This window comes from Pseudoalteromonas sp. SG43-1, from assembly GCF_014164415.1.
Lineage (GTDB): Bacteria > Pseudomonadota > Gammaproteobacteria > Enterobacterales > Alteromonadaceae > Pseudoalteromonas > Pseudoalteromonas distincta.
Genome location: NZ_JACJFD010000035.1, coordinates 1 through 44,505, shown reverse-complemented (window position 1 = coordinate 44,505; position 44,505 = coordinate 1). Strand labels below are relative to the sequence as shown.

Sequence of the window (44,505 nt, the reverse complement as noted above, 5' to 3'; positions counted from 1 at the left end):
AGTGTGAACTTTTCACGCTCATCTGGCATTGACCAACCCATACGACCTAAGTAGTTAAGCACGGCTTCTGGCAGGTAACCCATTTCTTTATAGTAGTTAATAGACGTTGGGTTTTTACGCTTAGATAGCTTTGATTTATCTGGGTTACGTAGTAATGGTAAATGACCAAGTACTGGCGCTTCCCAACCAAAATCTTCGTAAAGTTTTAATAACTTAGGTGCTGAGTTAATCCACTCTTCGCCACGGAAAATATGACTAATTTGCATATGGTGGTCATCAACTACGTTCGCTAAAAAGTACGTTGGGAAACCATCCGCTTTTAAAAGCACTTGCATGTCTACGTTTTCCCACGGGATCTCAATTTCATCTCGTAGGTAGTCGTTAAACTTAAATGTGCCTTCGCTTGGGATTTTCATACGTATAACGTAAGGTTTGCCTGCCGCTAAGTTTGCTTTAATTTCTTCATCTGTATGGTTTAAACCACGACCGTCGTATTTAGGGCGCAAGCCTTCTGCCATTTGCTCTTCACGCATTTTATCAAGCTCTTCGCTTGTTGCAAAGCAGTAAAACGCTTTACCATCGTCAACTAACTGATGCGCGTATTTTTTATATAAATCGCTACGCTCAGATTGACGGTAAGGACCAAATTCGCCACCCACATCAGGACCATGATCCCACTCAAGCCCTAACCAGCGTAAGCTATCCATAATCGCAAGTTCAGACTCTGGCGTGCTACGTACTTGGTCTGTATCTTCTATACGAAGTACAAATTCACCGCCTTGTTGTTTAGCAAAACAGTAGTTAAATAAGGCGATATAAGCGGTGCCAAGATGCGGGTCACCAGTTGGCGACGGGGCAACACGGGTGCGAATTGTCATGGTAAATTCTCTTTAAATAAGTGAGATAATAAAAGTGGTTTATGCAGCTACTTTGTTTAAGTAAGCAATAATATCGTTTGATTCATACAGCCATTGTACTTGGCCATTTTTCTCTATACGCAGACAAGGCACTTTAACTTTGCCGCCTTGCTCAAGAAGCTCTTGACGATATTGCTCATTATTTTTTGCATCACGCGTTTCTATGTTTAAGCCTTCGCGCTTAATAGCGCGGCGTACTTTTACACAAAACGGGCATGCTTTAAATTGGTACAGTTTAAATTGTGAGGTTTGCTGATCAAGCTGTGCTTGCTCGTCGCTTGCACGCTTTTTACTGCGAGGAGTAAATACAAAATTAAAGAATAAGATTATACAACCTAAAAACCAACGAACTAATTTCATGTTCTGTGCTCTGCTTACAACAATTTAAGGAGCCAGATTTTAGCACAAATTTACAATCAAAAAAGCTCAATACTGTTATCTATCTTTGGTTCGTTATTAACTTCTAATTCACTGTAGGAGGTAACTCTATTACGACCAGTATTTTTAGAGTAGTAAAGCGCTAAATCAGCCTGGTTTACAATACTCGATACAGTATCAATACTCACTAACTCTAAAAAACCAATGCTAATGGTTAATTGGCCAATTTGTGGAAAAGGGTATTGGGCAACATTAAGGCGTAACCGGTTAAGTGCAACATGTGCATCACCCTCTGTTTTTGCTTGAAATAACATAGCAAATTCTTCACCACCATACCTAAATACATAGTCTTCAATTCTAAAATTATTTTTTAGTAGCCGTGCAACAAGTAAAATAACCTCATCGCCAATTACATGCCCGTAGTTATCATTAATATTTTTAAAGTTGTCGATATCGGCAATAGCTAAATACCAACGTCGCTTTTTATTGTTATCATTTCTTGGTAACAAAAAACCGTTACCCGATACAATCTCAATTACTTTTTTATCAAATGTTTGCCTATTTAAAAGCTCTGTAAGTGGATCTAACCGCGACTTATATAATAGCCCAAGCTGATTAGCATAAATATTTAAAATATGTACAGCTAACATAGTTGTTCGTTCTGGTAATTCTTGCTCGGTTTCTATTAATAAAGTGCCGACTACTTTTCCAAAATGATAAATAGGCACGTAACTTGTTGTGCTACTAAAGGCATAGCTCACCCTAATTTTATTTTGAGTGACCTTTTGTAATAACAATGATGCTTCATCTGGGCTTAATTGCTCTAAATTACTATTTGAATTTATAAGAGTAGGGGGTATGGGGGCTGAAAAATTTTTACTGACGTAAATGGCAAAATTATCAACTTCGAGCAAGTCGCCAATTATTTGTATTAATGCGCTATCTAAATCACTTTCTTCCTCTTGCTGGGTAAGCTTAATAATCCATTCGTGCCCACACTTATTTGCCTTCATTACACTGCCTAAACTAATTAAACTTTTATTAGTCTAGACAATACTCATGAATTTACTAAGTTATGAGGTAATACTTATTAACTAATCCTTTAGAATAGGTATTAAAGTAATACTAAGTCGTCGCGATGCAATACTTCTGCACCACTATCGTATTCAAGTAACTCACCTATTTGATTTGAATGTGCGCCTTTGATTTTATTTACCTCGGTACTGCTAAAACGCGTTAAGCCACGTGCAATTACTTGATTTTTAGTATCTATTAAATCAATTAAATCGCCTCTTTCAAAACGTCCAAATGCATTAGTAACGCCTTTAGCAAGTAAGCTTGCACCTTTATTTTGAAGGGCACTAATAGCACCTGTATCTATAACAATTTGGCCGGTACTTTTAGGCCCAGCTAGTAGCCATTTTTTACGGCCATCTTTTGGGGCGGTGAGTTTTAAAAAGCGTGTACCAGGTAACTCGTCACTCATACATTTTAAAATAACGTTTTTACCTGCGCCTTTAGCAATAATAACTTCAACACCTGCGCGCCTTGCGATGTCGGCTGCTTGTAATTTGGTTGCCATGCCGCCAGTACCTAAGTTTGTACCACTGCCACCAGCAAGTTGGCGCAGCTCATCGTTTATATGTGTTACTTCGCCAATGAGGGTAGCATCGGCATTGGTACGAGGATCGCTGGTAAATAACCCTTCTTGATCGGTAAGTAGCAATAATTTATTAGCATTAGCCAAAATAGCGACAAGTGCCGATAAATTATCGTTGTCGCCTACTTTTATTTCACTGGTAGCGACTGCGTCATTTTCGTTAATGATGGGCACAACGTCGTAATTTAATAACGCATTGAGTGTATCGCGGGCATTAAGGTAGCGCTCTCTGTCGTCTACATCAGCGCGGGTAAGCAGCATTTGCCCTACATTTACCCCATATAAAGCAAACAAGCTCTGCCAAATATGAATAAGTTGACCTTGTCCAATTGCAGCAAGCATTTGTTTATCAATTAAGCTTCTGCCACAGGGTTTTAATAGTTGTTCGCGCCCAGCAGCTACCGCGCCGCTCGACACTAAAATAACCTGATGCCCCTGCTTTTTAAGCTCGCAGCATTGGCGTACTAATTCAACCATATGTGCTTTGTCTAGCTTATCGGTGCCGCCAGTTAGTACGCTTGTACCAAGCTTTACAACTATTACCTGTTCCCTTTGCATGTGCTTTTTACTATTGATTAATTAAAGATGAATTAATTTATACCAGCTCGGTATTTTTGAACAAGTTAAAAATTTTCATGCTAGGATCTGATTTTATTAAATTAAGTAAATTACTCTCTATGCCTGCCAGTTTATGTTTAATTATTGCCACCTTTTTATGGGGCAGCTCTTTTATTGCGCTCAAATACGCCATTGCTATTTACGACCCTGCATTGGTGATATTTTTACGCATGCTCACCACTTTAGTTTTGTCGCTTTGTTTATGGCGCTACGTTATTCGGTTTGAGTACTTAAAAGGTGACTGGAAGTATTTAGTGGGTATGTCGCTTGCTGAGCCTTGCTTATACTTTTTATTTGAAGGCCATGCAATGGAATACACATCAGCCTCGCAGGCTGGTGTTATTGTCTCTTGCTTGCCTATTATTATTGCGTTGCTTGCCTTTGTATTACTTAAAGAGCATATAAGCAAAGCCATTGTTGTCGGTTTTACGCTGTGTATAGGCGGCAGTATTTTACTTACGCTTCTTTCACCAAGTACCGACCAAGCACCTAATCCGTTACTAGGTAACTTTTTAGAGCTTATGGCGATGGTGTGCGCTGCATTTTATACCGTAAGTATTAAACATTTAGCTAATCGCTACTCGCCCCTGACTTTAATTGCTTTGCAAGGTATTAGCGGCAGCTTGTTTTTTGCGCCATTTTTATTTTTTATCGACCTACCAAGCGAAAACCAGCACGACTTAACTGCGCTCATGAGCATTTTGTATTTAGGTTCGTGTGTAACCCTTGGCGGCTACGGCATGTACAACTATGCAATTAGCAAAGTATCAGTATTAACCGCTGCTGCGTACTCTAATTTAATTCCTATTTTTACACTTATTTTGTCAGCTATTATTTTGGGCGAAGTGCTCAACGTTTGGCAATGGCTGAGCATATTTGTGGTATTTATTGGCGTAATGGTAAGCCAGCGCCATCAAGAACTCGTGGTTGATATACCGCTTAGCGAATCAGGCGAAGACATTTGCGCAGATACAAGCAACCTTAAATCAGTACCCGAGGCAAGTGAATCAAAAGGGTAACAGGTAAGCAAATACAGCCCAGGTGTTTGTAAAAATGAGTTTTGGGATTGATGAATAACCTCAATCCTCGTTACCTTATAATTTTGAATCACCCCACTTTGCAGTTGCAAAGTAAACGCCTCTCCCACTTTGGCGTGTTGTAAAAATGCAAAGTGGGTGTCGTTATGCCCTGCTATTAGCGCGCCTTTTTCGTTTCCAAACTCTTTTCCGCCCAGCTCCCCTGCGGGTAAAAATTGGCTAGGCGCAAACGCTAAGTTACGCCCGCTTGCTCCTGCCAATACACTTAATGTTTTATTATGACTTGGCCAATCAATTTTTGCAGTCACGTAGCTGTCGGCGTAATACCACGGTTTTACTTTAGTGCCTGGTGATTTAAGCGCCTCTTGCCATGCTTGCTCAATTAATACTTGAGCAAGCCATGCTTTTGCCTGCATATAAGCGCCGTGACCAAATAATCCAAGCCCAGCTATTAGTAAGCCCACGCTTAGCCACTTTTTCATTTACGTGCCCTGCTTAATTTAAATGATCGGTTTATTTTAAGGGCGCCAAATCCCAATAATAAAATACAGCCTAGTAATATATGTAACCTGCTTTGCCCATCGGTTTGCGGTAAACGCATTGCCATACCTTGTGGTAATGCATTAGTAGCTTGCGCCGTTTGCTCTGCCACTTCTTTTATTTGAGTTTGTTCAATCGCTATAAAAGCAGTAAACGGGCTAAGTAATTGATGAGTAAGCGCAAGCTCCTGTACTTCATCTTTAACCGTACTTTGCTCGTTGTATAAAAGTAATGACTTGATTTTTTGGCGCGCCCATAGTTTTGCAATACCTTGAGCGTTTGAGCTATTTTGTGTGCTTAATTTAATACTTAAAGGACCTTGTGCTGTTTGCCCAGCAAGTACCACATTTTTAGCATTATTAAGTTTTATAGCGACCATAATAGGCTCGCCAAAATATAAATCAGGTAGTGGTGATGGCCAAAAATCTAAGCTTTTACCGCTTTCATCGCTTAGCGCCAAATTAGTAATAGCCGGATGTGCAAGCTTATCAAACAACTGCTGCATTTTAGGTTGCACCTCGCTTGTGCTGCCTATAAACGTAAATGAGCCTTTGCCTATATCTGCCGCTCGGCGCATAAAAAAGCTATTCGGTGCGCTGCCAATACCCACTGTAAATAAGCGGCTATCACCTAACTTACTTTGAATATTTTTAAACAATGCGTCCTCGTTGCTTACGCTGCCATCAGTTAAAAATACAACTTGGCGTACAAAACCATCAAACTCGCTACCATCAAGTACGGCATCAAGCGCACCTTGTATTTCAGTGCCGCCGTCGGCTTCTAGGCTATAAATAAATCGCTCTGCACGGCGTAAATTAAAGTCGCTGGCTATAAGTGGCTTATCGCTCATTGGAGTTACTATGTTGTCAAAACCAATAATGTTAAAGCTGTCGTCGCTATCGAGTAATGACAGCGCATAAAACAAGGCTTTTTTAGCTTGCTCCATAGATTGCCCGTGCATAGAGCCTGACGTATCAACTACAAATACCATTTCACGAGGTAAGCGTTGAGTTTGTGTAAAGTGATCCCCTGGTGGCATTAGCATAGCAAGCCCGTATCGGTCACCATTTTCAAACTGCTGAGTAAAAAATGCAGCTTGAGCTTGCTCTTTTTGCAGCGGTTTAAACTCAAGTACAAAGTCGCGATTAACTGCATTTGTCTCATTTAACGCTATTTTATATTGTCCAAACGCGGTGTTTTGCACATCAACATTGTGAAATTTAGAACTGATATCCACCAGCTCTAAGCCTACGTCTATATCTATGTTTAAGCTAAATTGGCTGCTTGGTACGTTATCATTTTGATTACTGCTTTTAATACTGTAAACAGGGCTTAACCATCCCGTTGGGAGTGAGTTAACGTGCGTTTGGTTCTGAGTATTAACCTCAACTTCACCACTAATCGCGTGATAACGCGGTGTAATGGTAGTAGGAAATCTAATAGCAAATGTACCGCTGCTGTAATCAATTATTTCTTGATACTCAAGCTCAATAATTACTTGCTCACCAGGGCCAATATTTGCCACATTCGTAATAAACATATTGGCGCGTTGCTGGCGTACAAGGGCCGCTTGCTTACCTGCTTTTTTAGCCTCCTCGTATTTTTTTTCGGCTTCTACCTTTTTATCAATTTGGCCTTTAATGACTCGCTCACCTATACGCATAGTCATGGCATGTACGGCGCTTTCATCAGGCAATGGAAAAACGTAGCGCGCATTAACCGCAAACGGGTTTTCGTTTTGATAGGTTTGCGTGACTACAACATGATTAATCAGGCCAGTTAAGGTCATATTGGCGTCGCTTTTTAATATTATTGCTGGGCCTGCTGGCGCACCATTGCTATCAAAAAGCTCTAACTTGGGTGATTGCGCATGGCTTTTGAAGCTCGCTAACAGCACAATCGCTATGAATATAAAAATGCTTACTTTAGTAAGCATTTTGGTCGGTTTACTCAACATAAAATCACTCCATCGAACGCTTTGTTTTACTTAGATTCAGTTAGATTTAGTTACTCGCCGTTTGGCCATTTACTGGATTCATTGAGCGAGTGGTAAGCGTTACGCGTCTATCAAAAAAGTTATCTTCCACCGTGTTGCTGTTAGCCAATGTTTGCTGCTCGCCAAATGCCTGCGTGCTTAAACGTTTGTGGCTCACACCGTGCTTTATTAAATAGCTTTGCACGGCATTTACACGCGCTTTAGAAAGTAAAAGGTTGGCTTGCTCATCGCCGCGCTGATCGGCAAAGCCACTTAAATCAAGTGCGAGTTGTGGTTGGTTGTTTAACAAGGTAACGAGTTGGTCTAACTGCAGTGCAAAATGCGGGGCAATAACACTTGAACCTGTTTTAAATTGCACCGTCATCGCCAATAAGTTATTAATTTGAACTTGAGTTAACTGCTCATTTTGATTGGCAAGCACTTCTAGCTGTTGCTCTAACATATTATTGTGGTTAAGCACGTGTTGGTAATCGCTGGTTTTTTCTTTCATAACCGTAATTGCACGCTCTTGCTCTGCAATTTTGTTATCAGCTACTTTTGAATCACCTATTAAACCACCGGCAAATGCCCCAATAAACGCGCCTATTGGCCCGCCTACTACGCCGCCAATAATAGCGCCTGCACCTAAACCAATAGCCGTTTCTTTATGGGCTTCTTTTGATGGCGTGTTAGATGTTGAGGCAATTGCTGGAGTACAAAAAATAGCAACGAGTGTTAACGCAATTAATGTCTTCTTCATGATGTGCTCCTTAAACTTACTTTTTAATTTGTGATGTTTTGTTTTGATGGACCTATTAAAACAAGTTCAAGTGGCAACAAAGGGGATCAAAAATGGCAAACTGCTGAGCAATTGTGGCAAAAAAATGGCAATTGCCTTTTTAAGCGTACTTAGCTTAAAAACTTCGATATAGTGCACAACAGAGCCGATAGGATAATGATTAAGATGAAAAAAATAGCCATCGTTGAAGATGAACCCGCAATCCGCGAAAACTACATAGAAATGTTGAGTGCACAGGGCTACCAAGTAAGTGGCTTTGCCGATCGCGCTAGCGCTGAAGCTGAATTTAAAAATGCCCTGCCCGATTTAGCCATTGTTGATATTGGCCTAGGCCATGAAATAGATGGTGGTTTTTTACTGTGCCAAACATTGCGTTCGCTTTCTAAAACACTGCCTATTATTTTTTTAACCGCCCGCGATAGCGAAATAGATACCGTATGCGGCCTACGCATGGGCGCCGACGACTACCTAACAAAAGACATAAGCTTGGCTCACTTGGCTGCACGTATTGGTGCGCTATTTCGCCGAATGGAAGCACTTGAACAACCCGCTGATGCAAATGCACTCATAACACGCGGGCAGTTAACGCTCGACACGCAACGTATGCAGGTATTTTGGCAGCAACAATTAGTTGATTTAACCGTAACCGAATTTTGGATGCTGCATTCACTCGCCCAGCGACCAGGCCATGTTAAAAGCCGTAACGATTTAATGAGCGATGCAAAAATTTATGTAGACGACAGCACTATTACTTCCCACGTAAAACGTATTCGTAAAAAGTTTATAGCACTCGACAGCACCTTTGATTGCATAGATACCGTGTATGGCATGGGCTATCGGTGGGAACAACACTAATGCTACGATTTGGTCTGCGCAGTAAATTTATATTACTTTCATGTTTTTTGTTTTTGCTGCCGTGGCTTGGCTACGAGTACGTATGGGAAATGGAAAAGTTTTTACGCCAAGGCCAAGAAAAAACCCTCGTAGGCACCACTCGTGCACTTGCTACTGCATTACATGAGCGCCCTGCATTATTTGACGAGCAAACCAACTTTTTAGACCAAGTTGTAAAAGGTCGCGATTTATACGCTTATAATCTTAAAAACCCTATTCAGCTCGACGGTAAACTTAACGATTGGGAAAGTTACCAGCCGTTATTTTGGCACTACGACAAACGCTATTTACAAAAAACAGATAACAAACATCAAGCCAGTGACTTATCGTTTGATCATATGGTTGGCAAGTTTGATAACTACTTATACGCCGCATTTAAAGTCACCGACAATACCCTTATTTATCGCGCTAAAAATAGTTTAAGCATTACCAATAACGATTATTTACAAATTGGCTTAAAAACACCTGACGGCCAATTTAATACCTATATAATTGCGCCACGCCAAGATGGCTGGGTTAATGCGTTTGATGCAAATACCAAAGCCCCTTTTACAAAAATTCAGGGCTATTTTGAAAGTACCGAATCAGGTTATAACGTAGAGCTGCGCTTTCCAATTAGCATGCTGGGCAACAAACTTGGCTTTGCTATTGTTGACATTGATAGTAAAGAGGCATTGCTAGAGCCTAAAATAATGTCGACCTCAAACTTAAATAACCCAAACGATTTAGGCTCAGTATTAGTCCCTTCTCCAGAAATTAGCCGTATTTTAAAAGGTATGGGCCACAGTGGTAGCCGCATTTGGGTGGTTGATAACCATCATCGTGTACTTGCGCAATCGGGTACTATTCAAAATGCAGATGGCGTATGGGCTGATGGACTTGCTAACAAAGCACCTGAAACTTGGTGGCAGCGCTTTGAGCAAAATTACTTACACCCAATTTACTATAAAATATTAACGCGCCCCGAAAATGAGTTTTTAGATACCCTGCACGATGTAGCTTCTATGCAGGGCACACATTTAGCGAAAGCATTAAAAGGACAACCTGCATCGTCTTGGCGCTTAACTCCCGACAGCAAAGCCGTTATTTTATCGGCCGCTTACCCTATTTGGATTCAAGACCAAGTAATTGGCGCGGTAATAGCAGAGGAAACCACAAACGGTGTAAGAACGCTGCGTAACAAATCACTCGAAAAACTGTTTAACGTTATTTTAGCCGTGATGCTAATTGGTACTGTCACCTTGTTCTTTTTTGCCTCACGTATATCGAACCGAATTAGGCGGCTGCGCGATACCGCTGAGCAAGCAATTGATGCACAAGGGCGTGTTACCGGCAGTATTAATTACAGCGATGCTAACGATGAAATTGGGGATCTGTCTCGTAGTTTTTCAAACATTGTGAGCCGACTTGGTGGCTATACCGATTACTTAGAAAATATGTCGTCGCGGTTATCTCATGAGCTGCGCACGCCGGTTGCCGTAGTGCGCTCGTCACTTGAAAACTTACAAAGCTTGCCACAGAACGAGCAGAGCCAAAAATACCTCGACCGCGCCAGTGAAGGCGTTAAACGCTTAGGTAAAATAATAACCACCATGAGCGAAGCCACTCGCCTTGAGCAAAGTATTCAAAGTAACGAGTCTGAGCCTTTTGATTTACAAAAAGTAATAAATGGTTGCATGCAAGGCTATCAGCTTACTTACCCAAACCAGTTATTTACGCTTGATGTATGCCAAAGCAAATTACCTATGCAAGGTGCACCGGAGTTTATAGCTCAGCTGCTTGATAAACTTATTAGTAACGCGCTGGAGTTCAGCAAAGCCAATACGGCTATTAATGTAAGCCTTAAGCAGAGCGAAAATAAAGCAACATTAACAGTGAGTAATACTGGTCCTGCTTTACCTGAAGGACTCACTGAGCATATTTTTGATTCAATGGTGTCGGTACGTAGCCAGCAAATGCAGCAACAGCCACATTTGGGGTTAGGGCTTTATATTGTAAGGCTGGTGTGCGATTACCATAAAGGCAGTGTAACCGCGCAAAACAACGAGCAAGGTAATGGTGTAGTGTTTACCGTAACACTGCCGTTAGCTAATGGTTAGGGCTGTATTTATACCGTTATATTTGTACCGTTATATTTATAGCCACTGCATTATATGCAAATAGTAAGTACGTAATAAATTAAATTCAGCTGTATATTTTTAGTTAAAAAGAGTTACTTTAATTTATCTTAACCCCATATAAATTAACAAATAAACCCCTCTCATCCCTTAAAACCCGCCGGTTACAATTTAGTACAACTTCAAATGTAACTATTCACTTTTTATTCAGTCGAATGACCATACCCTACATCATATTAAAGTATTGAATTGAAGGAATACTCATGAAACCATCACTAGAGCGTGAAGAACTAGACTTTATTTTTGACTTATACAGGCCCTCTAAAAAGCCCAAGTCTGAAGAGGTAAAACCAAAAAACACCAATTACAAAGAGCTAAGAAAGCACGACGCGACTAAAAACCAAGGTGTATCGCACTACTTAGTCTAATTTTATTACGCTTGGGACTTCTCATGTTCTAAAAATGCTTTAATGCAGTTTATTTCTGCAAGTTTTACTTCTTCGCCTATTTCAGGGCCTTTTTTGCCATTTTTAAGTGCATCTTGCACTACTTGTTTCTTATCCATTTTTTGCAGTTCAGTATGAATTGCTCGCAGCTTAGCTGCTTGCGGGTATGGCTTATCGACCAGTGTTTCACCACGCCCTTGTGCATCACATTGGCATGCTTGGGTAAACGCTATAAAACGTTCTGGGTGTACCAACGCATTTAAGTTAGTCACTATTAGCTTGTGAATGGTTTGCGGCCTTAACTGATCAATTGTATGGCAAAGGGTGTGATTATCACTGGTGAGTACGCCAACATCACGAAAACGGTTAGGCACTTTTAAGCGCTCACAAAACGCCTCAATAACTGCAACACCTTCGCGTTCGTGCCCACGTAGGTTTCCATGCTTTTTAAAACTAAGCGCTTTTCCAAAATCATGGGTAAGTGCAGCAAAACGTGCTTCTAAGTTAAAATTTAAATCAGCTGCACGCCTAAGTACCAACATAGTATGAACAAATACATCCCCTTCAGGATGATGGTTTGCCGGTTGCGGTACATTAACCATGCGCTCAAGTTCTGGAAAAATACCTAAACCTTGCAGTGCTTCAAAATAAAGCTCAGGGTGCTTTTCACCCAGTGCTTTTTCAGTTTCAAGCCACACGCGCTCAGATACTAAATGATTTAGCTCACCTTTATTTTTAAGCTCGCGCATTAATGCATAGGTACTTGGGTGAATACGCCAATCACTGCCATAGCGCGCTAAAAAACGGGCAATACGCAGCACTCGAACAGGGTCTTCTACAAATGCCTCAGTGGTGTGGCGCAGTGTTTTATTTTGTAAGTCAGTTTGGCCATTAAACGGGTCAATAATATTACCGTGTTCATCAAGCGCCATTGAATTTATGGTCAAATCACGCCTTGCTAAATCTTCTTCTAGCGTAACGGTTGGGCTGGCATCAACCACAAAGCCTGTATAGCCTTTGCCACTTTTACGCTCTGTGCGCCCTAGTGCATATTCTTCTTTTGTTTTTGGGTGTAAGTAAACCGGAAAGTCACTACCTATTGGCACAAAACCAAGCGATTCCATCGTTTTTGGTGTTTCCCCAATCACTACATAGTCGTTATCTTTTGATTTTATATTTAGCAGTTTGTCGCGCACTGCACCACCAACGAGGTAAACTTGTTTTAAGTTACTTTTCACTTTATTCCCAATAACACTTGCCCAATTGTTTGACGCTAATCATATCATTAATTAAAAAATTCTGCGGTATTTGCCAAGCTTAAGTAAGCTCATTACAATGGCGCATTATTTTTAGCTATAGCCTCATAATTAATGAAAAGCCATTCATCAAAAAAAGAACTCATGTTACTACCCATTTTATTAGTGGTTATTTTAATGTGTGTGGCGGGTCACTTTTTACTACAAGCAAATTTTCAAGACAGTAATGTAGTTGAATACATGTTGGCAGCACTGCCGTTTGCTATGTTTGGGTTGGTTATTGTGGCGTTTAAAATGGCGGCTAAAAGCGAAAAAGATGAGCAAAACGAGCAGGACTCTTAATCCAACTCTGTTTTAGCTACTTATTATAATTTAAAGTATGTGATAGCCAAACCAGTCTGGCTTTATCGGCTGCGATATACCGCTGGGCGTGAGCTTAATGTTTAGCTGGCTGTCGAGTAAATCAATGGCAAAGCAATCGTCCACATCATGTAAATCATCTTTATGAATATGACTAAGCCCTGCGAGCAAATCGTTTTTAGCGCGCTCTTTAGCTTCATGGCTACTGCTTGCAACATACAGTGCAAAGTCATGTTGCTCAGCCATTGAATCACTTCTGTAAGCGCCTAAATTTACAAAATAGAGTTGTTTATTTTGCTCCACATAGCTATCAACAACTTCTACTTTAAAGCCATCAATATGATTAATTGCCATGTAGCTATCCATGTGAACACTACTTCTGTCTCCTACCCACTGGCTTTTTAACTTTGAGTAGGTTTGCTCTATATTCTCCCCTACTACAAAACGAATATCATGCATTTCAATGTGGCAACCTTGAATCCGGCCACCTAAATACACCATAAATAACTGCATGCTTTTCCTTAACCTAAATTATCAACATCAATATTATGCTTTTTAATCAACTTATAAAAATCTGAGCGATTGCGCTTGGCAAGCTTAGCGCCTTCAGCTACGTTACCACCTGCCATTTTTAAAGTGTTAATTACATAGTCGCGCTCAAACTCTTTTTTAGCGTCGTTTAGTGATAATGGTTCTACGTTTGTTTCGTTACTATTTAGCGCAGCTAACACTAAATGCTCTGAAATAACATCGCTTGGCGTTAATGCTACAACCTGCTCTACTACGTTTTGTAATTGGCGGATATTACCTGGCCAGTCGTAACGTACAAGCGCATGCATAGCATCGCTTGCAAAGTGTTTTTCAGTTTGGTTCATGCGCTTAGCAATGCTTGCACTAAAGTGCTGTGCTAATAAGCTTATATCTTCGCGGCGCTCACACAGTGGCGGTAATTTTAAATTAACTACGTTTAAGCGATAGTATAAATCTTCTCTAAATTGCTGGTTTAAAATAGCTTCAGGAAGATTTTTATGTGTTGCCGACACTATGCGTACATCAATTGCTACCTCTTCTTGAAAACCTACTGGGCGAATTGTTTTTTCTTGTAATACGCGCAGTAACTTAACCTGTAAGTTAAGCGGCATATCGCCAATTTCGTCTAAAAATAACGTGCCACCCTGTGCTTGTTGAAACAAACCTTGGTGATCTTTAATTGCACCCGTAAACGAGCCTTTTTTATGACCAAATAATTCGGACTCTAAAAGCTCCCCTGGTACAGCACCGCAGTTAATTGCAACAAAAGGGCCACCGCTTACATGGCTATGCTGATGAATCGCCTGTGCGAGTAATTCTTTACCAGTACCACTAGCCCCCGAAATAAGTACATTAACTTGCGTTGGCCCAAGTAGTTTTACTTGCTCTAACAAGTGCAGCATTGCACCACTGCGCGTAACTATATTACTTTTAGGTGCAGCTTCATCGGCGTTAACACCATGAATTTCTATCGCTTTAGCAAGGCTGTCAAATAGCTCATCTTTATCCACTGGTTTAGTTATAAATGCAAAAATGCCCTGCTTAGTTGCCTCTACTGCATCAGGAATTGAGCCGTGCGCTGTCATCATAATGACAGGTAATGCAGGGTAACGGCTTTGCAGCTGACGATGCAGTGCCATACCATCCATTTCATCCATACGTAAGTCGGTTATTACGGCGTCAAACACTTGGCTTTTAAGTATTTGCAGTGCGGTTAAGCCGCTTTCGCAGGTTGTTACTTCGTATCCTTTTGATTCAATACGAATAGCGAGCAGTTTTAATAAGCTAGCGTCGTCGTCAACGAGTAATACTTTTGCACCTTGTACTTTAGTTGCGGCCATAGTTACTGCTCCTTCGTTTCTTCTCGTAGTAAAAGTTGCTGCTCAATCGTTGCTAACGATGAGAGGGTTTCTTGCATTTTATTATTAAGTGCTTGCTGCTCTTTTTTAGCATTTATTTGCATAGTTACTTGCTGCTTTTGAAGCCATAAATATTGCTTTATGTCATCAGGCCAAAAGTAAGCAAGATCGAGTTTTAGCAACTTAGTCATTACTGTATTTGGATCATCATTTATGTTTAAGCACATAAATTTAAAAAAGCGTTTAAGGTCGTTTTCGCCTGTAAAAATATCTTTTTTTGGCACCAATTTAAATCCGCCACACTGATTAGCGTGCCATGCAATAACTTGCTCTGCTGGAGGGTAGCTAGGTTCTATTTTTGGTCTGGGTTTTGGGCTTGGTTTGCTGTTTTTGTCGTTTTTTATTTTAGTATCGACCACAGGTGCTGGTGTAATTGACACACGCTCTTCTTGCCCATTATTAATTTCACAACCAGATATAACCATGCTGCTACTGAGCACACATAAAATAGCGATTAAACGCAAGCGCATGTTAATTAACTCCTAGATTTTTTGTTATGGGAATTTTAATTGAAAACCGGCAACCATGTGGTTCATTATGTTCAACAGTAAGTGTACCTCTTAGCTGTTCAACAGACTCTTTTACAATAGTTAAGCCCAGCCCACTGCCTTGCAGCGTAACATTTTTACTGTGTTTACCTTGATAAAATGCGCTGAAAATTTGAGTTTTTTCTTGCTCTTTAATACCGCACCCTCTATCGAGCACAGCGATACAAAGTTGATTTTGCTCAAGCGCTAAATTAATAGTAACGCTTTGCTTATCTTCTGAAAATTTTAAGCCATTTGAGATAAGCTGAATTAAAATCATCTCAATAAGCTCACTAGGTAAAGCAAGCGGTTTATTTGGTAAGTCATTTTTCCATTGCAGAGCCTGCTCACGCGCACTTAAGCGATGCTCAAAATGGCTATTTATTTTATTAATAAGGAGACTAAATTCAACTTCGCTTAAGCTGTCTTTACTGGTGCGAATCGCATTATAACTCAGCAAACTGTCAATCATTGTGCGAAGGCGCACCATAGATTGACTAATGAGCTCAAGCACTGCTTTTTGCTCAGCAGTAATTGGGCCTACTATTTCATCAGTTAATAAGTCAGTGCCTTCAACCATTGAAGCAAGCGGCGTTTTTAGCTCATGGGTGACATGGCGTAAAAAAGTATCTTTTTGCTGCTCAAGCATATGTAGTTGCTCTTGCACCCACTGAAGCTTCTCTCCTAGCTCAACTAGCTCAGCGGAACCTTTAACTGATATTTTTTGCTGCCAATGTCCCTGTCCTAACTTATCAATAACCGTGGTTAACCCTTTTAGTCGCCCACTTATGCGCCATAAAAAACCACCACCTACAATTAAAGTAAGTGGAATAAGTGCCACCAGCCAGTTTATAAATGAGGCTTGCAAGCTTGTCAGCTCATTTTGGTTATTGGTAATTTGCGCTTCGTTTTTATCACGTAACCATAAAGTAAGTTCAGCGACTAAATCGCTCACTGGCACAAACAACTCAGCTTGCTGTTGTTTTTGCTCAACCAATTCAACATGCGCAGTTTGTAAGGTGGTATATAAGCGTTGCCATTGGTGGGTATAATCTTTATTCATGTTTACAAATTTAAGCTCATCAATGCTTTGCAGGGATGATTGCCATTTATCAACAATGAGCTTATCAAGCGATTCACTTTTTAATACCCAGTTTTGCCTAGTGGCCCGCTCAAGACTGTTGAGTTCTTGTTTTAGAGTATTAAACGATTTAGTAACTTGGTAATTGTTACTCACAATACTTTGAGTAATAGCTAATTGCTTGTTAAGCGCATTTAAAAATACAATCACCACTATAGAAAGCGGGAGTAGTGAAAGCAGCATACTCATTGCAAATTGCCCGATTAAATTAGGCCGCCAGTTAAGCATTGCTTGGTATTTTTTAGCTATGGTTGCTGGCATTTCGTTTAGTCCTTTTAAATTAAGCGTTCTATTATTAAGTGCTTACCTTATACACTAGCTGAACCAGCAATTATATTTAATACGATTAACAGCCAGTGCTACAAAAACAATGTGTCGCCAAATAGAGACAGCGTAAGCCATTGATTTTAAGAACATCTCTTTAACCTCGCTACATAGTGTTGCAAAAGACATACAAAAATTACAATAAACCCCGTAAAAAATTCTCACTCCCCTCAAGTTAAAACGCTAAGCATTTGAAAATTAATAATAATTATTATTGGCATCATTTTTGTAATGCTGTTACTAACTTTAATCAATAAGGAAATAATTATGAACAAACGCATTTTAGTAGTTTCATCATTACTGGCTTTAGGCTTTTTAGGCGCTAATGCACACGCAATGGACGTTCACGCGACTTTTAACGAACTTGATAAAGACAGTAACGGCACATTAAGTGAAGCCGAAGCAGGTGAAGATGCTGTGTTACACGAGAATTTTTCTCAAATTGATACTAATCAAGATGGGCAATTGTCGCTAGATGAATTCAAAAAATTTATTCAATAAACTCATTTAATAAGGAACGTGATTATGAAACAACTTATAGCCGCTTTTTCATTAATGTTTTTAGCAATTAGTGCCACCGTAATTGCATCGCCAACAAATGTGCGTTTTGCCCACTTAGATAAAGACATGGACGGACAAATATCAATTGCAGAAGCAAAGGAAGACAAGGAAGTAATGAGACAATTTGCCGACTTAGATGAAGACGGTGATGAAAAGGTCTCAAAAAAAGAATTTGAAAGCTTTAAACCTTAATGAGTAATTACTGATTAAGCTTTACTTAAGCTTGTTATAGGTAAACTGGAATTAAAAGCATTTGCCATAATCCCTGAGGGAGTGTGTAAAAGGATTTAATGTTGGGAGTTAAATTACGGCAAGTGCTTTTTCCTTTTCACTTTATTTTAGCCACAAACTTTAAATACATCTTTTGGAAGGAACACCATGAAGATACTTCCCCTTACTATAAGCATCTTAATGCTATTAAGCTTTGATGCCGCTGCACTTGATGTAAAGCAACGCTTTGATCACCTCGATAGCGACAAAAGTGGCTATTTAACGCATGACGAACTTGATCCCCAACCACAACTATTAAACACATTTGTAAAATGGGACAAAAACCAAGATAACCAAATTTCGTTAATCGAATTTAAAAATTACCTTACCAATAACCTCTACTGAGTATTTTTCATGAAAAAAACAAGCTATATAGCGCTTTTTGCGTTTAGTATTTTTAGCACATTAGGCTTTGCTGCAAGCAACAATGTTGCAGAGCAATTTGAAAAACTTGATAGAAACCAGGATGGTTTTTTAACACGTTCAGAAACCGCTGTAGACCCCGCTTTGTGGTCTCGATTTTCAAGCTATGATCAAGACAAAGACGGCAAGCTAACGCTAAGTGAATACAGTTTATATGCAAGTAAGTAGTCTTATAGCTAGGTACACAAACACCTAGCTTATTATATTTATACTATTAATTACGTTCAGACTTTATTTTTAGAACAATGCGCTAAGTACTCTGCATCAGTAGGTTTTGGGCTCACCATAAAATCCATTTTGAGATAAGTTAGAATCGGTTGCTTACTCGTATTTTCAACTGTCGGTTTCCAGCGCCATAAACCCACAGCAGCTGCCGCATCAATATCAAACACGCCCTCAGGGTAAGACGAGACAACCTTATACCCTTGGACTTCACCTTGTGAATTAATTAACATAGCAAACTCAACACAGCCTTAAATACTTTTCTTTGCAGCTTCTATCTGACATCGCGGCTCAACTCTTTTAGCAACATCCCAGTATTCACCTACCTTACTTCGCAGTTCAGGACTTGATAAATCAATAAAACTCGGCATTTCATCGTTTACTTGTTTATCAGACATTGAGCTACAGGCTGTCAGCATCATGCTCAAGGGAGTAATAAATAGAGAGCTTTCATAGCATTCCCTTATTAATTCGTTATAAATAATTTTTTAAGTAGTTGCATCAATTACCTGTTATGCAAACGCACCACCAAAGTGAGATATATAAATACTCCACTTAAAATCTTATGACTTTCTTCTTTCTCCCGTTATTTAAAATGCTTCGCCAGCCGGACAATTCTTTAAATATTTTTCACCTACTGGTTTTGAGTCAATAGTGAAATCAATTCTAATATGAGTAAGAACAGGCTGTTTAGCTACATTTACGTTAGTAGGCAACCAGGCTCATGTACTTAAAGATTGAGCTGCGGCTTCATCAAATAACCCTTTAGGATATGAGGAGGTTACTTTATATCCTTGCGCCCTACCCTCAGAATTAATGATAGTCATGAGTTCTACACAACCTGCAAGACCTTTTTTTGCAGCAGCTATTGGATATTGTGGTTCTGTTCTTGTTAAAATATTCCAATAGTCTTTCACCCTATCGCGCAGCTCAACACTTGATAAATCTATATAATCTAGCTTTTCAACAGTTTCCTCTGTCGTAGGTGTTGCTCCACATGCCGCAAGTAATGAAGTTAATGGGAGTAATAAATAGAGGGCTTTCACAGCGTTTCCTTATGCTTTATTGATTGTTTTACATACTAAACAATTACATCAATTACCTATTTTGTAAACAGTTAGTAAAGAGAAAAACCTTATAATGAGGCCTATCAATTCATTGGTATTATAAAATCAAGTTTGTTAATGTAAGTAAATTAACAATAAAAATTAAGTAACCATGTCGCTCAAAAAAATAATCAAACCACTCATACTAGCCAGCCTTTGCGCTAGTTCTAGTTACACTCTTGCACAAACAAAAGTAATTTATAATGCCAACGGTTATACCCCTTTATATCAAGGTGAAGTACAGCAGTTTACTACCCTCGTTATTAAAAATGGCAAGGTAGTAAAACTAGGTAGCGATACACTTAAAGATAGCTACCCAGATGCCAAGCTAATTGACGCGCACGGTAATACCTTATTACCAGGCTTAATTGATGCTCATGGGCACGTTATTGGCCTTGGCGATAATTTATCGCAACTTGATGTACGCGGTGCAAAATCGGTTGATGAAGTAACGAATAAACTAAAAGTATTTGCCGATAACAAACAAGGTTGGATTATAGGGCGAGGTTGGAACCAAGAGCTATGGCCTGATACACGCTTTCCTACGGCTAAAGATTTAGACAAAGTAGTTAACGATCGACCTGTGGTGCTTTCTCGAGTTGATAGCCATGCCATTTGGGTTAATTCAAAAGCGCTCGAACTTGCAGGTATTACCGCCCAAACAAAAGCACCTGAAGGCGGTGAGATAATTAAAGACGAATTTGGCAACCCTACGGGTATTTTTGTAGACAAAGCAGAATCGCTAATTACACAGCATATGCCAGCCCCTTCAAAACAAGATATAAGTGACTCACTAGATGCAGCTGGTAAACATTTATTAAGTTTAGGCATTACCTCTACTCACGATGCAGGTATTGATAAAACCACATGGGAGGTTTACAAAGAGCGCGGCGACCTTGGTAATTTACCACTGCGTATTGTGGCAATGTTAAGTGGTGCAAGCCCTGATTTAGACACAATGTTAAAGGCAGGCCGGTACCACGACAAAAATGACTTTATGGAAATTCGCAGTGTTAAAGTTTACGCCGATGGCGCACTGGGCTCTCGTGGTGCAGCACTTATTGAAGAATATGCAGACAGACCTGGTCACCATGGTTTAATGCTTGAAACACAAGAGAAACTCGAAGCACTCTTTACACAAAGCTTTAAAAGCGGCTTTAGCGCAAATACTCACGCCATTGGCGACAAAGCAAATAAAGTAGTACTTGATGCCTATCAAAATGTGTTTAAAAAAACGGGCGGTATATTACTGCGAAACCGAATAGAGCACGCCCAAATTGTAACCCCTGATGATATCCCTCGCTTTAAAGCGTTAAAAATAATCCCTTCAATGCAGCCGGTACATGCCACTTCTGATATGCATATGGCAGAGCAGCGTTTAACTGAAAAACAACTAAGCGGCGCCTACGCGTGGCAAACATTTTTACAGCAAGGTTCGGTTGTTGCAGCGGGCTCTGATTACCCTGTAGAGCTTGCAAATCCATTTGATGGTTTGTATTCAGCCATTACACGCATGGATCATAACAAACTACCGGAAAACGGCTGGCGTGCAAGTGAAGTACTAAGCCGCGAAGATGCATTACGTGCATTTACTCTTGGCGGCGCCTATGCAGCTCATCAAGAATTTAAGGTAGGTAGTTTAGAAAAAGGTAAATGGGCCGACTTTATTTTAATTGATAAAGACTACTTTAAAGTGCCTCTTGAGGAGATCTACAAAACAAACGTACTGCAAACATGGGTAGCAGGAATAAAGCGATACGAAAAAACTAAGACAGAAAATACCACCGAAAAATAAAACTAAAAAAGGGTTAACGCAAGTTAACCCTTTTTGGTTGTGTAGGAAGGCACTTTTAGCTAAACATGTTTTTCACATCTTTTAGCATGTCGTTGTACTCATCACTTGTGAATAATTGCATAGACGGTATAACGCCTTTGTCTATATACGTTTGCAGCGCTGCAGACTTATCAGAAACTTGTAACGTGCCCTCTAAAATAGCCCCTACTCGAATAAAATCCACGTAACTAACTTTTTCAGGTTTGTAACTTGGGTCAGCCCAGCTCTGAGCTACATCAACAAACTCTTTAGGGAATTCCCACGCTTGCATAATAGATGAGCCAATTTTTCCACTCAGCTTTTGAATTGCATGAGCCAAAAAGCTTGGATTAGCAAATACCTCTGGGTGGCGCTCAGCTTCGGTTAAAATTGGTAATACACCAATATTATAAACAAGTGCGGCGAGTGTAATAGAATCACGATTTAGTGACGTGTGCTTACTATTTTTTAAATAAAATTCCATGAGTGATATTGAATGGCTAGCAACAGTTAATGTTTTTTGCCATGCCTTACCCATGTAGCCTTTAATTAGCTCATTATTTGATACAAATAATTGTTCCATAGCCATAGCTGTAGCAATGTTTTTAATTTGACGTAATCCAATACGAGTCACTGCTTGTTGTAAATTAGATACTTTTACAGAACGTCCCATAATCGCACTATTAGCTACTTTTATCATACGAGCTGAAAGCGCTGGATCTTGTGAGATTACATCTGACATTTGGATTAAATTCACATCTGGGTTATCTGCAGCTTGGCGAACCTTAATCGCTACTTCAGGTAGCGTTGGTAAAACCAACGTATCGTTATTTATTCTATCGACTAGAATCGTTAATAAAGCGTTTTCTGTAGACATAAAGCTGCCATCCTTTTGTGTTCAGCCTGTAAAGTAACTGCAAACTCAGGCAGTTAATTTTCGTATTAGTAATATAATTAGTATTGTCTAACTTACCGATAAAGTTAAGAAAATTATAGAAGTTTATTTTTATTTATAATGCTTTACCGCTCATGCTTGCCTTACAACGCCAAATACTTGCTATTTACCATTTAGTTTTGCTTTAATGCACTCACAATAAGGAAGCGTTTGTACATACTTAATATTTTAACTAAAGCAGTACAAATTATTAAACTTACTTTTTAACAGGCAATATAATGATCTTAAATAAAATTAGCCAAGCAATTATGCTCTCTGGTGTTGTTTTTCTTAGCGCATGTTCTGAACAAGCGCCGTCTTCTACCGACAACACAGCCGTAGAGCTTGCTCAAAAAAGCAGTGCACAGTCAGGCCCTAAGCTTATTAATGCAGATAAACAACGTTTAGATATTTACACCGACTTTAGCTTACAAAGTGATTTATTGCACTTAAGCGATAATCAACGAGCAATGGTTGCAAAGCTTATTGACGCTTCAAAAATAATGGATGAGTTATTTTGGAAGCAAGCATTTGGTGAAAATAAAGATGCTTTTTTAGCAAAACTAAACGATGAAAAAGTACGTAAATTTGCTGATATTAACTATGGTCCATGGGATCGTTTAAATGGTGATGAAGCATTTTTATCCAGCTATAAAGAAAAACCTCTTGGCGCACAGTTTTACCCTGCTGATATAACCAAAGAAGAGTTAAACAATGCAGACGTTGAAGATAAAACAGGGCTTTATTCTGTAATTAAGCGTGATGAGCAAGGTAAGCTTTACAGCGTGCCTTATTCAAAAGAATACGCTGATGAGCTTGCAAAAGCCGCTGATATTTTACGTGAAGCAAGCAAACTTGCTGACGATAAAGAATTTGCTAACTATCTAAACTTGCGTGCCGATGCTCTACAAAAAGATGACTTTCAAGTATCTGACTTTGCTTGGATGGATATGAAAAATAACCCAGTAGATGTGGTTATTGGTCCAATTGAAACTTATGAAGATCAATTATTTGGTTACCGCGCAGCTTATGAATCTTACGTACTTATTAAAGATTTAAAATGGAGCGAACGCTTAGCTAAATTTGCAGCATTTTTACCTGAGCTTCAAAAAGGCTTACCTGTAGATGCTAAGTACAAACAAGAAGTACCAGGCTCTGACGCCGACCTAAATGCATATGATGTTGTTTACTACGCTGGGCATTCAAACGCGGGAAGTAAAACAATAGCAATTAACTTACCAAACGATGAGCAAGTACAGCTAGAAAAAGGAACTCGTCGTCTGCAACTTAAAAACGCAATGCGTGCTAAATTTGATAAAATTTTAGTACCAATTTCAGAGCAGTTAATTGTACCAGAGCAGCGTAAACACATTACTTTTGATGCATTTTTTGCCAATACGATGTTCCATGAAGTGGCTCACGGTTTAGGTATTAAAAATACAATCACAGGTAAAGGTACTGTTCGTCAATCACTACAAGAACACGCAAGTGCACTTGAAGAAGGTAAAGCCGATATTTTAGGTCTATACATGATTGAACAGTTACTTAAAAAAGGCGAAATTACTGAAGGCACTATTGAAGATTATTACACGACCTTCATGGCAGGTATATTCCGCTCAGTTCGTTTTGGCGCATCAAGCGCGCATGGTAAAGCAAATATGATCCGCTTTAACTTTTTTGCTCAAGAAGGTGCTTTTTCTAAAAATGAAGAAGGCTTATACCGCGTTAATATGGAAAAAATGAGCATTGCAATGGCCAAGCTTTCTCGCTTAATTTTAACTCTGCAAGGTGATGGCGATTACGAAAAAGTAGATCAACTAATTGCAACGCATGGCGACATTAAAGAAGAACTTGCTAAAGACTTAGAAAAACTAAGTAAAGCTAATATCCCTGTAGATGTAACATTTAAGCAAGGTAAGGAAATACTAGGGCTTAAATAAGTTTAGTTAAACCCTAAAAAAGCGTTGCAGCTTATAACTGCAGCGCTTTTTTTAGCTCTGTGATTTGTAGATCTGTATAAGGCACTGCTGGGTGTTTACCCCATATTGGCGCAGGCCATGCAGCATCACTCGTAAAACGCGCAATATGATGAATATGCAACTGCGGCACCATATTACCTAAAGCCGCTATGTTTAATTTATCAGGTTTAAATACATCCATTAATAATTTACTTAGCTTGGCTGACTCTTTTAAATACACAATTTGATCATCCTCAGATAAATCAATTATCTCTTTTAAGTTAGCCTGCCTAGGCACTAATACAAACCACGGATACAAGCTGTCGTTCAATAAAAGTACTTTACACAATGGCCAATCGGCAAGTTCTATACAGTCGCGTTTAAGTTCTGGCGCTAGTTTAAATTCAGGGTGAGTCATTGCTATGTCCTACTTTGTCTTTGATAATCGCCACTTTATAGCATTTAGTTGCAGTTGCACACGCTTGGCTTTACCATCAAAGCAATATTTATAATAAGCTAAGGCAACCTTGTGCTAAAAAAAATAAAACACCTCTCACTAGCTATACCGTTAATGGTTGGCGCTATTAGTGTTCAAGCAAAACCTTTATCGCTGGAGCGAATTTTTGACGATCCGAGCCTTTCTGGTAAATCACCTGTACAACTTAAATTTTCGCCTGACGGCAGCCGTGTAACTTACCTACAAGGCAAAAGCGATGACTACAACCGCTACGATTTATGGGAATACAATCTAAAAGATAACACCAACCGTGTGCTAGTTGATTCGGCAAAGTTATTTTCAGGCCCAGAAAACCTATCAGATGAAGAAAAAGCACGCCGCGAACGCCAACGTATTTTTGGTAAAGGCATACTTGAATACAAATGGTCTAAAGATGGCAAAGCACTTTTATTCCCACTCAATGGTGACCTTTATTATTACGATTTAGCCTCAGCTAAAAGTAAAAAACTAACCGACACTGAAGCATTTGAAACCGATGCACGCTTTTCACCTAAAGGTAACTACGTATCGTTTATTCGAGAGCAAAACCTTTATGCTTTAGAGCTTGAATCAGGTAAAGAGATTCAGCTTAGTAAAGATGGCGGCGGCGTAATTAAAAATGGTATGGCCGAATTTGTTGCTCAAGAAGAAATGAGCCGTATGACAGGTTACTGGTGGTCAGGTGATGAAACTAAAATTGCCTATACCCGCGTTGACGAAACCCCTGTAAAAGAAGCTATCCGTAACGAAATTTACGCTGATGAAGTTAAATTATTTAACCAGCGCTACCCGTTTACAGGTACCGATAATGTTAAAATTCAACTTGGTGTCGTTAAGCTAAACGACCAAAAAGTAGATTGGATTGATTTAGGTAAAGATGAAGACATTTACATTGCACGCGCTAAATGGCTAAAAGACAGCAATACACTGTCGTACCAATGGCAAAATCGCTCGCAACATAAATTAGAACTGCGTTTTTATAACAGCGAAACTAAAGCCCAAAAAGTAGCGCTGACCGAAAACAGCGAAACGTGGATAAACCTACATTTTGATCTTGAGTTTTTAAAAGACAAAAAACACTTTGTATGGGCATCTGAGCGCGACGGCTTTAAACATTTATATCTGTATCGTACAAACGGTCAACTTGTTCGTCAAATCACCTCAGGTGACTGGGCTGTTGATAGCTTAAAAGGTATTGATGAGAAAAAAGGCATTGTTTACTTTGCCGGTCGAAAAGATACACCGCTTGAAAGCCATTTATACAGCGCGCCTTTATTTAAAAAAGGCGATGCCAAACGTATTACCGAAAAAGGTCAGTACCACAATGTTGTGCTAGCAAAAGATAATAAAACCTTTATCGATAATAGCTCGTCTGATAATAAACCAAACTCAGCAGCGCTTCGTAAAGTAAACGGTGAATTCATTACCTGGCTTGAAGAAAATAAGCTTGATAGTAACCATCCGCTTACTCCTTATTTAAGCGACTTAACAAAACCAGAATACGGTACAATTAAAGCCGATGATGGTCAAGTTATGCATTACCGTTTATTTAAGCCCAGCACCATTGCTGATGGCAAAAAGCACCCTGTTATTGTTAACGTATACGGCGGCCCGCATGCTCAACGAGTGACAAATAGCTGGCGCAGTAAAAACTTGTACTTTCAGTACATGGCGCAACAAGGTTATGTAATTTTTCAACTGGATAACCGTGGTTCGTACAACCGTGGTAAAAAGTTTGAAGATGCTATTTATAAACATTTAGGTGTGGTTGAAGTTGCCGATCAAATTAAAGGCGTAGAGTTTTTACGTACACTTGATTACGTTGATCCACAACGCATCGGTGTTTATGGCCACAGCTACGGCGGCTACATGGCGCTTATGACTATGTTTAAAGCGGGCGATTACTTTCAAGCCGGCGTATCAGGTGCTCCAGTAACCGATTGGGCTCTATACGATACACATTACACAGAGCGTTATTTAGGTCACCCCGATACAAATGCTAAAGGCTATGAAGACAGCGCAGTATTTCCATATGCTGATGGCTTAAAAGGCCCATTAATGATTTACCATGGAATGGCTGATGACAACGTATTGTTTACGCATTCAACTAAGTTGTTTAAACAACTGCAAGATAACGAAAAGCAGTTTGAAATGATGACCTACCCAGGCTCTAAGCACAGCCTACGCGGTAAACAAGTGCAAACACACTTACATCAAACAATTACAAACTTCTTTAATCGCCATTTTGACGTTAAATAAGCAAGTAAAGTAATAACAGACTAAAGGCTGATTGATAAATCAGCCTTTTTTTTGCATTAATAGGCGTTAAGCCTAGATTAAACTCTTTTTTTAGCTACGCTTATTCTATGCGCTAAAGCGCACACTTTTTGAGGATAAATGTATGCCTAATCTACGAAGTTTTAGTATATCCCAGCGTTTTTCACTGTTAATAGCCATCGTTGTATTTGGACTAATAATACTTAGTATATCGAGCCTAACTCATCAATATAGTTCGCTAAAAGACGAGCAATACATAAAAACACAAAATGTAGTAGAAACGGCGTACAGTATAATCGAGCACTATTATGCGCTTGAACAAGATAACACTCTCACTCAACAACAAGCTCAATCACAAGCACTTAATGCAATAAAAGCACTGCGCTACGACAAAACCAATTACTTTTGGATTAACAATTACCAGCCAACAATGGTTATGCACCCTATAAAACCTGCGCTTGATGGAAAAGATTTAACTAATAACAAGGACCCTGACGGCAAAGCATTGTTTGTTGATATGGTAAATATAGTTAAACGCTCTGGCGAGGGATTTATCCCTTATAAATGGCCAAAACCAGGTAAAGATAAACCGGTTGAAAAAATCGCATTTGTTAAAGGTTTTAATCAATGGCAGTGGATTATTGGCTCGGGTGTTTACCTTGATTCAATTGAAGAAGCATTTAGCGAGCAACGTAACCTTATAGTCATCAGTGCAATAATTATGATTATTGCTGTTATTTTACTTAGTTACTTTATAGGTAAGAGTATTTTAATACCGACTCGCTTAGCAGCCGATATGATGAAAGACATTTCTCAAGGCGAAGGCGATTTAACCCGTAAATTAAATGAATCCGGTAATGATGAAATATCTGAACTATCACGTTCATTTAATTTATTTGCTCTAAAAATGCGAGAGTCACTTGTTCATGTAGCACAAAGTGCAAACGATGTAAGCGAACATGCGCATACAGTTGACGACTCAAGTAGGACAAGCCACTCATTTATTGAGCTTCAAAACGATAGTTCAACCCAAGTTGCAGCTGCCATGGAGCAAATGACTCACCAAATACACGATGTGAGCCGTAACGCTGAAGCCGCAGAGCAAGCAGCTAAGGATGCAGCACAAAATGCATCAACGGGTAAAAATGTGGTTGCGCAAACAATTACAGCAATAGAAACACTCTCAAGCAACATTGAAACAGTCAGCCGTGTAACAGAAGATTTAGCCAACGAGAGCCATAATATAGGCTCTGTGCTTGATGTAATAAGAAGCATATCAGAACAGACAAACTTACTGGCATTAAACGCTGCCATTGAAGCAGCTCGCGCAGGAGAGCATGGTCGAGGATTTGCTGTTGTTGCAGATGAAGTAAGAACACTGGCCAGTCGTACAGGGCAAAGTACTGACGAAATTCAAACCATGATCACTAAACTACAAGAAGGTGCAAAAGCAGCAGTAGAAGCAGTTAAATCAAGCCAAGCACTTTCAGTTTCTACCGTAGAGCAGGCGTCATCAGCCAATACTTCACTTAATGAAATAGAACGACTTGTTTCAATTATTACCGAAATGAACAGCCAAATAGCACGTGCCACAGAGCAACAAACGCAAGCTGCCGACGAGGTTAATTTGCGTATTAATGAGCTATCTCAATCAACTGAGCAATCATTAAATAATACTAAGCAGCTTACCGATGCCAGTGATAACCTCAAACAAAGTAGCGAAGGTCTTTCGAGCGTAGTTAATCGTTTTAAATTAGATTAATCGATAGCGTTCTCATAAAATGCAAAAGCCCTGAATTAACAGGGCTTTTTTATTACATGTAAGTTTTTAGCTTACAAACAATAACGTGCAAACAAGCTCGTTACTGATGCAGCTGTTGGCTTACCATGCTGCCAATCACCGCCTTCAACACCGCTACCTGCTATATCCATATGAACATAAGGTAGAGGCTGTGCAGAGTCGTTACCGTGCTTATCAAGCCCACCAACAATAGCCATAAACGCCATAGGGAACTGATGTCCACGAGCAGTAACGGCAGATGCTGCGTTATTGCTAGATAAAACATCGTCAGCTAGCGTACGTGGTTTAATAAAGTCGTAGTCTTCACGGCGTGAACGCGATACTTCAGCGCCATCGGCCCACAAATCTCCAAGGTCAGCTATTTGACGTGAAACACCAGCACTACGAGCTGGACCATTTTCAACATACGCACCGTAAGGACCCATTGCGCGAGCTGCATGACCCGTTAATGTAGCTACAGTAAATAACGTTGGATTAACCTCACCTTTAGCTAAATCTTTCATTTCGCTAAGCAGGTCGCCCATTGCTAAACGCCCTTCTGCATCGGTATTACCAATACGTACACGAACACCTTCACGGCTAGTAATAATTTCATCTGGCACAAAACAATCTGAGCCAATAGAGTTACGAACAACAGCTAAGTACGAGACCACTTTAACGCCTTTAGGCTGATAATCAGCAACGGCTTTCATAAAGCCCGCAACAGAAGCTGCGCCGCCTTTATCACGGCTCATGCCTGCCATATGGCCGCCTACTTTTAAATCTGCACCGCCTGTATCGTATACAAGGCCCTTACCTACAAACATAAGTGTGCGAGTAATTTCGCCCTCTGGTACATATTCAAGCTTGACAACACGTGGGTGATGGCGCTCAACTGCATACGATGCGCGAGCAACTGTACTTAGCATTGGGTAGTTTTTATCAATAGCTGCAACATCATCAATTACGTCAACTGCAATGTTTGAGCCTTTAAACAATTCAACGCAGTAATCAGCAAAACGTGGGGGAGCCATACGCTCAGGTTCAGTGCCACACAGGTCACGCGCTGCATATTGGCCAGCTGCAATTGCATTAACAGCTTTAATAGTTTGCTCGCTTGCGCCAACTAAACCAATCTGTGTAATTGGTTCAATGCTTTCACCGTGATATTCACGCGCTTCTAATGGCTGCCATAAGGCTTGGCAAGCGCCTAAATAAGCAACTTCTAAAGCATGCTGATAACGGCTATCGCCATTTAAATTTGTTAAAAATAATGCAGGGTTAACACTGCCCGACGCTTTTGCTTCGTTAATTGCTAATTTAGCAGCATCAAAATAACGACGCACGTCATCGTAATCTCTATTTAACGGACCGGTTGGCGCAAGTACAACGCGCTTGTTTTCAATTACTAATAAAGTAACTTGCTTACCGATGCGAGAATCTACGTTTGCTTGAGCTAAAATAGCATCACGTAATGAGTTATTTGGTAACTGAGAAAAATCATTACTAATAATAATAAGCGCATCATGAGATGTGCATTCAAGGCTTGCACTAACCGCTTGAGGGTATGCCATAAATAAGGTCCTGTTAGAAAACATAAGCCCCTATTATCGTCGATTTAAATATCGAAGACCAGCAAGGAGCGATGAGCTAATCACATAACCTATCAATAAATGGCAACTTGGAGTTACAGGCTTTACAGCTTAATCGAGAATACTAAGTTGGAAGTTTTGCTCTGGCTCGTTTTTAATGCCAACGCCTATGCCAAGTAATCTTACAGGCTGTTGAAGCCCACGCTGGTAAGCCTTAGTAAGTAGTTGAACAAATATTTCTGTATTTAGCTCGTGATATACCTGATCGGCTGAGGTCACTACAAAATTTGCAAACTTCACCTTAACACTCAATTTATTAATACGGTTTTGTAACTGCTGTTTATTTAGCCTTAAAACTAATTCGTCTAACAACCTTGGCAGCTCATCTAAGCACTCTTGCAAACTTGTTTTGTTGTACTCGTAGGTATGTTCAACACTCAGCGATTTTCTTATACGATCTGTGGATACTTTACCAACATACTCACCTGCACATTTTTGATAAAGCGACACACCAAAATTACCCACATGTTGCTGCATCCAGTTAACGCCTTTTTCACGTACATCCTTGCCAGTATATAAGCCTTTTAAATTTAGCTTTTCGAGCGTTACTTTGCCCACTCCTGGAATTTTCCCCAGCGGTAATTGCGCTAAGAAGTCATCAACCTCATCAGGCAAAACAACAAATTGACCATTCGGTTTATTTTCGTCACTGGCTATTTTGGCAATAAATTTAATCGGTGCGATACCTGCTGATGCAGTGAGCCCTGTAGCATTGTAAATATCGGCTCTTATTTGCTGTGCAATAAGTGTGGCACTGCCTTTACAAGCGGTGCTGTCTGTTACATCTAGGTAGGCTTCGTCTAAAGAAAGGGGTTCAATTAAGTTTGTATAGCGGCTAAATACTTCACGTATTTGGTTTGAAGCTTCTTTATATACAGCCATGCGCCCTGGGACAATAACTAAATCGGGGCATAATTGTTTAGCATGATAGTTCGACATAGCCGATCGCACGCCATACTCTCTAGCTATATAGTTAGCGGTTGAGAGCACGCCTCGTCGGCTATTGCCTCCAATAGCAAGCGGTACACATGCAAGTTTTGGATTATCTCGCATTTCTACTGCTGCATAAAAGCAATCCATGTCTATGTGAATAAACTTCTTCATCACCACAATAATAACTGGTTATTTATACAGTCATTATTATAGAATCAAATGTGATAAGCAAGCCTAGGGCCTGTTTATCTTTCGAGGTTAAATTTGCAGCAGTATGTTTGGTATTTAGGCAAGGCAGAGCCTATGTAGTGTGGTTATTCCCCATAAATAGGCGATAACGTAGCACAAATGCCAAACATACGCTGCCCGAAGGGTTCTGCCTAGGGGCAATTTACTCTTTGTTGCTCGGTTTTTACTTAGCCCACTAGGTCACAAACCTCGCGCCGCGATTAAATAGCCCCTAGATTGAACAAATTTTAATCCTGAAAGGTCAACAGGCCCTAGTTAACTATTAAAAAAAGTGTTTATTGTCCTCCGTTCTCTTATAACCACGTAGCCAATACATAACCTCAAATAAAAATCCTGCCAACATTAAAATGATAGCGCCAGATTCATTCCCCATCGCGTAACAGGTAAAAGAGGCTATAAAAACCAAACAAGCTAAGGACCAATTAATTATATTCTGCATATTATTACCTTTGTGTGTGTTTTTGTGTGTCTGTGTAATTTAACTGTAGACCTAAAATTAAACAGGTACAATCATCTTATAAAAAAAACATGCCATTAATTACCTTGAGCTCGTAACACCATGTTGATAATCTAAGTACTTTAAAATCAAGGGCCAATAAATAATGCAAACGTTTAAAGATCAGCACCCTATTCATACCGATATCACCGTAGCATGGGCTGATATGGATGCGCTACAACACGTAAATAATGTAGTGTATTTACGTTACTTTGAAATAGCCCGAATCGACTTTTTAAATAAAATAAATCTGTTCGACACAATAAGCCCAAACGGTGTGGGCCCAGTAATAAGCGAAAATAACGTTCGCTATAAACGCCCAGTAACTTTTCCCGACACACTCACTGTAGGCGTTACAATTACAGATCTTAAAACAGATCGCTTTACCATGAACTACACCGTTTACAGCCATGCGCAAAAAGCAATAACGACTACGGGTGCATCTAAAGTTGTAATGTTTGATTTTACTACAGGGCAAAAAGCCCCAATCTCCGAGCCTCTTTTATCGGCTTTAATCAGCCATGCTCAAAACTAATTTAGTTAAGGAATTTTTATGCAATACAACCCACTAGGTAGCAGTGGCGTAAACGTATCTCGAGTGTGCCTAGGGAGTATGACTTGGGGTAAACAAAATACTCAAAGCGACGCTGATGAACAAATAGCCTACGCGCTAGAGCAAGGCGTAAACTTTATTGATACAGCCGAAATGTATGCTGTGCCTCCTTCGCCAGAGACCTATGGTAAAACCGAGGAGATTATTGGCGACTGGCTATCGCGTAATAAACAAAAACGCAGCGATGTGGTACTAGCTACAAAAATTGCAGGCAATGGATTGTCGTGGGTACGTGATGGCGGCAATATTACTCGCCAAACAGTAATAGAAGCCGTGGATGATTCACTTAAGCGACTTCAAACAGACTACATTGATTTATATCAACTACATTGGCCAAACCGCTCTACCCCTCACTTTGGCAGACAATGGCCCGGCACTCTTAAATTTACCGACGTAAATACACAAGAGCAACAAGCTAGTATGCTTGATATTCTAGAAGGCCTTAATGCATGTGTTAAAGCAGGTAAAATTAAACACTGCGGTTTATCTGACGATACGCCATGGGGTATAAGCCAGTTTTTAAGTTTGGCCAAAGAGCATAACTTACCGCGTATGGTATCTATTCAAAATGAGTTTAGCTTAGCGCACGCTAAAGACTGGCCGTATTTAATAGAACAATGTGTACACGAAGATATTGCCTACTTACCGTGGTCGCCTTTAGCAGCCGGTTTATTAACGGGTAAATACCTAAACGGTGCTCGCCCAGAAGGTTCTCGTTGGACCTTCATGCAGCGTAACGGTATTTTTAGAGATACACCCAATGCAGAGCAAGCAACTAAGCAGTATGTTGAGCTCGCTCATGCAAACAATATTACTCCAGCACAACTAGCCTTAGCATGGTGTAACCAAGTAGATGGCGTAACTTCTTCAATTATTGGGGCAACATCTATAGCTCAACTAAAGGAAGATATAGACGCATTTAGCATAACGCTAAACGACGAAATTCTTAGTGAGATTAACACCATATTTAGAAACCATCCGATGCCTTATTAAGCATGTATGAGTTAAAAGCAGCCTTGAATGAGGTTGCTTTTAAACTAAAATATTTGACCCTACTACAACCAACACTATACTTTTATTAAGTTTTCTTAATTCAACGAACACTTATCAATGCTGAAAAACGGATACTATGCATTTTGCTTATTAATTGTATTCAACGCGCACGCCGTTGAGCAAAAAGTACAACCTCTAGAAGAGATTATTTGGCTGCAAAGTTACACGCCCCCTTTTCATATAGCTAAAAGTGAAAGCGCACCACAAGGCGGTATTTGCGACAACCTAACCGAGCAACTCATTAGAACCATAACTGATGTAAAACATACTCGCTTAATTGTTCCTCAGCAGCGTATAAATAAATATTTAAATGAAGGGAAAAATGTATGTTTTCCGTGTGTTATTTATAAAAAAAATAATAACCAACAACTTAACTACTCAAATCCAACAACGGTATATCCCCCATTTTCAATTATCACGACTAAAGAGCTAAAGCCGCAATTAGAAGAAAAGCACGGCTCGCCTATTCACCTTATTAATTTATTAACCGACCCGCAATATGTATACGGGCAAGCGGCTGCACGTAAATTTACAACTAAAATTAATACAATTATTGAAAATACAAAACGAGATAAAGAGTCTTCGTTAAGTTGGAGTAGCGAAAATGAAAGTCAGGCTGTTATAGCACGCTTGAGTCACGGCTTTTTAGACTACTCAATTGATTACCCGTTTATGGCTGATTACTTTAATAAACAAGGGGAGTATACGAATATAGAAAGTGTGCCAATTGCAGAAAATGACATTCAATTTATAAGAGGAGCAATAGGCTGTGCGGCTAAAGCACCTAATAATTTTGCAGAGCAAGCCCTTAAAAAAATTAACCGCGCATTAAAAAATAATGTACTTCAATCGCCTGAGTATCAACAAAGTCAGCATAATTGGCTTAAAACCACCTTTACTGACTTTGATAAACACTACCAACAGCAAGTCATTAATTTTTACTTACTTGCCACTGATGCTCAAGCAAACACTGATCATTAGCATAAAGCGCCACTGCAAAAATACTTTTAGCTGTTACCTCACCTACGCCCGACGGTGTACCTGTCATTATTACATCACCGTCTTCTAAGCTCATAAATTCACTAATTTCTTGTAAAATTGAGTCAGGGTTGTGCAGCATAAAATGAGTATCACCTCGCTGAATCACTTCATTATTAATTTTAAGTTCAAAGGTAAAGTGCTTCATTGCATCAGTTAGCGCTACAAAATCAGTTAAAATTACAGAGCCGTCGAACGCTTTAGCGCGCTCCCATGGAAGCCCTTTATTTTTTAATTTACTTTGCGCAGTACGCTTAGTTAAATCAAGGCCGAGTCCAACACCTGCAAATTTTTTATCTTTAACTACAAAACATAGCTCGGTTTCATAATGCAGCGTATCGCCGTTGTGAGCTGCAAATAACGTATTAGTAATTGCGCTATTTGGCTTATTAAATAAAACCATTTGATCTGGCGTTTCGTTATTTAGCTCTGCAATGTGTGCGGTATAATTACGACCAACACACACTACTTTTGATGGTGTTAATTCTTCAGATACTAACTTTATTGAATGCATATAAATAATGTCTCAGTTATTGGACCTGTTGACCTTTCAGGATTAAAGTTTGTTCAATCTAGGGGCTATTTAATCGCGGCGCGAGATTTGTAACCTAGTGGGCTCGATAACTGCTCCTGCGTTATTCTACTGACTTACATCCCTGTAAGAATAAGTAAAAACCGAGCAACAAAAAGTAAATAGCCCCTGGACAGAACCCTTCGGGCAGCGCATATTTGGCATTTGTGCTACGTTATCGCCTATTTATGGGGAATAACCACACTACATAGACTCAGCCTTGCCTAAATACCAAATAAACTGCTGCAAATTTAACCTCGAAAGATAAACAGGCCCTAGCTAATAAGCGTTTCAAGTAAGCTCAAATTAATAGGTTTAAGTAAAACTCGGTCAATATTTAAATCTTTTATTTCTCTTGGATCTGGCTCTGCGCCACTTACAATCACTAAACGTAATTCAGGGTATCGTTCATTAATTTGCTGGCCTAAGTCAACGCCACGACCATCAGGTAAATGCATATCTAACAATACCTTATTAAATTGCTGGTCGTGATTAAGTATTTGCAAACATTGTGCGCAGCTAGACGCAATGACGGTTTCAACGCCTAAACTTTCTAAAAGTAGTTGCGTAATTTGCGCTGCATCATGATCGTCTTCCACAAGTAAAAAGCGCTGCTTTTTCTCGGTTAAGCCATTACTACAATTTATATCTTTAGCTTGCGGTGCATGCTCTGGCGCTACCAAGTAATCTTGCAAACATTGATATAAAGCCGCGCTATCAACAGGCTTTGGTATTACATCGTTAAAACCAAGTGCAGCAAGCTCCTCATGTATGCCTTTCATCGTAGCGGCAGTGAGCGCAATTATTGGGCCTTTGTAGCCCATTTTTCTAAGCTCTATGGTGGCTTCCTTGCCGCCCATTACAGGCATATGAATATCAATAAAAATAATATCGTAAGGCGCTTTATACGCATCTGCTATGCGTACTTTTTCAAGTGCTTGCTGGCCATGTTCGGCATAATCTACGCGCGCACCACAGGTACTGATCATATGACCAACTAGCATGCGTAAATCACGTAAATCATCAACCACTAACACTCGCCCATGCACTTTGCATGGAGCCGATTTACTTTGTAATTGTGGGGCACTACTAAAATTAAGTACTTGTCGTTCTACTTCGCTAATATCACCTGGATATACCGAAATCGTAAATGTAGAACCTTTGCCTATTTCAGAGTGCAAACTAATATCACCGTGCATACGCGCTAACAATTCAGCACATATTGCCAAACCTAAGCCTGCGCCACCTACAGAGCGTGATTCTACATCGGCTATTTGTTCAAATGGCTTAAATATAAGTTCTTGTTTTTCAGGGGCAATGCCCATACCTGAATCTTTAATGCTAAAAAATAGCATTTCGCGATCATCAACCCATTGCGTCCACGCATTAACAACAATTTCGCCTTTATCGGTAAATTTAACCGCATTGTTTATTAGATTTATTAAAATTTGACGAACTCTTGTTGCATCCAGTCGTGCAACCAAAGGTAATGGCTGATGTGATTCAAAGCGCAGCGTAAGGCCCTTATCAAGCACCGATACGCGCATTAGCGTGTATACATCGGCAAGCATGCTATCAAGGTTAACTTCGCTTAGGGTAAGTTCAAGTTTATCGGCAGCTATTTTAGATAAGTCGAGCACGTCGTTTAACAAGCTCAATAAGTGTTTACCATTTCGATAAATAACACCCAATTCATTTTCAGCTTGCTGACTAAAATCGCTCTGCATTAACAGTTCGGTGTAGCCTAAAATAGACGATAGAGGAGTACGTAACTCATGGCTCAAATGAGCTAAAAATCGATCTTTTGAACGGTTTTCGGCTTCAGCTTTTAAGCGTTCTACTCTCTCGCCTTCAACATCTTTACGTGCCAAAGCATAACGAATAGCACGCGCAAAGCGGCTCGAACTCATTTCTGTTTTAATTAAGTAATCTACTGCACCGGCATCAAGCGCCGCCGAGTCTAACTCGTCGTTTGACTGCCCGGTAAGCATAATAATGGGACCGCTAAAGCCATTGGCAATTGCTTCTTTTAATACATCTAAACCATTCGATGCACCCAAGCGGTAATCAAGCAGGCAAATGTCGTGCTCATTTTTACTAAGCGTTGCAATTGCCTGCTCTGGAGAGCTTATCCATTGAATGTTAAACGTGTGTGAATCCAATTGGTCCAGATAGTCGCAGGTGAGTATGTAATCATCTTCATCGTCTTCTACAAGCAGCAACTGAGTCACTTTATCTAACATACAATCTCCATTAATCGTTAAATGTTGTCGGTAGCTCTACAAATTCTACCCAGTATTTTCCTAGCGTTTTCATCAAATCAACCAAACCATCAAACGTTACTGGTTTTGTAATGTAAGATGCAGCACCTAAGTTATACCCTTTAACCATGTCTTCTTCTTGTTTAGACGTAGTTAATATAACAACCGGAATTCCCTTTAAGTTAGGGTTTCCTTTTATAGCTTCAAGCGCTTCACGGCCATCCATTCTAGGCATATTTAAATCAAGTAATATAAGTCCAGGACGCGGCGAAACTGCTTTGTCTTCAAACTTACCTTTACGCTCTAAATACTCAAGCAACTCAACGCCATCTTCAACAAAATGAAGCTCGTTAAGTACACGACTTTCAGCAAGGGCATCTTGTGTTAACAAACGATCATCTTCATCGTCGTCTGCCATTAAAATAGTAATCGGTTTTACTTTTGAATAGGGCATTTAAGCCTCTCCTTGCAATGTGAAAAGCTCAGCTTCCACAGGTAGTTTTATAATAAAGGTTGCACCTTCACCGTCTTTACTTTGGGCTGTAATTGTTCCGCCGTGGCGCTCCACAATACGCCTACATACAGAAAGGCCAATACCCGTGCCTTTATATTGTGAGCGTCCATGCAAGCGCTGAAACGGTACAAATATTTTATCGGCATATTCTTGTGAAAAACCAATACCGTTATCTTCTATGGTAATAACTTGAAAACTTAAATGAGTATTATGATCAGAGCTGAAAATATCTTCATCTTGATAACTGATTTTTATGTGTGGGTTTACGTCGGGACGCCTAAATTTAACAGCGTTCGACAACAAGTTTAAAAACAGCTGCTGCATTTGGCTTTTATCGGCCTGAATAACTGGTAAATCATCTACATCAATTTGTGCTTCAGACTCTTTTATCGCAATCTCTAAATCACTTAATATATCAGCTACAACTTCATTTAAATTCGTGTCATCAAAATCTTTACCACGCGTTGTAATTCGCGAAAACTCTAATAAGTCGTTAATCAAGTTAGACATACGCTGCGCTGCATTTTTCATGCGCCCAATGTAATCCATCCCCTTTTCACCCAATTCATCTTTAAACATGGTTTCAAGACGGTCGCTAAAGGCTTGGATTTTTCTAAGAGGTTCTTGTAAATCATGGCTTGCTACAAAAGCAAACTCTTCAAGCTCTCGGTTACTACGGCTCAATTCATCTGAATATAATGTTAGCTCTTGTGTCCGCTCAGAAACCTTCATTGCTAATGTTTCGTTTTGTTTTTCAAGCTCAAAACGATATTGTGCTGCATTTCTTAAATTAAGGCGCGTCATAATAAACATACCAATAATCAGTAACGCACTCGTTATTGCTGTTATAGCGAATGTAATTTTAGCTTCATTTTTAATCTGTGCTAATTTAGAAAAATGGCTTACTTTAAAGAGTAATTCACGGTCTTGAATTTCATTAACATACTCTCTAATTTGCTTATAAAGCTTTCTTCCTTTATGCGTATTTAATACATACAACGCACGTCTTTCTTTGTCATCTAGCGCAAGGTTTACAGTTTGTTTTAATTCTTTAATTTTACTATCTACAAGAACTAACAACTGGGCTATACGCTCAGCTTGACCGTCAATCTCAGAGTGAAGCGACTTGACATGATCTGTTTGCGCTTCAATTTGGCCTACAGCATCGTAGTACGGCGTTAAATAGTCAGTCTCTTCTGTCAATAAATAACCACGCTGCCCAGACTCAGCCTGCACTATGGATAGATGCAGCTTCTCAATTGCAGTGGTTAGCATGCTAGTGTTGTCTAAACTTTTTTGGGTTTGTGTTAAGCCTTGAATCGTATTCAATGCTAAAAATGCGTTGCCCACAATAATACCTAGCACAACCACCATAAATGTTGCCCAAGTGATATTCGCTTTACCTTGCTGTTTTTTCTTGCTCATTTAGCTTCCCGAATTAAAGTTTATACAACACTTAATATTTATTGAGAGTCTGATATTTTTTGCAAACTTTCGCTGCACTGTTGGCAATTATTGATAATTTTATCAAGTGCATCTAACGCTTTTTCTTTTGGCATATCGTTTTCAAGTACCAATTTAATCAGCTCAGCATTCATCGAAATACGATTTAGCGGCCCTCTTGCATCGTGTACTAATTTATTGAGTTGCTCTGTTTGGTTATCGGATGTCATGCCCTTCCTCAAATCTATTTATATTCGCCAATACCGCCATATGCATTAAGGCGGTTATAAAGTGTTTTAGTACTAATACCAAGCATTTGTGCAGCAAGCGTTTTATTACCTTGCACCTTATCAAGCGTTGCATGAATAAGTTCTTTTTCAACTTCTTCAATTGTTTGCCCTGCTGATACAGGCTTTTCGGCAGCTTGATTATTAACGCGCGAAAAGGGTGACTCTAAGTTATCAGGTAAAATGATGTCGCTGGTTTGTGGGTCGCTCATAATAAATGCACGGTGTATAGCATGGCGGAGCTCTCGCACATTACCCGGCCATTCATAGCTTTGCAGCTCTTTGAGCTGTGCGGCAGTCCAACTAAAGGCAGTGCCGTTTTCGTCATTAAGTTGATCTAAAAAGGCTTTCGCTAATAAAGGTACATCTTCTTTTCTATCGCGAAGTGGCGGTATATCAATAGGAAAAACAGCCAACCTAAAGTAAATATCTTCACGAATAACATTATTTTGTGCCAAATCGGTAAGCGAGCGGTTAGTAGCTGAAATAACACGGCAATTGGTTGGTATTTCTCTGTTACCACCTACGCGTGTTACCTTTTTAGTTTCAAGCACTCGCAGTAAATTTGGCTGCATATCAATTGGCATTTCAGTTACTTCATCTAAAAACAAAGTACCGTTATTTGATTGCTCAAATACACCTTCTTTACGTGCAATTGCGCCTGTAAATGCGCCTTTTTCGTGGCCAAATAACTCACTACCAATTAACTCTTTTGAAAGTGCGCCACAGTTGCTAGCAACTAATGGCCCTTCGCACTGGCTTGCGTTATGAATAGCTTGAGCCACTACTTCTTTACCTGCACCACTTTCACCCATAAGCATCACGTTAGCATTTGTTTTAGCTACGCGTTCAATCATGTTGTAAAGCTTTTGCATTGGCTCAGATTCACCAATTAAACCGCCAAAGTGGCGTACAATACCGCTCGACTTTGCTTTTTTAACTGCTTTTTTAGGGCCATTTAAAACGAGTTCTAAATCTTCACGTTGTAATGGTTTTAATAAATGCCCTACATTTGGCTCACACATATCAGCTAAAATACCTTTAACTGAAGGATGGCCCGAAATAAGTGTAATTTTTGGAGATTGCCCAATCGTTTTTAAGTGATCAAGTAAGTGCAAACCGCTACCATCAGGCAGCATAAAATCAAGCAGCACATGATCAAAGGCATTATTTTCAAACCATTGATGTGCTTCTTTTAAACTGGTAGCTGTGCTTATATTGTGGCCGAGGAATTCGACTATGTGGCAAACAACGTCACTAAATTCAACGTCGTCATCTACTAAAAGTATGTCTAACATGATAAATCCCTATGCTTTTTTCTTATTCTACGCATCCTTGATATTAATTTAAAGGTGCGCCCAGAATCTAATTTTTAAAATAAACTTAAGCGATTAAATGCTATTAATGTTACCAACCTAACATTTACGTATGCTGAAAAAAATCGATCACAAATTATGATTAATAATTAAAATCGTTTCTATTTATAGAATGGTAGCAACTATTATTATTAAAAACCTAAAAAAGGAGACGAAATGCAGCAATTAAAAACCTTAATACATTCAGGTATTAATATTGACCAAGGTACTCAATTTACACGCTTAACAGCTCGCGCCATTGTAATTAAAAATAATAAAATACTTTTAATGTATACAAACCGTTATGAAGACTACAGCCTACCCGGCGGTGGAGTAGATGACGGCGAAAGTATTGAGCAAGGCTTAATTCGCGAACTAAGCGAGGAAACCGGTGCACAACAAATAAGTGTAGTTGAAGCTTTTGGACTCTATGAAGAGTATCGCCCTTGGTATAAGGACGATTTTGATATTATTCATATTAAATCGTATTGCTTTGTATGCAGTATAGCCGACGAGTTTGGCAAAGCGCAGTTAGAGCATTACGAGCAGCAAAATGGCATGACAGCTAAATGGGTTGATATTAACGACGCAATTGCACATAACGAGCGCACCATTGCTAACAGTGAAAAACAAGGGCTTTCTATTTTACGAGAAACTTACTTATTAAAGCGCATTGCAAAGGAGCTAATATAAAGCTCTGTATTTGCCCCAGAGGGTGTTGTAAATTTTGCAACGCCCAGAATATTTTACTGCCTCGAGCACCTCAATTTTTATATTTAAAAAATCCTCCTTCAGCAAAAATATAAATTTACTTAATAAAATCAGATGGATAAAAACAAAATCAACTTTTTATAAAAACTGGCTCTAGCCTTGCACCTTTTAAATAACTAAATTTGTAAGGAGATAGAAATGAGTAACACAGTTAAAACGATTAATCCCGCAACTGAGCAAACCATTGAAACCTATACACTACTTTCTCAAAAGGAAGCAGAACAGGTAATCGAAAAATCTCACGAAACATATTTAAAATGGCGATTAACGTCATTCACTGAACGTGCAAAATACCTTAATAAGTTAGCCTCACTCTTTGAAGATCAAAAAGAAGCTATTGCAAAACTCATGACCGAAGAAATGGGTAAAGTTTACGAGCAAGGCTTTCAAGAAGTTGAACTATGTGCAGGAATTTGTCGTTATACAGCCGAACAAGGCCCACAAGTACTTGCTGACGAAGAACGTGATATGGACGGCGGCCGCGCAATTATCAGCTACCAACCAACAGGTGTACTATTAGGCATTCAACCATGGAACTTTCCGCTTTATCAGGTAATTCGCTACAGTGCTGCTAACATCATGGCGGGTAACACAACCGTATTAAAGCATGCTGGTAATGTATTTGGCATGGCTGAAAAAATAGAAGAGCTATTTAAACAAGCTGGTTTCCCAGAGTATTGCTTTAACAATCTACTTATCGACGGCAAAACAGCCAGTTCTTTAATTTCGCACAAAGCAATTAGCGGCGTAACCTTTACCGGTAGTGATGCGACAGGTAAAAAAGTAGCAGAAGAAGCAGGTAAATACGTTAAGAAAACAGTGTTAGAGCTTGGTAGTAACGACGCTTACTTGGTACTTGATGACGCAGACCTAGAGCTTGCAGTTAAAACCTGTGTAACCGGGCGCATGATCAATAACGGTGAAACGTGTGTTTCAGCTAAACGTTTCGTTGTTGTAGAGTCACTTTACGATGACTTTAAAGCGCAAATTAAAGAGCAATTTGAAGCCATGAAAATGGGCGACCCAATGGCAGACGACACAGACTTAGGTCCAATGGCACGTGAAGACTTACGCGACGGGATTCACGACCAAGTAATGGAATCAGTTAAAGCAGGTGCAAACATAGTAACGGGCGGCGAAATACCTTCGCAAACGGGCTACTACTACCCACCTACTCTACTAGATAACTTAGCCCCTGGTATGCCAGCCTATGACGACGAATTATTTGGCCCAGTAGCTTCGCTTATTAAAGCCAAAGACAACGACGATGCAATGCGCATCGCTAACGACTCTCGCTACGGTTTAGGCGGCGGTATTTTCTCTAAAGATGAGAAAAAAGCCATTGAACTAGCTAAAAAGCACTTTGACACAGGCATGATCAATATTAACGGCTACGGTTTAGCACAACCTAACCTACCGTTTGGTGGTGTTAAAGAAAGTGGCTACGGCCGAGAGCACGGCGGCTTTGGTATGCGCGAATTTGTGAATATCAAATGTATTATGATCAATAGCTAATTTAGCCTTAAATACTAGTACATTAAAAAACCTAAAAGTGGGTAACCGCTTTTAGGTTTTTTTAACTTTAAAATTAGATTACAGAAGAGCTTAGTCTTTACTAAGTTCAAACCACAAAGCAACTAAACAGTAATAACTGTAAATGAGCAGTTTGCTTTTTAATCATTATCAATATAAAAGAATAATATAATAAATTCAGAGGCACTAATTGCAGCTAGCTGCATTATCAGCAAAAACATAATACCAATCCCAGCTTGAGGGTCAGGTTCAATACCAAAGACAAGTACTGCCGCTAAAGTAATAGTAAGTAATGCAGCTATAATTCTAATAAAAATGAGCCGTTTATTTTTATAGTTTTTAGCGTTAGCTAAAAAATATAGAAGCAAATAAGGCAACAGTATAAACGCAAAGCCAATTTCAGTTGGCATCCAGTACTTAATAGCAACAGCAACTAAAGATAAAACAGCAAGCGCCTTAACTGGGTAGTACATTTTTTTATAATTCACATGCTTTCCTTTGCACGCAGTGCTTTATTAGCACCAAATAAAATATTGCCGAACAATATAAAAACTTTAACTATGCAATGCAATCTATTTCACTAGACTTAACCTGACAGGCAACAATGAGCGATAAGCGGTCATTGAGATTGGCCAAATATCGTCGTGAATTGATTGGTAAGGCTGCTCTTTGCGCATATATTCATGAAAATGAGCGCTGAGCGCATATTGTTCTATTTATCTTTTCTTTAAAGTTTCAGAAACTTAGTAATAGTAATACCTTAAACTATTTGTTAAAACTATATCATTCAGAAAAATGAGCGTGACGTCGGCAGAAATATGCGCGATGAGCGCACTATTAAATTGTTGAACTAAGCCGCTACGCGGAGATCCTATTCTGACCATTTGAGCCACACTTACCTTGGGGTTATCCCATATTTGGAGGTAAGTAATGAATACACTCATTGAACAAGTCAAAA

General features: G+C 39.5%; 44 protein-coding genes. 18 read left to right on the top strand and 26 right to left on the bottom strand.

All coding sequences use genetic code 11. From position 1 onward, the window contains the following. From gltX to proB, 4 genes are all read right to left on the bottom strand, one after another. Positions 1-878: glutamate--tRNA ligase (gene gltX, locus H5159_RS18990; protein ID WP_182780837.1), on the bottom strand; the 878-nt coding region annotated here is incomplete at its 3' end. A gap of 39 nt (positions 879-917) precedes the next feature. After that, positions 918-1,277 (bottom strand): glutaredoxin domain-containing protein, encoded by a 360-nt coding sequence (locus tag H5159_RS18985; protein ID WP_002961611.1) that lies wholly within the window; start codon positions 1,275-1,277, stop codon positions 918-920. A 56-nt stretch (positions 1,278-1,333) separates the two neighbouring features. Beyond that, entirely contained in the window at positions 1,334-2,308 is a 975-nt protein-coding gene (locus H5159_RS18980) for a GGDEF domain-containing protein (protein WP_182780836.1), read from the bottom strand. 101 nt (positions 2,309-2,409) lie between these two features. Beyond that, positions 2,410-3,513, bottom strand: a complete 1,104-nt coding sequence (gene proB, locus H5159_RS18975) for a glutamate 5-kinase (protein ID WP_182681788.1) — start codon at positions 3,511-3,513, stop codon at positions 2,410-2,412. 119 nt (positions 3,514-3,632) lie between these two features. On the opposite strand from proB, the gene H5159_RS18970 reads away from it, so the two are divergent. Further along, positions 3,633-4,592, top strand: coding sequence for a DMT family transporter (locus H5159_RS18970; protein WP_024597327.1), 960 nt, complete (start codon positions 3,633-3,635; stop codon positions 4,590-4,592). Here H5159_RS18970 and H5159_RS18965 read toward each other — a convergent pair. The 3 genes from H5159_RS18965 to pdsO are packed head-to-tail and all read right to left on the bottom strand — an operon-like array spanning position 4,487 to position 7,885. Further along, entirely contained in the window at positions 4,487-5,092 is a 606-nt protein-coding gene (locus H5159_RS18965; RefSeq protein WP_182780835.1) for a class GN sortase, read from the bottom strand. The two genes, H5159_RS18970 and H5159_RS18965, sit on opposite strands and share 106 nt — an antisense overlap. Beyond that, complete coding sequence (locus tag H5159_RS18960) at positions 5,089-7,107, bottom strand: marine proteobacterial sortase target protein (RefSeq protein ID WP_182780834.1); 2,019 nt, start codon at positions 7,105-7,107, stop codon at positions 5,089-5,091. The genes H5159_RS18965 and H5159_RS18960 overlap by 4 nt, the downstream gene beginning before the upstream one ends. 46 nt (positions 7,108-7,153) lie before the next feature. Continuing rightward, a complete protein-coding gene (gene pdsO, locus H5159_RS18955; protein ID WP_182780833.1) occupies positions 7,154-7,885 on the bottom strand; it encodes a sortase-associated OmpA-like protein PdsO in 732 nt (243 codons plus the stop codon). Between the two features lie 204 nt (positions 7,886-8,089). Here pdsO and pdsR point away from each other — a divergent pair, with 204 nt between their 5' ends. The 3 genes from pdsR to H5159_RS18940 all read left to right on the top strand — a co-directional run bounded on the left by pdsR (position 8,090) and on the right by H5159_RS18940 (position 11,363). Further along, positions 8,090-8,779 (top strand): proteobacterial dedicated sortase system response regulator, encoded by a 690-nt coding sequence (gene pdsR, locus H5159_RS18950; RefSeq protein ID WP_182752470.1) that lies wholly within the window; start codon positions 8,090-8,092, stop codon positions 8,777-8,779. Beyond that, complete coding sequence (gene pdsS, locus H5159_RS18945; protein WP_182780832.1) at positions 8,779-10,917, top strand: proteobacterial dedicated sortase system histidine kinase; 2,139 nt, start codon at positions 8,779-8,781, stop codon at positions 10,915-10,917. Before pdsR ends, pdsS begins: the two co-directional genes overlap by 1 nt. A 281-nt stretch (positions 10,918-11,198) precedes the next feature. After that, entirely contained in the window at positions 11,199-11,363 is a 165-nt protein-coding gene (locus H5159_RS18940) for a hypothetical protein (RefSeq protein WP_182196201.1), read from the top strand. Between the two features lie 5 nt (positions 11,364-11,368). Here the strand turns inward: H5159_RS18940 and H5159_RS18935 are convergent, their stop codons facing one another. Next, positions 11,369-12,619 (bottom strand): multifunctional CCA addition/repair protein, encoded by a 1,251-nt coding sequence (locus H5159_RS18935; protein ID WP_024597602.1) that lies wholly within the window; start codon positions 12,617-12,619, stop codon positions 11,369-11,371. Positions 12,620-12,751: 132 nt separating this feature from the next. Here H5159_RS18935 and H5159_RS18930 point away from each other — a divergent pair, with 132 nt between their 5' ends. Next, the gene (locus H5159_RS18930) at positions 12,752-12,979 is read left to right on the top strand and encodes a hypothetical protein (protein ID WP_024597601.1); all 228 of its coding nucleotides are present in this window, start codon (positions 12,752-12,754) and stop codon (positions 12,977-12,979) included. Between the two features lie 30 nt (positions 12,980-13,009). Here H5159_RS18930 and H5159_RS18925 read toward each other — a convergent pair whose 3' ends face one another. The 4 genes from H5159_RS18925 to H5159_RS18910 are packed head-to-tail and all read right to left on the bottom strand — an operon-like array spanning position 13,010 to position 16,875. After that, the gene (locus tag H5159_RS18925) at positions 13,010-13,510 is read right to left on the bottom strand and encodes a DUF1543 domain-containing protein (RefSeq protein WP_002961636.1); all 501 of its coding nucleotides are present in this window, start codon (positions 13,508-13,510) and stop codon (positions 13,010-13,012) included. Between the two features lie 8 nt (positions 13,511-13,518). After that, the gene (locus H5159_RS18920) at positions 13,519-14,868 is read right to left on the bottom strand and encodes a sigma 54-interacting transcriptional regulator (RefSeq protein ID WP_182692549.1); all 1,350 of its coding nucleotides are present in this window, start codon (positions 14,866-14,868) and stop codon (positions 13,519-13,521) included. Between the two features lie 2 nt (positions 14,869-14,870). Continuing rightward, positions 14,871-15,416, bottom strand: coding sequence for a hypothetical protein (locus H5159_RS18915; protein ID WP_024598655.1), 546 nt, complete (start codon positions 15,414-15,416; stop codon positions 14,871-14,873). 1 nt (position 15,417) lies between these two features. Next, a complete protein-coding gene (locus H5159_RS18910) occupies positions 15,418-16,875 on the bottom strand; it encodes a sensor histidine kinase KdpD (protein WP_182780831.1) in 1,458 nt (485 codons plus the stop codon). 330 nt (positions 16,876-17,205) lie between these two features. On the opposite strand from H5159_RS18910, the gene H5159_RS18905 reads away from it, so the two are divergent. The 4 genes from H5159_RS18905 to H5159_RS18890 all read left to right on the top strand — a co-directional run bounded on the left by H5159_RS18905 (position 17,206) and on the right by H5159_RS18890 (position 18,360). Further along, positions 17,206-17,439 carry an EF-hand domain-containing protein gene (locus H5159_RS18905; RefSeq protein WP_024598657.1) on the top strand — a complete coding sequence of 78 codons (234 nt, stop codon included), beginning with the start codon at positions 17,206-17,208 and terminating at the stop codon, positions 17,437-17,439. Positions 17,440-17,463: 24 nt separating this feature from the next. Continuing rightward, positions 17,464-17,691, top strand: coding sequence for a hypothetical protein (locus tag H5159_RS18900; protein WP_024597597.1), 228 nt, complete (start codon positions 17,464-17,466; stop codon positions 17,689-17,691). Between the two features lie 186 nt (positions 17,692-17,877). Next, positions 17,878-18,114, top strand: coding sequence for an EF-hand domain-containing protein (locus tag H5159_RS18895; protein WP_182694203.1), 237 nt, complete (start codon positions 17,878-17,880; stop codon positions 18,112-18,114). A gap of 9 nt (positions 18,115-18,123) precedes the next feature. Beyond that, positions 18,124-18,360, top strand: coding sequence for a calcium-binding protein (locus H5159_RS18890; RefSeq protein ID WP_002961647.1), 237 nt, complete (start codon positions 18,124-18,126; stop codon positions 18,358-18,360). Positions 18,361-18,416: 56 nt separating this feature from the next. On the opposite strand, the gene H5159_RS21115 is transcribed toward H5159_RS18890, so the two are convergent. From H5159_RS21115 to H5159_RS21200, 3 genes are all read right to left on the bottom strand, one after another. Continuing rightward, the gene (locus tag H5159_RS21115) at positions 18,417-18,647 is read right to left on the bottom strand and encodes an energy transducer TonB (RefSeq protein ID WP_240915857.1); all 231 of its coding nucleotides are present in this window, start codon (positions 18,645-18,647) and stop codon (positions 18,417-18,419) included. A gap of 18 nt (positions 18,648-18,665) precedes the next feature. Then, positions 18,666-18,812, bottom strand: coding sequence for a hypothetical protein (locus tag H5159_RS21110; protein ID WP_240915858.1), 147 nt, complete (start codon positions 18,810-18,812; stop codon positions 18,666-18,668). A gap of 324 nt (positions 18,813-19,136) precedes the next feature. Next, complete coding sequence (locus H5159_RS21200; protein ID WP_310742398.1) at positions 19,137-19,460, bottom strand: energy transducer TonB; 324 nt, start codon at positions 19,458-19,460, stop codon at positions 19,137-19,139. Between the two features lie 172 nt (positions 19,461-19,632). On the opposite strand from H5159_RS21200, the gene H5159_RS18875 reads away from it, so the two are divergent. Beyond that, positions 19,633-21,315 (top strand): amidohydrolase, encoded by a 1,683-nt coding sequence (locus H5159_RS18875; protein ID WP_182716791.1) that lies wholly within the window; start codon positions 19,633-19,635, stop codon positions 21,313-21,315. A gap of 55 nt (positions 21,316-21,370) precedes the next feature. On the opposite strand, the gene H5159_RS18870 is transcribed toward H5159_RS18875, so the two are convergent. Continuing rightward, positions 21,371-22,210 carry an HDOD domain-containing protein gene (locus tag H5159_RS18870; RefSeq protein ID WP_002961652.1) on the bottom strand — a complete coding sequence of 280 codons (840 nt, stop codon included), beginning with the start codon at positions 22,208-22,210 and terminating at the stop codon, positions 21,371-21,373. A 296-nt stretch (positions 22,211-22,506) separates the two neighbouring features. On the opposite strand from H5159_RS18870, the gene H5159_RS18865 reads away from it, so the two are divergent. Beyond that, on the top strand, positions 22,507-24,207 hold the full coding sequence (locus tag H5159_RS18865) for a dipeptidyl-peptidase 3 family protein (protein WP_182747651.1): 1,701 nt from the start codon (positions 22,507-22,509) through the stop codon (positions 24,205-24,207). A 31-nt stretch (positions 24,208-24,238) separates the two neighbouring features. On the opposite strand, the gene H5159_RS18860 is transcribed toward H5159_RS18865, so the two are convergent. Beyond that, positions 24,239-24,643: an HIT domain-containing protein gene (locus H5159_RS18860; protein ID WP_165743397.1), complete on the bottom strand. Its 405-nt coding sequence runs from the start codon at positions 24,641-24,643 to the stop codon at positions 24,239-24,241. 111 nt (positions 24,644-24,754) lie between these two features. Here H5159_RS18860 and H5159_RS18855 point away from each other — a divergent pair, with 111 nt between their 5' ends. Continuing rightward, the gene (locus tag H5159_RS18855) at positions 24,755-26,980 is read left to right on the top strand and encodes a S9 family peptidase (RefSeq protein WP_182780830.1); all 2,226 of its coding nucleotides are present in this window, start codon (positions 24,755-24,757) and stop codon (positions 26,978-26,980) included. Positions 26,981-27,122: 142 nt separating this feature from the next. Beyond that, positions 27,123-28,760, top strand: a complete 1,638-nt coding sequence (locus tag H5159_RS18850) for a methyl-accepting chemotaxis protein (RefSeq protein ID WP_182695734.1) — start codon at positions 27,123-27,125, stop codon at positions 28,758-28,760. Between the two features lie 71 nt (positions 28,761-28,831). Here the strand turns inward: H5159_RS18850 and H5159_RS18845 are convergent, their stop codons facing one another. Together H5159_RS18845 and dinB are read right to left on the bottom strand one after the other, a co-directional pair. Next, positions 28,832-30,352, bottom strand: a complete 1,521-nt coding sequence (locus tag H5159_RS18845; RefSeq protein WP_182780829.1) for a leucyl aminopeptidase family protein — start codon at positions 30,350-30,352, stop codon at positions 28,832-28,834. A 129-nt stretch (positions 30,353-30,481) separates the two neighbouring features. After that, complete coding sequence (dinB, locus tag H5159_RS18840; protein WP_182769150.1) at positions 30,482-31,534, bottom strand: DNA polymerase IV; 1,053 nt, start codon at positions 31,532-31,534, stop codon at positions 30,482-30,484. 680 nt (positions 31,535-32,214) lie between these two features. On the opposite strand from dinB, the gene H5159_RS18835 reads away from it, so the two are divergent. From H5159_RS18835 to H5159_RS18825, 3 genes are all read left to right on the top strand, one after another. Then, positions 32,215-32,643: a thioesterase family protein gene (locus tag H5159_RS18835; protein ID WP_002958095.1), complete on the top strand. Its 429-nt coding sequence runs from the start codon at positions 32,215-32,217 to the stop codon at positions 32,641-32,643. 18 nt (positions 32,644-32,661) lie between these two features. Further along, positions 32,662-33,714, top strand: coding sequence for an aldo/keto reductase (locus tag H5159_RS18830; protein WP_182780828.1), 1,053 nt, complete (start codon positions 32,662-32,664; stop codon positions 33,712-33,714). 117 nt (positions 33,715-33,831) lie between these two features. Then, positions 33,832-34,755 (top strand): ABC transporter substrate-binding protein, encoded by a 924-nt coding sequence (locus H5159_RS18825; protein ID WP_149602191.1) that lies wholly within the window; start codon positions 33,832-33,834, stop codon positions 34,753-34,755. Here H5159_RS18825 and H5159_RS18820 read toward each other — a convergent pair. From H5159_RS18820 to H5159_RS18795, 6 genes are all read right to left on the bottom strand, one after another. Then, a complete protein-coding gene (locus tag H5159_RS18820; RefSeq protein WP_182711480.1) occupies positions 34,706-35,326 on the bottom strand; it encodes a fumarylacetoacetate hydrolase family protein in 621 nt (206 codons plus the stop codon). The two genes, H5159_RS18825 and H5159_RS18820, sit on opposite strands and share 50 nt — an antisense overlap. A 332-nt stretch (positions 35,327-35,658) precedes the next feature. Further along, on the bottom strand, positions 35,659-37,626 hold the full coding sequence (locus H5159_RS18815; RefSeq protein ID WP_039485072.1) for a hybrid sensor histidine kinase/response regulator: 1,968 nt from the start codon (positions 37,624-37,626) through the stop codon (positions 35,659-35,661). Between the two features lie 10 nt (positions 37,627-37,636). Further along, positions 37,637-38,098, bottom strand: a complete 462-nt coding sequence (locus H5159_RS18810; RefSeq protein ID WP_039485075.1) for a response regulator — start codon at positions 38,096-38,098, stop codon at positions 37,637-37,639. Then, entirely contained in the window at positions 38,099-39,583 is a 1,485-nt protein-coding gene (locus tag H5159_RS18805) for an ATP-binding protein (protein WP_154903470.1), read from the bottom strand. Between the two features lie 38 nt (positions 39,584-39,621). Next, positions 39,622-39,831: a histidine kinase gene (locus H5159_RS18800; protein WP_039485081.1), complete on the bottom strand. Its 210-nt coding sequence runs from the start codon at positions 39,829-39,831 to the stop codon at positions 39,622-39,624. A 14-nt stretch (positions 39,832-39,845) separates the two neighbouring features. After that, positions 39,846-41,186: a sigma-54 dependent transcriptional regulator gene (locus H5159_RS18795; RefSeq protein WP_039485084.1), complete on the bottom strand. Its 1,341-nt coding sequence runs from the start codon at positions 41,184-41,186 to the stop codon at positions 39,846-39,848. Positions 41,187-41,420: 234 nt separating this feature from the next. Between H5159_RS18795 and H5159_RS18790 the strand changes: the two genes are divergently transcribed. Both H5159_RS18790 and H5159_RS18785 read left to right on the top strand, forming a co-directional pair. After that, complete coding sequence (locus H5159_RS18790; RefSeq protein ID WP_182716784.1) at positions 41,421-41,936, top strand: NUDIX hydrolase; 516 nt, start codon at positions 41,421-41,423, stop codon at positions 41,934-41,936. 216 nt (positions 41,937-42,152) lie between these two features. After that, complete coding sequence (locus H5159_RS18785) at positions 42,153-43,529, top strand: NAD-dependent succinate-semialdehyde dehydrogenase (protein ID WP_182720831.1); 1,377 nt, start codon at positions 42,153-42,155, stop codon at positions 43,527-43,529. Positions 43,530-43,687: 158 nt separating this feature from the next. Here the strand turns inward: H5159_RS18785 and H5159_RS18780 are convergent, their stop codons facing one another. Continuing rightward, entirely contained in the window at positions 43,688-44,035 is a 348-nt protein-coding gene (locus H5159_RS18780; protein ID WP_182737394.1) for a hypothetical protein, read from the bottom strand. Positions 44,036-44,505 lie beyond the last annotated feature (470 nt).

Coding starts and splice junctions, on each gene's coding strand:
- H5159_RS18865 (WP_182747651.1), top strand. CDS start 22,507: ATGATCTTAAATAAAATTAGCCAAGCAATTATGCTCTCTGGTGTTGTT.
- H5159_RS18915 (WP_024598655.1), bottom strand. CDS start 15,416: ATGCGCTTGCGTTTAATCGCTATTTTATGTGTGCTCAGTAGCAGCATG.
- proB (WP_182681788.1), bottom strand. CDS start 3,513: ATGCAAAGGGAACAGGTAATAGTTGTAAAGCTTGGTACAAGCGTACTA.
- pdsO (WP_182780833.1), bottom strand. CDS start 7,885: ATGAAGAAGACATTAATTGCGTTAACACTCGTTGCTATTTTTTGTACT.
- H5159_RS18960 (WP_182780834.1), bottom strand. CDS start 7,107: ATGTTGAGTAAACCGACCAAAATGCTTACTAAAGTAAGCATTTTTATA.
- pdsR (WP_182752470.1), top strand. CDS start 8,090: ATGAAAAAAATAGCCATCGTTGAAGATGAACCCGCAATCCGCGAAAAC.
- H5159_RS18825 (WP_149602191.1), top strand. CDS start 33,832: ATGCTGAAAAACGGATACTATGCATTTTGCTTATTAATTGTATTCAAC.
- H5159_RS18845 (WP_182780829.1), bottom strand. CDS start 30,352: ATGGCATACCCTCAAGCGGTTAGTGCAAGCCTTGAATGCACATCTCAT.
- H5159_RS18820 (WP_182711480.1), bottom strand. CDS start 35,326: ATGCATTCAATAAAGTTAGTATCTGAAGAATTAACACCATCAAAAGTA.
- H5159_RS18805 (WP_154903470.1), bottom strand. CDS start 39,583: ATGAGCAAGAAAAAACAGCAAGGTAAAGCGAATATCACTTGGGCAACA.
- H5159_RS18890 (WP_002961647.1), top strand. CDS start 18,124: ATGAAAAAAACAAGCTATATAGCGCTTTTTGCGTTTAGTATTTTTAGC.
- H5159_RS18870 (WP_002961652.1), bottom strand. CDS start 22,210: ATGTCTACAGAAAACGCTTTATTAACGATTCTAGTCGATAGAATAAAT.
- pdsS (WP_182780832.1), top strand. CDS start 8,779: ATGCTACGATTTGGTCTGCGCAGTAAATTTATATTACTTTCATGTTTT.
- H5159_RS18925 (WP_002961636.1), bottom strand. CDS start 13,510: ATGCAGTTATTTATGGTGTATTTAGGTGGCCGGATTCAAGGTTGCCAC.
- H5159_RS21115 (WP_240915857.1), bottom strand. CDS start 18,647: ATGTTAATTAATTCACAAGGTGAAGTCCAAGGGTATAAGGTTGTCTCG.
- H5159_RS18785 (WP_182720831.1), top strand. CDS start 42,153: ATGAGTAACACAGTTAAAACGATTAATCCCGCAACTGAGCAAACCATT.
- H5159_RS21110 (WP_240915858.1), bottom strand. CDS start 18,812: ATGTCTGATAAACAAGTAAACGATGAAATGCCGAGTTTTATTGATTTA.
- H5159_RS18795 (WP_039485084.1), bottom strand. CDS start 41,186: ATGTTAGACATACTTTTAGTAGATGACGACGTTGAATTTAGTGACGTT.
- H5159_RS18980 (WP_182780836.1), bottom strand. CDS start 2,308: ATGAAGGCAAATAAGTGTGGGCACGAATGGATTATTAAGCTTACCCAG.
- H5159_RS18930 (WP_024597601.1), top strand. CDS start 12,752: ATGAAAAGCCATTCATCAAAAAAAGAACTCATGTTACTACCCATTTTA.
- H5159_RS18965 (WP_182780835.1), bottom strand. CDS start 5,092: ATGAAAAAGTGGCTAAGCGTGGGCTTACTAATAGCTGGGCTTGGATTA.
- H5159_RS18815 (WP_039485072.1), bottom strand. CDS start 37,626: ATGTTAGATAAAGTGACTCAGTTGCTGCTTGTAGAAGACGATGAAGAT.
- H5159_RS18830 (WP_182780828.1), top strand. CDS start 32,662: ATGCAATACAACCCACTAGGTAGCAGTGGCGTAAACGTATCTCGAGTG.
- H5159_RS18905 (WP_024598657.1), top strand. CDS start 17,206: ATGAACAAACGCATTTTAGTAGTTTCATCATTACTGGCTTTAGGCTTT.
- H5159_RS18800 (WP_039485081.1), bottom strand. CDS start 39,831: ATGACATCCGATAACCAAACAGAGCAACTCAATAAATTAGTACACGAT.
- H5159_RS18835 (WP_002958095.1), top strand. CDS start 32,215: ATGCAAACGTTTAAAGATCAGCACCCTATTCATACCGATATCACCGTA.
- dinB (WP_182769150.1), bottom strand. CDS start 31,534: ATGAAGAAGTTTATTCACATAGACATGGATTGCTTTTATGCAGCAGTA.
- H5159_RS18895 (WP_182694203.1), top strand. CDS start 17,878: ATGAAGATACTTCCCCTTACTATAAGCATCTTAATGCTATTAAGCTTT.
- H5159_RS18900 (WP_024597597.1), top strand. CDS start 17,464: ATGAAACAACTTATAGCCGCTTTTTCATTAATGTTTTTAGCAATTAGT.
- H5159_RS18860 (WP_165743397.1), bottom strand. CDS start 24,643: ATGACTCACCCTGAATTTAAACTAGCGCCAGAACTTAAACGCGACTGT.
- H5159_RS18985 (WP_002961611.1), bottom strand. CDS start 1,277: ATGAAATTAGTTCGTTGGTTTTTAGGTTGTATAATCTTATTCTTTAAT.
- H5159_RS18910 (WP_182780831.1), bottom strand. CDS start 16,875: ATGCCAGCAACCATAGCTAAAAAATACCAAGCAATGCTTAACTGGCGG.
- H5159_RS18875 (WP_182716791.1), top strand. CDS start 19,633: ATGTCGCTCAAAAAAATAATCAAACCACTCATACTAGCCAGCCTTTGC.
- H5159_RS18850 (WP_182695734.1), top strand. CDS start 27,123: ATGCCTAATCTACGAAGTTTTAGTATATCCCAGCGTTTTTCACTGTTA.
- H5159_RS18970 (WP_024597327.1), top strand. CDS start 3,633: ATGCCTGCCAGTTTATGTTTAATTATTGCCACCTTTTTATGGGGCAGC.
- H5159_RS18920 (WP_182692549.1), bottom strand. CDS start 14,868: ATGGCCGCAACTAAAGTACAAGGTGCAAAAGTATTACTCGTTGACGAC.
- H5159_RS18790 (WP_182716784.1), top strand. CDS start 41,421: ATGCAGCAATTAAAAACCTTAATACATTCAGGTATTAATATTGACCAA.
- H5159_RS18940 (WP_182196201.1), top strand. CDS start 11,199: ATGAAACCATCACTAGAGCGTGAAGAACTAGACTTTATTTTTGACTTA.
- H5159_RS18810 (WP_039485075.1), bottom strand. CDS start 38,098: ATGCCCTATTCAAAAGTAAAACCGATTACTATTTTAATGGCAGACGAC.